This window comes from Pseudomonas sp. CFBP 13719 (genome assembly GCF_014842095.1).
GTDB lineage: Bacteria > Pseudomonadota > Gammaproteobacteria > Pseudomonadales > Pseudomonadaceae > Aquipseudomonas.
In genome coordinates, this window is record NZ_JACYVB010000008.1 from 56,947 (window position 1) to 114,617 (window position 57,671).

46 protein-coding genes, 3 tRNA genes and 1 riboswitch (2 of these 50 only partly in view) are annotated in these 57,671 nt (G+C 63.9%); of the genes, 12 read left to right on the plus strand and 37 right to left on the minus strand.

The annotated features are described in order from the left end of the window. On the minus strand, positions 1–2,477 hold the 5' portion of the coding sequence (gene alaS, locus IFT57_RS21545) for an alanine--tRNA ligase (RefSeq protein ID WP_192152617.1). 148 nt of this gene lie to the left of the window's left edge; 2,477 of the gene's 2,625 nt are visible here — the first part of the coding sequence; its start codon is at positions 2,475–2,477; its stop codon lies off the left edge, out of view. 145 nt (positions 2,478–2,622) lie between these two features. Continuing rightward, a complete protein-coding gene (ltaE, locus tag IFT57_RS21550; protein ID WP_192152618.1) occupies positions 2,623–3,627 on the minus strand; it encodes a low-specificity L-threonine aldolase in 1,005 nt (334 codons plus the stop codon). Between the two features lie 138 nt (positions 3,628–3,765). Beyond that, positions 3,766–3,923, plus strand: a riboswitch (FMN riboswitch). Positions 3,924–4,028: 105 nt separating this feature from the next. Between ltaE and IFT57_RS21555 the strand changes: the two genes are divergently transcribed. Together IFT57_RS21555 and IFT57_RS21560 are read left to right on the plus strand one after the other, a co-directional pair. After that, positions 4,029–4,532 carry a 6,7-dimethyl-8-ribityllumazine synthase gene (locus tag IFT57_RS21555; RefSeq protein ID WP_122795016.1) on the plus strand — a complete coding sequence of 168 codons (504 nt, stop codon included), beginning with the start codon at positions 4,029–4,031 and terminating at the stop codon, positions 4,530–4,532. A 165-nt stretch (positions 4,533–4,697) separates the two neighbouring features. Further along, a complete protein-coding gene (locus tag IFT57_RS21560; RefSeq protein WP_192152619.1) occupies positions 4,698–5,873 on the plus strand; it encodes a M91 family zinc metallopeptidase in 1,176 nt (391 codons plus the stop codon). Between the two features lie 3 nt (positions 5,874–5,876). Here IFT57_RS21560 and astE read toward each other — a convergent pair whose 3' ends face one another. The 13 genes from astE to acs all read right to left on the minus strand — a co-directional run bounded on the left by astE (position 5,877) and on the right by acs (position 20,498). Beyond that, on the minus strand, positions 5,877–6,875 hold the full coding sequence (astE, locus tag IFT57_RS21565; protein ID WP_192152620.1) for a succinylglutamate desuccinylase: 999 nt from the start codon (positions 6,873–6,875) through the stop codon (positions 5,877–5,879). Positions 6,876–6,902: 27 nt separating this feature from the next. Beyond that, positions 6,903–7,187, minus strand: a complete 285-nt coding sequence (locus IFT57_RS21570) for a topoisomerase II (RefSeq protein ID WP_192152621.1) — start codon at positions 7,185–7,187, stop codon at positions 6,903–6,905. Positions 7,188–7,244: 57 nt separating this feature from the next. Next, the gene (astB, locus tag IFT57_RS21575; RefSeq protein WP_192152622.1) at positions 7,245–8,588 is read right to left on the minus strand and encodes an N-succinylarginine dihydrolase; all 1,344 of its coding nucleotides are present in this window, start codon (positions 8,586–8,588) and stop codon (positions 7,245–7,247) included. 49 nt (positions 8,589–8,637) lie between these two features. Then, the gene (gene astD, locus IFT57_RS21580; protein ID WP_192152715.1) at positions 8,638–10,104 is read right to left on the minus strand and encodes a succinylglutamate-semialdehyde dehydrogenase; all 1,467 of its coding nucleotides are present in this window, start codon (positions 10,102–10,104) and stop codon (positions 8,638–8,640) included. Continuing rightward, positions 10,101–11,129 carry an arginine N-succinyltransferase gene (gene astA / locus IFT57_RS21585; RefSeq protein WP_192152623.1) on the minus strand — a complete coding sequence of 343 codons (1,029 nt, stop codon included), beginning with the start codon at positions 11,127–11,129 and terminating at the stop codon, positions 10,101–10,103. The genes astD and astA overlap by 4 nt, the downstream gene beginning before the upstream one ends. Positions 11,130–11,189: 60 nt before the next feature. Beyond that, positions 11,190–12,218 carry an arginine/ornithine succinyltransferase subunit alpha gene (aruF, locus tag IFT57_RS21590; RefSeq protein WP_122713938.1) on the minus strand — a complete coding sequence of 343 codons (1,029 nt, stop codon included), beginning with the start codon at positions 12,216–12,218 and terminating at the stop codon, positions 11,190–11,192. 78 nt (positions 12,219–12,296) lie between these two features. Beyond that, entirely contained in the window at positions 12,297–13,517 is a 1,221-nt protein-coding gene (locus tag IFT57_RS21595) for an aspartate aminotransferase family protein (protein WP_192152624.1), read from the minus strand. 425 nt (positions 13,518–13,942) lie between these two features. Beyond that, a complete protein-coding gene (gene argR, locus IFT57_RS21600; RefSeq protein WP_122713940.1) occupies positions 13,943–14,923 on the minus strand; it encodes a transcriptional regulator ArgR in 981 nt (326 codons plus the stop codon). Positions 14,924–15,037: 114 nt separating this feature from the next. Next, positions 15,038–15,802: an ABC transporter ATP-binding protein gene (locus IFT57_RS21605; protein WP_122476383.1), complete on the minus strand. Its 765-nt coding sequence runs from the start codon at positions 15,800–15,802 to the stop codon at positions 15,038–15,040. A 71-nt stretch (positions 15,803–15,873) separates the two neighbouring features. Beyond that, positions 15,874–16,572, minus strand: coding sequence for an ABC transporter permease (locus IFT57_RS21610; protein WP_192047675.1), 699 nt, complete (start codon positions 16,570–16,572; stop codon positions 15,874–15,876). Further along, complete coding sequence (locus tag IFT57_RS21615; protein WP_122476387.1) at positions 16,569–17,258, minus strand: ABC transporter permease; 690 nt, start codon at positions 17,256–17,258, stop codon at positions 16,569–16,571. The genes IFT57_RS21610 and IFT57_RS21615 overlap by 4 nt, the downstream gene beginning before the upstream one ends. Positions 17,259–17,344: 86 nt before the next feature. Beyond that, positions 17,345–18,121, minus strand: coding sequence for an ABC transporter substrate-binding protein (locus IFT57_RS21620; RefSeq protein WP_192152625.1), 777 nt, complete (start codon positions 18,119–18,121; stop codon positions 17,345–17,347). A gap of 415 nt (positions 18,122–18,536) precedes the next feature. Further along, complete coding sequence (gene acs, locus IFT57_RS21625) at positions 18,537–20,498, minus strand: acetate--CoA ligase (RefSeq protein ID WP_122795023.1); 1,962 nt, start codon at positions 20,496–20,498, stop codon at positions 18,537–18,539. A 339-nt stretch (positions 20,499–20,837) separates the two neighbouring features. On the opposite strand from acs, the gene IFT57_RS21630 reads away from it, so the two are divergent. Together IFT57_RS21630 and IFT57_RS21635 are read left to right on the plus strand one after the other, a co-directional pair. Continuing rightward, entirely contained in the window at positions 20,838–21,098 is a 261-nt protein-coding gene (locus IFT57_RS21630; RefSeq protein ID WP_122476393.1) for a DUF2790 domain-containing protein, read from the plus strand. 223 nt (positions 21,099–21,321) lie between these two features. Beyond that, positions 21,322–22,524, plus strand: a complete 1,203-nt coding sequence (locus IFT57_RS21635; protein ID WP_192152626.1) for an MFS transporter — start codon at positions 21,322–21,324, stop codon at positions 22,522–22,524. Positions 22,525–22,580: 56 nt separating this feature from the next. Here the strand turns inward: IFT57_RS21635 and arfB are convergent, their stop codons facing one another. From arfB to IFT57_RS21655, 4 genes are all read right to left on the minus strand, one after another. Beyond that, complete coding sequence (gene arfB, locus IFT57_RS21640; protein WP_192152627.1) at positions 22,581–22,994, minus strand: alternative ribosome rescue aminoacyl-tRNA hydrolase ArfB; 414 nt, start codon at positions 22,992–22,994, stop codon at positions 22,581–22,583. 12 nt (positions 22,995–23,006) lie between these two features. Next, positions 23,007–24,380, minus strand: a complete 1,374-nt coding sequence (locus tag IFT57_RS21645) for an amino acid permease (protein WP_122713948.1) — start codon at positions 24,378–24,380, stop codon at positions 23,007–23,009. A gap of 163 nt (positions 24,381–24,543) precedes the next feature. Next, the gene (rluB, locus tag IFT57_RS21650; RefSeq protein WP_122800928.1) at positions 24,544–25,773 is read right to left on the minus strand and encodes a 23S rRNA pseudouridine(2605) synthase RluB; all 1,230 of its coding nucleotides are present in this window, start codon (positions 25,771–25,773) and stop codon (positions 24,544–24,546) included. A 112-nt stretch (positions 25,774–25,885) separates the two neighbouring features. Next, entirely contained in the window at positions 25,886–26,080 is a 195-nt protein-coding gene (locus IFT57_RS21655) for a DUF1289 domain-containing protein (protein ID WP_192152628.1), read from the minus strand. 319 nt (positions 26,081–26,399) lie between these two features. Between IFT57_RS21655 and IFT57_RS21660 the strand changes: the two genes are divergently transcribed. Beyond that, complete coding sequence (locus IFT57_RS21660) at positions 26,400–26,861, plus strand: hypothetical protein (protein WP_192047672.1); 462 nt, start codon at positions 26,400–26,402, stop codon at positions 26,859–26,861. Between the two features lie 89 nt (positions 26,862–26,950). Here the strand turns inward: IFT57_RS21660 and IFT57_RS21665 are convergent. From IFT57_RS21665 to IFT57_RS21735, 15 genes are all read right to left on the minus strand, one after another. Beyond that, positions 26,951–27,027: transfer RNA gene (locus IFT57_RS21665), tRNA-Asp, on the minus strand. A 93-nt stretch (positions 27,028–27,120) separates the two neighbouring features. Then, positions 27,121–27,197: transfer RNA gene (locus IFT57_RS21670), tRNA-Asp, on the minus strand. Positions 27,198–27,265: 68 nt separating this feature from the next. Further along, a tRNA-Val gene (locus IFT57_RS21675) sits at positions 27,266–27,341 on the minus strand. Between the two features lie 196 nt (positions 27,342–27,537). Then, positions 27,538–28,749 carry an O-succinylhomoserine sulfhydrylase gene (locus tag IFT57_RS21680; RefSeq protein ID WP_192152629.1) on the minus strand — a complete coding sequence of 404 codons (1,212 nt, stop codon included), beginning with the start codon at positions 28,747–28,749 and terminating at the stop codon, positions 27,538–27,540. Positions 28,750–28,763: 14 nt separating this feature from the next. Continuing rightward, on the minus strand, positions 28,764–30,269 hold the full coding sequence (gene purF, locus IFT57_RS21685; RefSeq protein WP_122476407.1) for an amidophosphoribosyltransferase: 1,506 nt from the start codon (positions 30,267–30,269) through the stop codon (positions 28,764–28,766). 41 nt (positions 30,270–30,310) lie between these two features. After that, the gene (locus IFT57_RS21690) at positions 30,311–30,868 is read right to left on the minus strand and encodes a CvpA family protein (protein WP_122713951.1); all 558 of its coding nucleotides are present in this window, start codon (positions 30,866–30,868) and stop codon (positions 30,311–30,313) included. A 281-nt stretch (positions 30,869–31,149) separates the two neighbouring features. Continuing rightward, entirely contained in the window at positions 31,150–31,791 is a 642-nt protein-coding gene (locus tag IFT57_RS21695; RefSeq protein WP_192152630.1) for an SPOR domain-containing protein, read from the minus strand. Beyond that, on the minus strand, positions 31,775–33,082 hold the full coding sequence (gene folC / locus IFT57_RS21700; RefSeq protein WP_192152631.1) for a bifunctional tetrahydrofolate synthase/dihydrofolate synthase: 1,308 nt from the start codon (positions 33,080–33,082) through the stop codon (positions 31,775–31,777). The genes IFT57_RS21695 and folC overlap by 17 nt, the downstream gene beginning before the upstream one ends. Next, positions 33,079–33,999 (minus strand): acetyl-CoA carboxylase, carboxyltransferase subunit beta, encoded by a 921-nt coding sequence (gene accD, locus IFT57_RS21705; protein WP_122476414.1) that lies wholly within the window; start codon positions 33,997–33,999, stop codon positions 33,079–33,081. Before accD ends, folC begins: the two co-directional genes overlap by 4 nt. Positions 34,000–34,163: 164 nt before the next feature. Beyond that, positions 34,164–34,790 (minus strand): phosphoribosylanthranilate isomerase, encoded by a 627-nt coding sequence (locus IFT57_RS21710; RefSeq protein WP_192152632.1) that lies wholly within the window; start codon positions 34,788–34,790, stop codon positions 34,164–34,166. Positions 34,791–34,829: 39 nt separating this feature from the next. Continuing rightward, positions 34,830–35,702: a tRNA pseudouridine(38-40) synthase TruA gene (gene truA, locus IFT57_RS21715; protein ID WP_192047667.1), complete on the minus strand. Its 873-nt coding sequence runs from the start codon at positions 35,700–35,702 to the stop codon at positions 34,830–34,832. A gap of 156 nt (positions 35,703–35,858) precedes the next feature. Continuing rightward, a complete protein-coding gene (locus IFT57_RS21720) occupies positions 35,859–38,348 on the minus strand; it encodes a FimV family protein (protein WP_192152633.1) in 2,490 nt (829 codons plus the stop codon). A gap of 112 nt (positions 38,349–38,460) precedes the next feature. Next, positions 38,461–39,468, minus strand: a complete 1,008-nt coding sequence (locus tag IFT57_RS21725; protein ID WP_192152634.1) for an aspartate-semialdehyde dehydrogenase — start codon at positions 39,466–39,468, stop codon at positions 38,461–38,463. 511 nt (positions 39,469–39,979) lie between these two features. Then, positions 39,980–41,473, minus strand: coding sequence for a polyphosphate:AMP phosphotransferase (gene pap, locus IFT57_RS21730; RefSeq protein WP_192152635.1), 1,494 nt, complete (start codon positions 41,471–41,473; stop codon positions 39,980–39,982). Positions 41,474–41,494: 21 nt separating this feature from the next. Further along, on the minus strand, positions 41,495–45,787 hold the full coding sequence (locus tag IFT57_RS21735; protein ID WP_192152636.1) for an NEL-type E3 ubiquitin ligase domain-containing protein: 4,293 nt from the start codon (positions 45,785–45,787) through the stop codon (positions 41,495–41,497). A gap of 175 nt (positions 45,788–45,962) precedes the next feature. On the opposite strand from IFT57_RS21735, the gene mnmC reads away from it, so the two are divergent. The 6 genes from mnmC (at position 45,963) to pdeM (ending at position 55,448) form a co-directional block, all read left to right on the plus strand. Further along, positions 45,963–47,936, plus strand: a complete 1,974-nt coding sequence (gene mnmC / locus IFT57_RS21740) for a bifunctional tRNA (5-methylaminomethyl-2-thiouridine)(34)-methyltransferase MnmD/FAD-dependent 5-carboxymethylaminomethyl-2-thiouridine(34) oxidoreductase MnmC (protein WP_192152637.1) — start codon at positions 45,963–45,965, stop codon at positions 47,934–47,936. Between the two features lie 90 nt (positions 47,937–48,026). After that, positions 48,027–48,695: an ABC transporter ATP-binding protein gene (locus IFT57_RS21745; RefSeq protein ID WP_122713961.1), complete on the plus strand. Its 669-nt coding sequence runs from the start codon at positions 48,027–48,029 to the stop codon at positions 48,693–48,695. A gap of 1 nt (position 48,696) precedes the next feature. Further along, positions 48,697–51,168 (plus strand): FtsX-like permease family protein, encoded by a 2,472-nt coding sequence (locus IFT57_RS21750; protein ID WP_192152638.1) that lies wholly within the window; start codon positions 48,697–48,699, stop codon positions 51,166–51,168. Beyond that, the gene (locus tag IFT57_RS21755) at positions 51,158–52,237 is read left to right on the plus strand and encodes a lipocalin-like domain-containing protein (RefSeq protein ID WP_342030371.1); all 1,080 of its coding nucleotides are present in this window, start codon (positions 51,158–51,160) and stop codon (positions 52,235–52,237) included. The genes IFT57_RS21750 and IFT57_RS21755 overlap by 11 nt, the downstream gene beginning before the upstream one ends. 86 nt (positions 52,238–52,323) lie before the next feature. Further along, a complete protein-coding gene (locus IFT57_RS21760) occupies positions 52,324–54,795 on the plus strand; it encodes a ligase-associated DNA damage response DEXH box helicase (RefSeq protein ID WP_192152639.1) in 2,472 nt (823 codons plus the stop codon). Next, complete coding sequence (pdeM, locus tag IFT57_RS21765) at positions 54,792–55,448, plus strand: ligase-associated DNA damage response endonuclease PdeM (RefSeq protein ID WP_192152640.1); 657 nt, start codon at positions 54,792–54,794, stop codon at positions 55,446–55,448. The genes IFT57_RS21760 and pdeM overlap by 4 nt, the downstream gene beginning before the upstream one ends. Positions 55,449–55,452: 4 nt before the next feature. On the opposite strand, the gene IFT57_RS21770 is transcribed toward pdeM, so the two are convergent. Next, positions 55,453–55,656 (minus strand): hypothetical protein, encoded by a 204-nt coding sequence (locus tag IFT57_RS21770; RefSeq protein WP_122795046.1) that lies wholly within the window; start codon positions 55,654–55,656, stop codon positions 55,453–55,455. A 113-nt stretch (positions 55,657–55,769) separates the two neighbouring features. Then, the gene (gene dcd, locus IFT57_RS21775) at positions 55,770–56,336 is read right to left on the minus strand and encodes a dCTP deaminase (protein WP_122795047.1); all 567 of its coding nucleotides are present in this window, start codon (positions 56,334–56,336) and stop codon (positions 55,770–55,772) included. A 324-nt stretch (positions 56,337–56,660) separates the two neighbouring features. Between dcd and IFT57_RS21780 the strand changes: the two genes are divergently transcribed. After that, on the plus strand, positions 56,661–56,870 hold the full coding sequence (locus IFT57_RS21780; protein ID WP_049862192.1) for a cold-shock protein: 210 nt from the start codon (positions 56,661–56,663) through the stop codon (positions 56,868–56,870). A 129-nt stretch (positions 56,871–56,999) separates the two neighbouring features. On the opposite strand, the gene apbC is transcribed toward IFT57_RS21780, so the two are convergent. Then, positions 57,000–57,671, minus strand: the 3' portion of a protein-coding gene (apbC, locus tag IFT57_RS21785) for an iron-sulfur cluster carrier protein ApbC (protein WP_192152641.1). It continues 423 nt past the right edge of the window; 672 of the gene's 1,095 nt are visible here — the last part of the coding sequence; the start codon falls outside the window, past its right edge — the gene reads right to left on this strand; the stop codon is at positions 57,000–57,002.

Sequence of the window (57,671 nt, forward strand, 5' to 3'; positions counted from 1 at the left end):
TTGAGCCGGGCCGTCAGCTCCTTGGTCACACCGGACACCAGCACGACCTTGTCGTCGTGCACGCCGCCGAGCAGGATAACGGCCTGGCCCAGTTTGTTCTTCAACTGGTCGACCAGCGCCAGCAGTGCCTTGCCGTCCTGACCGTCGATGCGCGCGGTCAGCACCTTCACGCCCTTGACCTCGATCGCCGAGGCAGAAAGGTCGTCGCCGGCGGCGCTGGCGGCCTTGGCTTGCAACTGCTCCAGCTGCTTTTCCAGGGCGCGGTTGCGTTCGATCACGGCCGAAAGTTTGTCGATCAGGTTGTCGCGGCTGCCCTTGACCAGTTGCGCGGCTTCCTTGAGCTGCTCTTCGGCCTGGTTCAGGTAGTTCAGGGCGGTCGCGCCGGTCACCGCTTCGATGCGGCGCACGCCCGAGGCGACGCCACCTTCGCTGGTGATTTTCAGCAGGCCGATGTCACCGGTGCGCTTGGCGTGGATACCCCCGCACAGCTCCACCGAGAAGTCGCCACCCATGGTCAGCACGCGCACGGTGTCGCCGTACTTCTCGCCGAACAGGGCCATGGCGCCCTTCTTGCGCGCCTCGTCGATCGGCATCTCTTCGGTCTGCACCGGGGTGTTCTTGCGGATCTCGGCGTTGACGATGTCTTCCAGGGCCTTGATCTGCTCGGGCTTGATCGACTCGAAGTGGCTGAAGTCGAAGCGCAGGCGCTGGCTGTCGACCAGCGAGCCTTTCTGTTGCACGTGATCGCCCAGCACCTGGCGCAGCGCTGCGTGCAACAGGTGTGTGGCCGAGTGATTGAGGCCGGTGGCCTGCTGCAGGGTCTGGTCGACCACGGCACTGACTTCGGCACCGACCGCCAGGTCGCTGAGCACGGCCACGCCATGGTGCAGGAAGGCACCGCTGGTCTTGGTGGTGTCGCGCACATCGAAACGCGAACCGCCGGCCAGCAGGTAGCCACGGTCACCCACCTGGCCACCGGACTCGCCGTAGAACGGCGTCTGGTCGAGGATCACTACGCCCTCCTCGCCTTCCTTGAGCACGTCGACCGCGACACCGTCCTTGTACAGCGCAATGACCTTGCCATTGCCGTGGGTGGCGTCGTAACCCAGGAACACGGTCGGTGCGTCGACCTTGATCAGGCTGTTGTAGTCCATGCCGAACGAGCTGGCGGAACGGGCGCGTTCGCGCTGGGCGTTCATTTCGCGCTCGAAGCCGGCTTCGTCCAGGGTCAGCTCGCGTTCGCGGGCGATATCGCCGGTCAGGTCCATCGGGAAGCCGTAGGTGTCGTACAGCTTGAACACCACATCACCCGGAACCACGCTGCCCTTGAGCTCGGCCAGATCCTGCTCGAGGATCTTCAGGCCCTGCTCCAGGGTCTTGGCGAACTGCTCTTCCTCGGCCTTGAGCACGCGCTCGATGTGCGCCTGCTGGCCCTTGAGTTCGGGGAAGGCATCGCCCATTTCGGCGACCAGCGCGGCCACGATCTGGTAGAAGAAGCTGCCCTGGGCGCCCAGCTTGTTACCGTGACGGCAGGCGCGGCGAATGATGCGGCGCAGCACGTAGCCACGGCCTTCGTTGGACGGCAGCACGCCGTCGGCGATCAGGAAGCCGCAGGAGCGAATGTGGTCGGCCACGACCTTGAGCGAGGACTGGCCCTGGTTGGCGCAACCGATGGCACTGGCCGACGCTTCGAGCAGGCTCTGGAACAGGTCGATTTCATAGTTGGAATTGACATGCTGCAGCACCGCGCTGACCCGTTCCAGGCCCATGCCGGTGTCCACCGACGGCGCCGGCAAGGGATGCAACACCCCATCGGCGGTGCGGTTGAACTGCATGAACACGTTGTTCCAGATCTCGATGTAGCGATCGCCGTCTTCCTCGGGCGAACCGGGCGGGCCGCCCCAGATGTCGGCGCCGTGGTCGTAGAAGATCTCGGTGCAGGGGCCGCAGGGGCCGGTATCGCCCATGGTCCAGAAGTTATCGGACGCATAGGGGGCGCCCTTGTTGTCGCCGATACGGACCATGCGCTCGGCCGGTACGCCGATCTCCTTGGTCCAGATATCGTAGGCTTCGTCATCGCTGGCGTAGACCGTGACCCAGAGTTTTTCCTTGGGCAGGTTCAGCCACAGCTCGGACGTCAGGAAGGTCCAGGCGTAGGTGATCGCGTCGCGCTTGAAATAGTCGCCGAAGCTGAAGTTGCCCAGCATCTCGAAGAAGGTGTGGTGGCGGGCGGTATAGCCGACGTTTTCCAGGTCGTTGTGCTTGCCACCGGCACGCACGCACTTCTGGCTGCTCACGGCACGGGTGTAGGCCCGCTTTTCCTGGCCCAGGAAGCAGTCCTTGAACTGGTTCATCCCCGCGTTGGTGAACAGCAGGGTCGGGTCGTTGCCCGGGATCAGGGAGCTGGAGGCGACTCGGGTATGGCCTTGCTCCTCGAAGAAGCGAAGGAAGGCTTCACGGATTTCTGCGCTTTTCATAGGTTCTTCCACGACAGGCTGCGGCCAGAGGCCAGTGCGCACGCCCGGCAGGCGATGCGACGGCAAAGGGCCGCATTATATAGGCCCTGAGGCCGGGGTACAGTGTGTTTCTACGATTGGCCCACTCAATTGGACAGCAAGGTGTTCAGGTGCGAGCGAAATCGGCGAATACGCCAACGACCTGCTCGATCTGCGCCGCATCCACGTCCAGATGAGTGACCATGCGCAGGCGCGGCGCGGCACTCACAGTGACACCGCGGGTGGCTGCGAACTCCTTGAACGCGCCGGCGCGGTTATCCAGGTGCACATAGACCATGTTGGTCTGCACCGGCTCGACGGTGTAACCCTGGGCCTGCAGCCCCTCGGCCAGGCGAGCGGCATGGGCGTGATCCTGCTCCAGGCGCTGCACCTGGTGATCCAGCGCATAGAGCCCGGCCGCTGCCAGAATTCCGGCCTGGCGCATGCCGCCGCCGACCATCTTGCGCAATCGACGTGCCTTGGCGATGTAATCCTGGCTGCCGCACAGCACCGAACCGACCGGCGCGCCGAGCCCCTTGGACAGGCACACCGAGACCGAATCGAAATACTGGGTGATTTCACCGGCCGGGACACCCAGTTTGACCGCCGCGTTGTACAGCCGGGCGCCATCGAGGTGCAGTTGCAGCCCATGCTCGCGGGTCAAGTCGCGGGCCTGGGCAAGGTAACTCAACGGCAGCACCTTGCCTTGCATGGTGTTCTCCAACGCCAGCAGACGGGTGCGGGCGAAATGAAAATCGTCGGGCTTGATCGCTGCCCTGACCTGATCCAGGTCCAGTGTGCCGTCGGCCTGGAACTCCAGAGGCTGGGGCTGGATGGAACCCAGCACAGCAGCGCCGCCGCCTTCGTACTTGTAGGTATGGGCCTGCTGGCCGACGATGTATTCCTCGCCACGCTCGCAGTGCGCCATCAGGCCGAGCAGATTGCTCATGGTGCCACTGGGCACGAACAGCCCGGCGGCGAACCCCAGACGTTTCGCCAGTTCGGCTTCGAGGCGATTGACGGTCGGGTCTTCGCCATAGACATCATCGCCGGTCGGCGCCGCGTGCATGGCCGCCAGCATGGCGGGCGTGGGCTGAGTAACGGTGTCACTGCGCAGGTCGATGATGGACATGATGGCCTCGGGTTCGTGTCAGCTTCTATTACTGCGGATTGCAGGGCCATGAATCAAGTCTTGTCGAAACATTTGCTCACGCGCTGTTCAGCTCGCCCGCAAATATGTTACAAAAGTTGCGTCGCCCACTGGGGTGGCAAACGTTCTCAGGGCGGGGTGCAACTCCCCACCGGCGGTGATGGCGCGCAATGCGTCGAGCCCGCGAGCGCTTGCAAGCCGGCAACGGCCTGCAAGGTCAGCAGACCCGGTGTGATCCCGGGGCCGACGGTCATAGTCCGGATGAAGAGAGAACGGGATTGCGACACCTTCAAAAGGCCAACGCAGGGCCGTGCCATGCGCATGTACCCATAGATCCCCTTCGATCCACATGCCCTGTTTTTTTCTTGAACAGGAGTGAACCGATGCAACCCACTGCAATTGACAGCAAAAGCCACAGCCACGAACGAATCGCGTTCGTCCAGGCTTGCTGGCACAAGGATATTGTCGACCAGAGCCGCAAAGGCTTCGTCGAAGAAATGCGCGTGCTCGGCTATCAGGAAGCCGACATCGATTTCTACGAAGTCGGCGGTGCCTTCGAAATCCCGCTGCACGCCAAGCTGCTGGCCAAAAGCGGGCGCTATGCCGCTGTGGTCGGGGCTGCCCTGGTGGTGGACGGCGGTATCTACCGTCACGAGTTCGTCGCCCAGTCGGTGGTCAGCGCGTTGATGCAGGTTCAGCTGGAAACCGAAGTGCCGGTGTTCTCGGTGGTGCTGACCCCGCATCATTTCCACGACGGCGAGCAGCATCACACCTACTTCTTCAATCACTTCCTGCACAAAGGCGCGGAAGCTGCACGCACCGTGGCCGATACCGTGCAGAAAGTACGCGCCCTGCGTCGCCTGCAGCAGCAACAGAAAAGCGCCTGAAGTTCAGCCCTGTGCTGCGCTCTCGGCCAAGGGGCCCGACCGGGCCCCTTGGCCGGTTCGCCGGAAGTCCCGGCACAAGCCCTCGTAATCGATACATGTGTAACACTCCCCGCATTGCCCTCCCCCCTACCCTGCGGCTTCTCTATCGGATACAGGAAGCCTGCCATGCAACATCAGCCCCCTCGGGTGTTCACTCGCCGCACTGAGGAACATGCCCACGAACTCGGCAGTCATTCGCTGCCCTATGCCGATCGGCATGTTCGGATCGACTTCGACGCTGGAACGGCACCACGCCTGCTGATCACCACCACGGGCGCCGATGACCAACTGAGCCTCGATTCCAGCGACGATGCGCTGCTGCTGACGCTCAACCGCCTGCAGTACCGTATCCAACCCATCATCCAACCGCTGACCCTGGTCATCGACACCGATGCCGGCGACGACGTGGTGCGCGCGCAAAGACTGCACGGCAAGACAGAGCTGCGCACCGGGGCGGGCGATGACTTGGTAAAGGTCGGTGCGGGCAACTTCTACATAGACGCTGGCGCAGGCGATGACACCGTCCTGACCCGTGGCAATGGGATGCACACGATCTACGCAGGAGACGGCGACGACACCTGCTTCGGCGGTGAGCAGTTGACCTTCATGGCCGGCGGCGCAGGGGATGATCGCCTGGTGGCGGGCGCAGGCCTGAGCGTCATCAGTCCCGGCCCGGGCGGGGATTCGATATTCCCCGGCTCAGGCAGCAACGTGGTCTACAGCAGTGACGAGGATGACTCGATCCTGCGCGAGGAAGGCACGCTGCGTCTGCATCGTGGCAGCGATCACCGCGCCGGCAATCAAGCCCTGCGCATCGAAGGCAGCGATGGCTTCGTCAAGCGGGTAGAAGCCGACCTCGATCTGCTGCGCACCTCGCCTACGGCCCGTTTGCTGCTGGCGGCACTGGATGAAGCAGCCAACGTCCATGGCACACTGGTGACTGTGCGCTTTACCCATGAACCCAACGGCTATTTCGGCCACCCGCATTTACCAATGATCGATGGTCAGCGCGCGCCAGCAGGGCAATCCGGCGAACTGGTCTACAACCCCGCCTGGCAACCGCCGGGTAGTTTTCCCGTGGTGGTGCTGTACCACGAGCTGTGCCATGCCTATAACTTCGCCACAGGGTCGATGTTCGGCTTCGATCACGAGCGTCAGGTGGTCGGCCTGCCTACCGAACATCCCCCGTTCGACTTCGACGACGACCCGCAAACACCGCCATTGAACACCAATCCGGATCCGTTCAATGAAAACAGCCTACGCCGCGAGTTGGGTCTGCCGCCACGCCTGAACTACCCCTGAGCCTCACTCCTGCGTTGTCGGCACGATGAGGATGCCGGCGCGCAGGCCATTGGCAACCTTGGGGTTGGGGAAAATGATCCGTGCGCCCTGCTCTTCCACGATCCAGCGCTGTTCGCGGCCGTCCTCGGCCAACAGGTAACCCTGCGCCAGTTCAGTGAAGTTCTCGACGTCATCGTCCAAGTGCAGACGGAAGGCATCCGTGTGCTTGATGACCTCACGCGATACGGAAAACAGCTCCAGCTGCGCGAGCGGTTGATCCAGGTCCGCTTCGCGGCCTTCGATCAACTGGCGCAAGCTGGCTTCCAGACGCGTCAGGTCGACCTCGGCGTTCTGCCCGAATGGCCTGGCTTTGCCCAGTTCCAGGGTGAAGGCTTCGGCGTCGAGCTGCTCGTAGGTGAACGCGCTGAACGTGATGGAAGGCTTGTTCTGCAGCAACACGGCGCGCATGCCTGCCGCCTGCAGGCGCACCAGCTCTTGCCGGGAATGCTCGCGGCCCTGCTTCCAGGGATAGAGGGCGAATTGCTCGATCCGTGAGCCACGGATGGCGGTGTGCAGGTCGTAATGCAGGCGTGTGCGTTGCGGCACGCTGAAGAAGGTCGTGGCCAGGCGTTCCAGTTCGCCGGCACGCAACGCTTCGTTGCCGCTGACCGCAGCGTGCCGGCCGTTGAACAGCCGGTTGACGTCGCGCTCGATGTAGCGCGCACCCCGGCGCATGGCTTCGGGGTTGCCGAACAGGAACAGGATACGCGCTCGGGGAATCAGCTGGCCCCGGGCGATGGCCTGCAGCAGGCTGTCGAGCAGCTCGATGGGCGCGGTTTCATTGCCGTGCACACCGGCAGACAGCAGCAGGTCGAGGCCGCTGTCCGTTGCGGCCGGCGGACGCACCTCCAGGGCGCCTTCCCCCAGCCAGCGCAGGCATACGCCCTTGGTGGTCAGCTGGATCTTCTGCGTCGGCTCATGGCCGGCCAGGGTCAGTTCGAGCAGTTTGCCAAGAGCGAGCATGGGGCGGCGTCCCTGAAGGATGAGGTTTTAGTGGTTGCAGTCGGGACCGTGAACGTGGCCGTCTTCGGCACCGGCGTCGGCCGGCTCCATTTCCAACTGCAGGCTGACCAGGTTGGTCGCCAGCGGGCGCAGCAACAGGTTGGCGTATTCGGCATCGCCTTCCTCGACGTCCACACCGATCAGCAACTGGCCGCGGCCATCATGCTGGATCCAGACTTCCTTGCCCTGCCAGACCACGCAGAAGCGCGTGCAGGAGGTTTCCAGTTGGGTGCCGTCGGTGTCTTCGAGAATCAAGCGCAGGGCGTCGGACATACAGTTACCTCAATGAAGTTCAAAGTTGGAAATGCTGTTCAGAACAGAAAATGCTGGTTAGAGCTGAAAAGGATAGACCGAACCCAACTGCAGGATGCGGGTCAGCTCGTCCAATGCCTCGCGGCATTCGATCAGCAGTTGCGGGTCGGCCATGTCGGCCTCGACCAGACGGTCGCGGTAGTGGCGTTCGACCCAGTCGTTCAGGGTGTCGTGCAGCGCGGGCGTCAGGATCACACCTGGATTGACCGCCGCCAGCTCGTCGGGCTTGAGCGCCACGCGCAATCGCAGACAGGCCGGACCGCCGCCGTTGCGCATGCTTTGCTTGAGGTCGAACACCTTGACCTCGGCAATGCCCGTGCCCTGCCCGGTCAGCTGCTCCAGGTAGCTCCAGACCCGCGGGTTGGCGCGGCACTCTTCCGGGACCACCAGCAGCATGCTGCCATCGGCGCGGGTGAGCAACTGGCTATTGAACAGGTAGGTGCGCACGGCGTCGTCCACGGAAACGTCGGCGCGCGGCACGCTGATCGCCTGCAACCGACCACCGCGCGCGGCGAGCTTGGTTTGCAGTTCGGCCAGCACGCGGTCGCTGTCGAGGAAGGCGTCCTGATGATGGAACAACAGCTCGCCGTTGCCGACCGCGATCACATCGTTATGAAACACGCCCTGGTCGATGACCGCCGGATTCTGCTGGGCGAACACCACGCCCTGCTCGCTCAACCCATGCAGCCGAGCCACGGCCTGGGACGCTTCCAGGGTCTGGCGCGCCGGATATTTCTGCGGCGCGGGCACTCGTGCGTCGAAGGCGCTGCGACCGTAGACGAAGAACTCCACGCCAGCCTCGCCATAGTCCCGGCACAGCCGGGTATGGTTGGCAGCGCCCTCGTCGCCGAACTGGGCGACGGCAGGCAGTGCTTCATGGTGGGCGAAGTGCGCGGGGTCGGCAAACATCGCCTGCAGCACCCGGCTGGTGGTGGGGTGTTCGATGCTGCGGTGGAATTTGCAGTTGAGGTTCGCCGCGGTGAAATGCACGCGCCCATCGGCCGTGTCGGCGCTGGGACTGACAGTGGCGGCGTTGGCTACCCACATGCTCGAGGCCGAACAGCTGGCCACCAGCAGCGGCATGGCATCACGCGCGGCCTGGGCGATCACCTCGGCGTCGCTGCCGGCGAAGCCCAAGCGGCGCAACGCTGCCACGTCCGGGCGCTCCTGCGGTGCCAGAACGCCCTGGGTGAACCCCAGTTCCATCAGCGCTTTCATCTTGGCCAGGCCCTGACGCGCCGCTTCGCGCGGATTCGAGCCTTGCTGGCTGTTGCTCTGCGACGCCACGTTGCCGTAGGACAACCCACCGTAGTTGTGGGTAGGCCCCACCAGGCCATCGAAATTCACTTCACAGGGTTTCATCGGTTCGGCTCCGTGGATCTGTTCTTGTACGCAAGGGTGCAACGACCGCCTACAGCGTGATGCCCGGACTCAGGGTCGCGGGCAAACCGAGTGTGGGGGTTTCCAGCGAGGCCACCGGATAGGCGCAATAGTCGGCGGCGTAGTAGGCACTGGCGCGGTGGTTGCCGGACGCGCCGACGCCGCCGAACGGTGCGCTGCTGGCAGCGCCGGTCAGTTGCTTGTTCCAGTTGACGATGCCCGCTCGGCTGCGCAACCAGAATTCGCGGTAACGCGCTTCCGAGTCCGACAGCAGTCCGGCAGCCAGGCCGTACTGAGTGGCATTGGCCTCGGCGATGGCCGCTTCGAAATCGACGTAGCGCACCACTTGCAGCAACGGGCCGAACAGCTCCTCGTCGCGACGCCCGTGGGCGCCGGTGACGTCGAGAATGCCCGGCGTGAGCAAGGCAGCATCGGCCCTGGGCTGGGTCATGCTCAACAGGCTGACGGCACCGTTGTCCAGCAGCTGTTGCTGGGCCTGGAGCAGCGCCTGCGCCGCGGGCAGGGAGATCACCGAGCCCATGAAAGGCGCTGGGGTGCGGTCGTATTCGCCAACCTCGAGGGTGGCACACACCTGCACCAGACGTTCGAGCAGACGGTCCCCCCACTCGCCGACGGGTACCAGCAGGCGCCGCGCGCAGGTGCAGCGTTGACCGGCAGAAATGAATGCCGACTGAATGATGGTATAGACCGCCGCATCGAGGTCCTGCACCTGCTCGACCACCAGAGGGTTGTTGCCGCCCATCTCGAGCGCGAGGATCTTGCCCGGCTGGCCGCCGAATTGTTGGTGCAGCAGGTTGCCAGTGGCGCTGGATCCGGTGAAGAACAACCCGTCGAGCCCGGCATTGGCGGCCAGTGCCATGCCAGTGTCGCGGCCGCCCTGCAGCAGGTTGAGCACGCCTGCGGGTAACCCGGCTTCGGCCCAGCAGCGCACGGTCAACTCCGCAACCTTGGGGGTCAGCTCGCTGGGCTTGAACAGCACGCAATTGCCCGCCAGCAGTGCAGGCACGATATGGCCGTTGGGCAGGTGTCCGGGAAAGTTGTACGGACCGAACACCGCCACCACGCCGTGGGGCTTGTGCCGCAGGGCCGCCGTGGCATCGGCCAAGGGTGCGCTCTTCTCACCGGTGCGCTCGGCGTGACTCTGAATCGAGATAGCGACCTTGTTGACCATGCTGGTCACTTCGGTGGCCGCCTCCCACAATGGCTTGCCGGTTTCTTCGCCAATGCACTGCGCCAGTTCGTCGGCGCAGGCCTTGAGCCGATCGGCGAACGCGTGCAGCACGGTGATGCGCGCCGACAGCGGCTGGCTCGCCCAATCCACGAAGGCATGCCGCGCCGCCAGAACGGCTTTGTCCACCTGCTCGGCGCTGGCGCAGCATCCCTGCCAGACCACGGCCTGACCCACCGGATTGAGGGACGTCAGCTGTTCGCCTTCGCCCGGCAGCCACTGACCATCGATGTATAGCGTATTCATCAGAGTACCTCCCGTGCTGGCGGGGTCATGGGTACCGCGCGCACCTGGTCACCCGCGCTCAGTTGCAGACGTCGGGCAGTCAAGGGATCGACCACCAGTGTGCCGGAGGCGAAGCGCGCCGGCGCCGCAGTGATGCGGCACTCTTCGCGTTCGCGGTTGTAGATCAGAAACGGTGGGGCATCGTCGCCGGGGGTGCCGATGGCCAGGACCAGGCTCTTGCTGTCGTGGACCGCGCGAATCTTGCTGGTCTCGCATTCCACCGCCGGGCCGGCGTCGAAGATGTCGACGTAGCCCTGGTAGCTGAAGCCTTCGGCCTTGAGCATCGCCAGGGCAGGCTCGGTATCGGGGTGGACCTTGCCGATGACCTCGCGCGCAGCCGGGGACAGGAAGCAGCTGTAGAGCGGGAACTTGGGCATCAATTCAGCGATGAAGGCGCGGTTGCCGACACCGGTCAAGTAATCGGCCTGGCTGAATTCCATCTTGAAGAAATGCCGGCCGAGGCTTTCCCAGAACGGCGAGCGTCCGTCGGCATCGGAAATGCCGCGCATCTCGGCGATCACCTTGCGCCCGAACAGGTGCGGAAACTGAGCGATGAACAGCAGCCGCGCCTTGGCCAGCAAGCGCCCGTTCAAGCCCTTGCGGTGCCCTTCGCGCAGGAACAGCGAGCACAGCTCCGAATTGCCGGTCAGGTCGTTGGCCAGGAACAGCGTGGGAATCTCGCGATAGATGTTCAACTCCTGCGAGGCGCTCACGGTCAGGCCCACCCGGTAGTTGTACCAGGGTTCGCGCTGGCCCACGGCACCGGCAATGGCGGAAATGCCCACGACCGTGCCGTCATCGTCCTCGAGTACGAACAGGTAATCGGCATCGCCGCGCCCGGCTTCGCCGCGAAAGGTCTTCTCGGCCCAGCCGACCCGGTGCGCCAGCCGTTCTTCGTTGGCGGGCAAGGTGGTCAGGCCGGGGCCGGTGCTGCGGGCCAACTCGATCAGCGCCGGCAGGTCACTGCTGCGTACGGGACGAACGATCATGCTTTCTCCTCGAGCAGGTACCGCGTGGTACCTGCAGAACTCGGCCTGTTCAACCAGGTATCAAACTGCAACCAGACGCACGCTGGCGCCCTCGCCCACACCCAGCGCCTCGGCGGTGGCCAGGTCCAGCCCGACCGGCTTGCCGGGTACCCAGTCAAGCTCCAGCAGCACCGCGCGGTAGTCCTGCAGCAGGCCATTGGAAACCAGGTACGGGCGGCCAGGGCCGCCGCGCTCATCCGAGCCGGCGACAAGCTTGACCGGCACCACACGGCTGTGGGCGATCGAGCGAATGCCCGATACCCGTGCATGCAGGGTCGGCCCACCGTCGAAGATGTCGATGTAGTGATCGGTTTCGAAGCCTTCGCGCATCAAAATGTCGAACGTCACCTGCGCGCGCGGGTGTACCTGGCCCATGGCCTCTTGCGCCTGGTCGGGCAGCAATGGCACATAGATCGGGTAGTGCGGCATCAGTTCGGCGAGAAACGTCCGGCTCTTGATGCCGCACAGCCGTTCGGCCTCGGCATAGTTGAGATCGAAGAAGTTGCGGCCGATCGCGTCCCAGAAAGGTGAGTCGCCGTGTTCGTCGCTGTAGCCGACGATCTCGGTCACCACCGAATCGGCAAAGCGCTCCGGGTGGTTGGCCATGAACAGCAGGCGTGCGCGCGAGTTGAGCTCGGCCCAGATACTGCCGACCAGTTCGGGCACTACGTAGAAGCTGGTCAACAGGCTGTTGCCGGTCAGGTCATGGCACTGCGAAAGCACGTGAATCTTGTTGTGGATCTTCAGTTCGCGCGAGGCGTGCACGAAGGTCTCGTTGCGAAAGCTGTAGAAGGGTTCGGAGTAACCCGCAGACGCGACGATTGCCGAACAGCCGACCAGGCGTTGAGTGCTCAGGTCTTCAAGCACGAAGAAATAGCTCTCCTCACCGTTGAAGCTTACTTCGGCGGCAAAGGACGCCTCGGACTTGGCGATCTTGTCGCTCAACCGGCCCGCATCGTCGGGCAGGGACGTGACACCGATGGGGCTGTCGGCAGCCAGCCGCTGAACCTCGGCCAGGTCAGCCATTTGCGCAGGGCGCATTACCAGCATGGTGCCACTCCTTGTCGATTGCAGCGGGTCGATTGCAGAGGCGGCGCAGGCTTGGAGCCAACGCCGCGAACGGGCCGTTCAGGCCTGGGTCAGGTGCGCCACGGCGCGTTCGAAGCGGTCCAGGCCTTCGTCGATGTCGGCCTCGTCGATGACCAGGCTCGGGGCGAAACGCACCACGTCCGGGCCGGCCTGCAGAATCATCAGGTCGTGCCGTTCGGCTGCATTGAAGAAGTCCTTGGCACGGCCTTTCCAGGCGTCGCTCAAGGCACAACCGATCAGCAGGCCCAGGCCACGGACTTCACTGAACACGCCGTAGCGCTGGCCGATCTGCTCCAGGCGCGTCTTGAAGCGCTGGTGCCGCGCCTTGACGCCGGCTCGTACCTCGGGCGTGTTGACCACGTCGAGCACCGCCTCGGCCACGGCGCAGGCCAAGGGGTTGCCGCCATACGTGGTGCCATGTACGCCGACCGCGAAGTGTTTGGCCAGGGCATCGGTGGTCAGCATCGCACCGATCGGAAAGCCGCCACCCAGGCTCTTGGCGCTGGAGAGGATGTCCGGGGTCACGCCGTAGTTCATGTAGCTGAACAGCTCGCCGCTGCGGCCCATGCCGCTTTGCACTTCGTCGAACACCAGCAGGGCGTTGAACTGGTCGCACAGCGCGCGGGCGCCTTGCAGGTAGGCCGGATCGGCCGGCACCACGCCGCCTTCGCCCTGGACCGGCTCCAGCACCACGGCGCAGGTCTTGTCGGACACGGCCGCTTTCAGCGCTTCGAGGTCGTTGTAGGGGACGTGGCGAATGCCGGTGATCTTCGGACCGAAACCGTCGGAGTACTTCGGCTGGCCGCCCACGCTGACAGTGAACAGCGTGCGGCCGTGGAAGCTGTTGAGGGCCGAAACGATCTCGTATTTCTCGGGACCGTAGTTGTCGTGCGCCACACGCCGGGCCAGCTTGAATGCGGCCTCGTTGGCTTCGGCGCCGGAGTTGCAGAAGAACACCCGGTCGGCAAAGGTGGCGTCGACCAGCTTCCTGGCCAGGCGCAGGGTGGGCTCGTTGGTGAAGACGTTGGACACGTGCCACAGCTTGTTGGCCTGCTCGGTGAGCGCGCCTACCAATGCCGGGTGCGCGTGACCCAGCACATTGACGGCGATGCCACCGGAGAAATCGATGAGCTCGCGACCAGCCTGGTCCCACACCCGGGAACCTGCACCGCGCACGGGAATGAAAGCGGCCGGTGCATAGTTGGGCACCATTACCTGGTCGAAATCGGCACGTTGCACGGGGGCTTGCTCAACGGACATCGGAGTCTCCTGTCAAGGAACGCTCAGCGCAGAATGGCCGAGCGATAGGGAATTGTAAGGACTGGTGCACGCGCGGCATTGCCGCCATGCGACAACTTGTTACAGCGCCAAACCGCCATTCTACGGGGGTTGTCGCGAATGCGACATATAGGGATAGAAAGGCGCTCGCCATCCGGTTCAGTCAGATAGACCGCAGCGCGCCCTTCGCGGGCAGAGCCCGCTCCCACAAGGGTTCTGCGCACACTCCCGTAGGAGCGGTCCGTGGCCGCGAAAGCCACACCGCGCTTCACCAGGCACACCGCGCCGCCTGCTTCGCGGGCAGAGCCCGCTCCCACAAGGGTTCTGCGCGCACTCCCGTAGGAGCGGTCAGTGGCCGCGAAAGCCACACCGCGCTTCACCTGGCACGGCGCATCCCGGAGCGAGGGTCAACCTCGTTCGGCGGGCACCGAAGACAATTCGAACGGGCTGCTGCTGCGACGCTGGTTGCGATCCTCGCGGGGGGTGGCGCCGAAGAAATTGCGGTACGCGCTGGAAAAATGCGGGCCCGAGGAAAACCCGCACGACAGGCCGATCTGGATGATCGACTTGCTGGTCTGCATCAGCATCTGGCGCGCCTTGTTCAGGCGCAACTCGAGGTAGTACTGGCTGGGTACGCGGTTCAGGTACTGCTTGAAGATGCGCTCCAGCTGGCGCCGCGAAACACACACATGCTGGGCGATCTCGTCGGTAGTCAGCGGCTCTTCGATATTGGCTTCCATCAACAACACCGCCTGGGTCAGCTTCGGATGGCTGGACCCCAGGCGATTCTGCAACGGAATGCGCTGGCGCTCGCCGCCCTCGCGGATACGCTCCACCACCAGCTCTTCGGATACCGCCCCGGCCAGTTCGGCGCCGTGATCGCGGGCCAGCACCGCCAGCAGCAGGTCGAGCACCGACAAGCCCCCGCATGCCGTCATGCGGTCGCGGTCCCAATCGAACAGGTGGCTGGTGGCGATGACCTTGGGGAAGCGCTCGGCGAAATCGTCCTGCCAGCGCCAGTGCACGGCCGCGCGGTAGCCGTCGAGCAGCCCCAACTGCGCCAGCGGATACACCCCCGCCGACAGCCCGCCCACCAGGCATCCCGCCCGTACCGTCTGCTTGAGCGCCGTGGCCAGCGCCGGCGCCAATGCCGACGGAGGCTCGTCAGCCAGCAGAAAGAGCTTCTGGCACCCTTCCAGGCGACCGTTCCACGCCTCGCCCGGCAACTGCCACCCGCCCGGAACCGGCGGCTCGGCCTGCAGAAAAAGCAACTCGTAGGTCACGTCCGGGTGCACCTTCTGCGCCACTCGCAGGGCCTCTTCGGCCAGCGCCAAGGTCAGGGCTCGCGTGCTGGGCCAATAGAGGAAACCGATTCGTTGGGCTGTCATCTGATGCGGACCGAAACCTTAAGTATCAAAAACCGAATGGGAAATGGCACTGCGCCAAGCCAGGCATGCTCGACCGGTGCGTACGAAACACCCGGCAGATGTTTCAAGCAAGGATCACTTGAGGCTGCCGGATAAAAACTGCTGCAACCGCTCGGAACGCGGATTGGCCAGCACCTCGCGCGGATCGCCGGTCTCTTCGACCAGGCCCTTGTGCAGGAACACCAGCTGGTTCGACACCTCACGGGCGAAACCCATCTCGTGGGTCACGACGACCATGGTGCGCCCTTCCTGAGCCAGCGCCTGCATCACCTTGAGCACGTCACCGACCAGTTCCGGGTCGAGCGCCGAAGTCGGCTCGTCGAACAACATCACCTCAGGTTCCACCGCCAACGCGCGGGCAATGGCCACACGCTGCTGCTCGCCGCCGGACATGTGCCCCGGATAGGCATCCTTGCGATGGGAGACGCCGACCTTGGCCAGATAGTACTCGGCTTTTTCCAGCGCTTGCTTTTTCGATACGCCCAGAACGTGCACGGGCGCTTCGATGACGTTTTCCAGCGCTGTCATGTGCGACCACAGGTTGAAGTGCTGGAACACCATCGACAGGCGCGAACGCAAGCGCTGCAGCTGCTTGGGATCGGCCGCCTTGAGCGCCCCATCCTTGCCGGCAACCAGCTTGAGTTCTTCGTCGTTGAGCAGGATCTTGCCCGCGTGGGGCTGTTCGAGCAGGTTGATGCAACGCAGGAACGTGCTCTTGCCCGATCCGCTGGAGCCGATGATGCTGATCACATCGCCCGCCTTCGCCGCCAGCGAGACACCCTTGAGTACCTCGTGCGAGCCATAGCGCTTGTGCAGGTCCTGAACTTGAAGTTTGTACATGATCGGGGGTCTCGCAAATCGGTCAGTCACGGGCCAGCGGCCCGTGGCGAAAAGGTTTTTGCTGCACGCGTTCAGTGCCTGCGCGGTGCCAGGTAGGCCAGCCAGCGGCGCTCGGCCAGCTTGAACAGGCGCACCAGAATGAACGTCAGGCACAGGTAGCACACACCCGCCGTGATGTAGGCTTCGAATGGCAGGTAATACTGGGCGTTCACCGTACGTGCTGCGCCGGTGATGTCGATCAGGGTCACGATCGAAGCCAGGCTGGTGGTCTGCAGCATCATGATCACTTCGTTGCTGTACTGCGGCAGTGCTCGACGCAGTGCCGAGGGCAGCAGGATGCGCCGGTACATCCCGGCCCTGGACATGCCCATGGCCTTGGCCGCTTCGATCTCGCCCGGTGGCGTGGCACGCAGGCTGCCGGCGATGATCTCGGCAGTGTAGGCACTGGTATTGATGGCAAACGCCAGGCAGGCGCAGAACGTGGCGCTCGACAACCATGGCCAGAGCACACTGTTGCGCACGGCCTCGAACTGGGCCAGACCGTAATAGATCAGAAACAGCTGTACCAGCATCGGCGTGCCACGGATCACGTAGGTATAGAGCCACGCGATGCCGTTGACCAGCGGCTGCCGGGACACCCGCATCAAACCCAGCGGCAGCGCCGCCAGCAGGCCGAACAGCAGCGAGATGGCCAGCAGTTTCAAGGTTTCCAGCATGCCGCTCATGTACAGCGGCAAGCTGTCCCAGACCACGTTGTAATCGAAGATCATAGTTCGGCCGCCTTGATGCCCACCGAGTAGCGTTTTTCAATGGCGCGCAGCAACAGCAGCGACACACTGGTGATGACCAGGTACATCGCCGCCACCGCAAGGAAGAAGGTGAACGGCTCGCGAGTGGCGTCCGCCGCCTGCTTGGCCTTGAACATCATGTCCTGCAGGCCGACCACCGAAATCAAGGCCGTGGCCTTGGTCAGCACCAGCCAGTTGTTGGTGACGCCGGGAATCGCCAGGCGAATCATCTGCGGCACCAGCACCCGGAAGAACACCTGCAGGCTGCTCATGCCATAGGCCATGCCGGCTTCGGCCTGTCCTTTGGGAATGGCCATGAACGCCCCGCGAAAGGTTTCCGACAGGTAGGCACCGAAGATGAAACCCAGGGTGAAGATACCGGCCAGCAGCGGATTGAGGTCGATGTAGTCGTCGTAACCCACCAATGGCGCCACGCGGTTGAGGATGTCCTGGCCGCCGTAGAAGATCAGCAGGATCAACACCAGATCGGGTATGCCACGAATCACCGTGGCGTAGAGATCCCCCAGCCAGGCCAGCCAGCGTACCGGCGACAGGCGCAGTGCCACGCCGAACAGACCCAGCACGATGGCCAGCGCCATGGACGACAAGGCGAGCTGCAGCGTCAGCCAAGCGCCATCGAGAATGACGGCCCCGTAGCCTTTCAACATGTAGAGATCCTCGCCCGGAGAATGAAAAATGGTGCAGACCGCGGTTCCCCGCCGTTTGCACCATCAGTCAGGTGACGCCTGCCGGCTTATTTGCCGTAGATGTCGAAATCGAAGTACTTGTCCTGGATCTTCTTGTATTCGCCATTGGCGCGAATGCCTTCGATGGCTGCGTTGATACGCTCCACGTTGGCCTTGTCGCCCTTGCGCACGGCGATGCCGATACCGTCGCCGAAGTACTTCGGATCGTTGACCGACGGGCCGACGAATGCATAGCCCTTGCCGGCGTCGGTGTTGAGGAAACCGTCCTGCAACAGGGTGGCATCGGCCAGCGTGCCGTCCAGTCGACCGGCCGCCACGTCCAGATAGATCTCGTTCTGCGAGCCGTACGGCATCACTTCGACGCCCAGCGGCTTGAGCACTTCGGTGGCATAACGGTCATGGATGGTGCCACGCTGCACGCCGATCTTCTTGCCCTTGAGCTCGGCCATGGAGTCGCTCACCTGGGTGCCGGACTTCATGACCAGACGCGCCGGAGTGGCGTAGTACTTGTTGGTGAAATCGACGGATTTCTTGCGGTCGTCGGTAATCGACATCGACGACAGAATGGCGTCGATCTTGCGCACCTTGAGGGCGGGAATGAGGCCGTCGAATTCCTGCTCGACCCACGTGCACTTGACCTTCATCTCGGCGCACAGCGCGTTGCCGATGTCGTAGTCGAAACCGACGATGCTGCCATCCGGCGCCTTGGAAGCGAACGGTGGGTAAGCGGCTTCGATACCGATCTTCAGCGGCTTTTCATCGGCGAACGATGCCGCCGACAGCACGGACAGTGCCAATGCGCCAAACAGTGCAAGTTTCTTCATTGGGTGAGCTCCAGCGAAAATGGGCAGTATGGGCAAAGTGAGCGCAGGCCCAGAATGCGAAAAGTAAGGCTTAACGGGCGACGCCACAGGGTTCGGCGAGTGAGCGCATTTTAACGGCACTGTGCCAGTCGATATTTCTTCAATGCGACAAGTAGTTACAGAACCACCGAGACGCCAAGACCCAGGCATTGACAGCTCATGCCGATTGTGGATGAGCAAAAAGACGCGCAACCTGTCCATGAAGCAATTAGCGCGCCCATTATTGGCAAAGCCTTTGCGGACGGCAAGCTTGGGGTTGCGGGAGATGATGCGTGTGACGGGCGATGGGGCCTTGGGTGGCAACCGGCGCAACACTGGCGTTACCGCAGTAACGCCAGCGTTGCCTGGCCAGCCTTATGGGCCTCTTCGCGTCAACTCAGGCCGAAGCGCGGTGCATTTCCTTGTGGGTATCGATCAGCTGCTGCACCACCCCAGGATCGGCCAGTGTAGAGATGTCGCCCAGGGCGTCGTATTCAGACGTGGCGATCTTGCGCAGGATGCGCCGCATGATCTTGCCCGAGCGCGTCTTGGGCAGCCCCGGCGCCCACTGGATCACATCGGGCGAGGCGATGGGGCCGATCTCCTTGCGCACCCAGTTCTTGAGCTCCAGGCGCAGTTCCTCGCTGGTCTGCTCGCCGCCATTGAGCGTGACATAGACGTAGATGCCCTGCCCCTTGAGGTCGTGGGGAACACCCACCACGGCGGCTTCGGCCACCTTGGGATGGGCAACCATCGCGCTTTCGATCTCGGCCGTGCCCATGCGGTGCCCGGAAACGTTGAGCACGTCATCGACTCGGCCCGTGATCCAGTAGTAGCCGTCTTCGTCGCGACGCGCGCCGTCGCCGGTGAAGTACATCCCGCGAAAGGTCTTGAAATAGGTATCGACGAAACGGTCATGGTCGCCGTAGAGGGTGCGCGACTGGCCTGGCCACGAATCGAGGATCACCAGGTTGCCCTCGGCGGCGCCGTCGATCAGGTTGCCCAGGTTGTCCACCAGCGCCGGCACCACGCCGAAGAACGGCTTGGTCGCCGAACCAGGTTTGAGGCCGATCGCACCCGGCAGCGGACTGATCAGGATGCCGCCGGTTTCGGTCTGCCACCAGGTGTCGACGATCGGGCAGTTCTGCTTGCCGACCGTGTTGTAGTACCAGTTCCAGGCCTCGGGATTGATAGGCTCGCCGACCGAACCCAACAGGCGCAGGCTCGAACCATCGGCACCCTCGACGGCCTTGGTGCCCTCGGCCATCATCGCGCGGATGGCCGTGGGGGCCGTGTAGAGGATATTGACCTTGTGCTTGTCGATGATCTTCGACACCCGAGTGATGTCCGGGTAATTGGGCACGCCTTCGAACAGCAAGGTGGTGGCGCCATTGGCCAGCGGGCCATAGACGATGTAGCTGTGGCCGGTGATCCAACCCACGTCCGCCGTGCACCAGTAGACATCGCCCGGCTTGTAGTCGAACACTCGCTCATGGGTCAGTGCGGCGTACACCAGGTAACCGCCGGTGGTGTGCAGCACGCCCTTGGGCTTGCCGGTCGAACCGGAGGTATAGAGGATGAACAGCGCTTCCTCGGCGCCCATTTCCTTCGGCGCGCAGGTGCTCGAGGCCACCTCCAGCAGCGAGTGGTACCAGATGTCGCGATGACGGTTCCACTCGATCTCGCCACCGGTGCGCTTGCACACGATGACCTTCTGCACGCTGCTGGTTTCAGGGTTGGTCAGGGCGCGGTCGACATTGGCCTTGAGCGGGGTCTTGCGGCCACCACGCAGCCCTTCGTCAGCCGTGATTACTACCTTGGACTGACAGTCGATGATGCGCCCCGCCAGCGCCTCGGGCGAGAAGCCACCGAACACCACGGAATGCACCGCGCCGATGCGGGTACAGGCGAGCATCGCCACCACTGCCTCGGGAATCATCGGCATGTACAGGGTCACCACGTCGCCGCGGTGCACATCCTGGCCGCGCAGGGCGTTGGCGAACTTGCACACCTCGGCGTGCAGCTCGCGGTAGGTGATGTGACGGCTTTCGGAAGGGTCGTCGCCTTCCCAGATGATCGCGACTTGATCGCCACGCTCGGCCAGGTGACGGTCCAGGCAGTTGTAGGAAACGTTGAGGGTACCGTCGGCGAACCATTTGATGTCGACATGGTGGTCGTCGAACGAGGTCTGCTTGACCTTGGTGAAGGGCTTTATCCAATCGAGGCGCTGCGCCTGTTCGCGCCAGAAACCGTCCGGGTTGACCACGGACTGCTGGTACATGGCCTTGTAGGTCGCCTCATCGGTCAGCGTGGACGCCGCCACCTCTGGACGAACGGGATACAGGGAAGCCGCACTCATCTTTGATACCTCGGTTGAGTAGTTGTTGTTTTATACACCTGTTTTAAGGGTATCTGGCCTGTGCAGCCATTCGACGATGGTAGTACCGCTGCTTGTAACGATGCACGCCCAGGCCCGCGGGATTAGTGCAGATTCGAATAAAACTGTTTATCCGAACCGGCTCTGTTTACCTCGGGCACCCACGCCTAGAATCGATTTCGCCAGCAACGGCACTGCGATCGACGAAGACTGCATCCCCCCACGAAGGCCTGTCGATCGCAACTTTCCCACTCTCAAGTTTCACACGTGACCTCACAAGGGCCGCGTGCACCCTGACGACTGCAAAACAGGAAAACCGACATGAAAGCTTTTTTGATTCTGGCGCTGATCGGCGCGAGCGGCATGGCCCTGGCCGATGAAACCACCACGGCTGCCACCGAAAAAACCACGGTGGAACCTTATGAGTATTCGCAGCACCCCGATATTGCTCACGTGATCTCGACTTCGGCGATTCCCAACGTCTGCGCGGTGGTTCCGGCGCGCCTGACCTACGAAGACTCGCAGGGCAAGCGGCACATCATGGAATATCAGGTCATGGGCAATGGCTGCTCGAACAGCTGAACACCTACCGGCGTCGGGGCTGCGGCCCCGCTGCTGGCCCGCACCCGAGTGACCCCGCCAGCACCCGCATGAGCAAGCACCACCCATCCCGATCTCTCTTTTTGTGCCTCGTGCCTCTATCATGAGCGTCACGTAAGCCTGTCTTTATTTCTCGTGTGCGCCGGACACCCAGCCAGCCTGCCTGTATCTGCGCCCATCACCTGCTTCCGCGACGGATCTGCCCATGCCTCACGCCCAGCGCTCCATGACGGTCACGCTGCAAGTCGTCTCCATCGTCCTGTTCACCTTCATCGGCTACCTGAGCATCGGCATCCCGCTGGCGGTATTGCCGGGCTTCGTCCACAGCGACCTGGGCTACGGCGCGGTCATCGCCGGGCTGGTCATCAGCGTTCAGTACCTGGCCACCTTGCTCAGCCGCCCCCAGGCGAGCAAGATCATCGACAACCTGGGCAGCAAGAAGGCAGTCATCTACGGCCTGGTCGGCTGCGGCATCAGCGGGTTGTTCATGCTGCTGGCCGGCTGGTTGCAAAGCTGGCCGGCACTGAGCCTGGCCAGCCTGCTGGTGGGTCGAGTGTTGCTCGGATCGGCAGAAAGCCTGGTGGGCTCCGGTTCCATTGGCTGGGGAATCGGTCGCGTCGGGGCGGCGAACACCGCCAAGGTCATTTCCTGGAACGGCATTGCCAGCTACGGCGCGCTGGCCATCGGTGCGCCACTGGGCGTGCTGATGGTCAAGCACCTGGGCCTGTGGAGCATGGGCGCAAGCATCATCGTGCTTGCAGGCCTGGGCATCACCCTGGCCTGGAACAAGTTGCCCGCGCCAGTCGTGGCCGGCGAGCGCCTGCCGTTTCTGCACGTGCTGGGCCGCGTGCTGCCCCACGGTACCGGGCTGGCCCTGGGCGGTATCGGCTTCGGTACCATCGCCACCTTCATTACCCTCTACTACGCCAGCAATGCCTGGGACAACGCTGCGCTGTGCCTGAGCCTGTTCGGTGGCAGCTTTATCCTTGCCCGGCTCTTGTTCGGCAACCTGATCAACCGTCTGGGCGGCTTTCGCGTGGCGATCGTCTGTCTGAGCGTGGAGACCCTGGGCTTGCTGCTGCTGTGGTTGGCGCCCAGCCAGGAACTGGCCATGGCTGGCGCGGCGCTGACCGGTTTCGGTTTTTCCCTGGTATTCCCGGCGCTCGGCGTCGAAGCGGTCAACCTGGTGCCAGCGTCGAGCCGCGGTGCGGCCGTGGGGGCCTATTCGCTGTTCATCGACATGTCGCTGGGCATCACCGGGCCGGTGGCGGGCGCCATCGCCGCAGGCTACGGTTTCAGTGCGATCTTTCTGTTCGCCGCCGTGGCTGCGTGCGCCGGCCTGGGCTTGACCTTCTATCTATACAGGCAGGCAGCCAGCCTGGCACCGCCGGAAGACAAGCTGGTCTAGAACGGCGTGATCTGGAACGGCATGATCTACGGCTGGATGATCTACAGCGGGATGACTCAGAAGTCGATCTTGCCACGCCCGGCCTTGATCGCCCCGCGCTTGGTCTTGCCTTCCAGGCGGCGAGTCTTGGAACCCAACGTGGGCTTGGTCGGCCGTCGCTTCTTCTCCACCTTGGTGTCCAGCAGGATCAACTCGCGCAGGCGCTGCAGGGCGTCGGCGCGGTTCTGCTCCTGGGTGCGAAACTGCTGCGCCTTGATGACGATGACGCCATCGCCGGTGATCCGGCTGTCGCGCAGCGCCAGCAGACGCTCCTTGTAGAACGGCGGCAGCGACGAAGCGCCGATGTCGAAGCGCAGATGCATCGCGCTGGAAACCTTGTTGACGTTCTGCCCACCCGCGCCTTGCGCGCGGATGGCGCTGAGTTCGATTTCGGCGTCGGGCAGATGGACGGCGTTGGAGATTTCCAGCATGCAGCGCTCCGGTCAGGACGAGGGGTTCGACTTGAGGCGATAGCACAGGTACATCCCGCCGATCCACAGAGGAATGGCATACACCGACACACGAATGCCAGGAATCATCAGCATGATGATCAGGATGAACGCCACGAACGCCAGGCACAGGTAGTTACCGTACGGATACCACAACGCCTTGAACAACGGCACCTGGCCCTGGCGCTGCAGGTGCTGGCGGAACTTGAGGTGCGAGTAGCTGATCATCGCCCAGTTGATCACCAGGGTCGCCACTACCAGCGACATCAACAGTTCGAGCGCCTGCTGCGGTACGAAGTAGTTCAAGGCCACCGCCACCAGCGTAATCGCCGCCGACACCAGCAGCGCCCGAACCGGCACCCCACGGCCATCCACCTTGGCCAGTGCACGCGGCGCGTCACCCTGCTCGGCCATGCCCAGCAGCATGCGGCTGTTGCAATAGGTGCCGCTGTTGTACACCGACAACGCTGCCGTCAATACCACGAAGTTGAGCACGTGCGCGGCCGTGTCGCTGCCCAGCATCGAGAACACCTGGACGAACGGGCTGCCGCTGTAGGCATCGCCCGAGGCATTCAGGCTGGCCAGCAGGCCATCCCACGGGGTCAGCGACAACAGCACCACCAGCGCGCCGATGTAGAAGATCAGAATGCGGTAGATCACCTGGTTGATGGCTTTGGGAATCACCGTCTTCGGGCTGTCGGCCTCGGCGGCCGTGAAGCCGAGCATTTCCAGGCCACCGAAGGAGAACATGATGATCGCCAGGGCCATGACCAACCCGCCTACACCGTTGGGAAAGAAACCACCATGGGCCCAGAGGTTGCTGACACTGGCCTGAGGGCCGCCGTCACCGCTGACCAGCAGATAGCTGCCCAGGGCAATCATGCCGACGATCGCCGCGACCTTGATGATGGCGAACCAGAATTCGGTCTCGCCGAACACCTTGACGTTGGTCAGGTTGATGGCATTGATCATCAGGAAAAACACCGCAGCGGAGACCCACGTGGGTATTTCCGGCCACCAGTAATGCACGTACTTGCCGACGGCGGTCAACTCGGACATACCTACCAAGATGTACAGCACCCAGCAGTTCCAGCCGGACAGGAAACCGGGAAACCGGCCCCAGTAGCTGTGGGCGAAATGACTGAAAGAGCCGGCGACCGGTTCCTCGACGATCATCTCGCCCAGTTGGCGCATGATCAGGAAGGCAATGAAACCGCAGATGGCATAGCCCAGGATCATCGACGGCCCGGCGGACTTGAGTACGCCTGCGGAGCCCAGGAACAGCCCGGTACCGATGGCTCCGCCCAGAGCGATCAATTGGATATGGCGATTCTTCAGCCCACGCTTGAGCTGGTTTGGTTCAGTCATCAGGGAGCAGTCACTTCTTCGACGTTCGAGGTATCAAGAGTGCAATGGTCCGCCGCAGGCAAACCCTGTGGGAGCGGGTCTCTGCCCGCGAAGAGGCCCCCACCGACACCCCACAAAAAAACGCCAACCCTGCAAGGTTGGCGCACGTGGACATCAGTTGTCCTTACTCAGGCTTGGGCTTGCGACGGCCGAAGCCGGGACGCTGACCGGTGCCAGCGGCCGGGCCGCGACGGTTGCCCGACGGCGCGTCGTCCACCAGCTTGATGCCCGGACGCTTTGCCGCGGGCTTGGCACCCGGCTTGCCCGCAGGCCTGGCTGGACGCTTGTTCATGTCCGCCGGACGCTCGGCCACGGCACTGCCACGACCGCTGTCCTTGCGCGCAGCCGGAGCCGAATCACCGCGTGGCTGACGGGCTGGACGCTGCTCACTGGACGGCGCCGAATCGCCGCGCGGCTGGCGAGCCGGGCGCTGATCGGTGGACGGCGCGCCGTCGTGGGCCGGACGCAAGGTGCGCACGCGCTCGCCGCGGCCCATCGGGCGCGAGGATTTGCGCTGCATGCGCTCCAGCTTGTCCTTGGTCTTGGTGGTCATCGACGGCATGGCCACGGCGGTCAGGCCCACTTCGGCGCTCAGGGTATCGACTTCGCCCTGAGTCAGCTCGCGCCAACGACCCATCGGCAGGTCGGAATTGAGGAATACCGGGCCGAAGCGCACACGCTTCAGGCGGCTGACCACCAACCCCTGGGATTCCCACAGGCGACGCACTTCGCGGTTGCGGCCTTCCATCACCACGCAGTGGTACCAGTGGTTGAAGCCTTCGCCACCCGGTGCCTGCTGGATATCGGTGAAGCGGGCTGGCCCGTCTTCCAGGATCACGCCGTTCTTGAGGCGCAGCAGCATGTCGTCGTCGACTTCGCCGCGTACGCGCACCGCGTACTCACGGTCCATTTCGAACGAGGGGTGCATCAGGCGGTTGGCCAACTCGCCGTCGGTGGTGAACATCAGCAGCCCGGTGGTGTTGATGTCCAGGCGGCCGACGTTGATCCAACGGCCTTCGCGCGGGCGCGGCAGGCGGTCGAATACGGTCGGGCGGCCTTCGGGGTCGTCGCGGGTGCAGATTTCGCCGTCGGGCTTGTTGTAGATGATCACGCGGCGCACGGTTTCCGAGGCTTCTTCGCGCTTGATCACCTTGCCATCGACGGTAATGGCGTCGTGCAGGTCGACGCGCTGGCCGAGGGTCGCGACCTTGGCGTTGACCTTGATTCGGCCTTCGCTGATCCACGCCTCGACGTCGCGACGCGAACCCACGCCGATACGAGCCAATACTTTCTGCAGTTTTTCGCCGGCTGGGCCGATTTCCTGGCTGCCGTCTTGCTGATCGAGATCTTTCATCGTAAGCACCTCCCGGTGGGTCGAATTGAATACTGCTCGGCGCAGGCGCGCCGGAGGGCCGCGAATGATACGCGCAACACAGCGCCTGCGCATCAAAGGCTAGCCGATTTTTTCAGGCTTTCTTCTTTTTCCGCTTGGCGGTGCTTTTCATGTCTTTCAGGCGCTGCACCGCCTGTGCGTTCACGTCGCGACGCTCGTCCTTGTCCATCTTCTTCCAGGCCTTGCACTCAGGCTTGGTGCGGCCACAGGCAATACAGGTCTCGTCAGTGAACTTACAGACGCTGATACAGGGGTTCTTGCTGCTCATGGGACGGGGCACCGGTGCGCGACTGAAGGGATAACGCTCAGACAACGGCCAGCGCCGAATGCGCCATTTTCTTTGAACGCAGCAGGCTCGAGCCTATCCGGCGGCACTCGTTGAAACCCGTTGAAACCTAACAAGCGACACTGAGGAAACGCTGAACTAAATAATAATTCACACACGTTAAATATGAAAAATCATATTCATACTTCTGCCTGTCGAAGTTCTCAGCATGTGCTTAACTTTTTTTAACCGGGGGTCGCGCCCTGCGCTTGCAACACCGGTAATGATTAAAACAACTTATTCATTGAATACGAGGTGCAGCATGAACGCCAAAGACTTGAAGCCGTTTGATTTTTCGACCGTCAAACGAGATCAGAAGAACAGCGTAGGCAGCGTCGCGGACCTGACAGTGGAGTTCAGTCATATCCCTGCCAGATACGCCAGCGAGTTTCCAAACAGACAGGTCGTTTTCAAAGATGTACAGATTTTCGAGACTGCCCGGGGTGTGACTTTTTCAGCGAACTATGTTCCTGATCGTGGCAGTCACTGGGAGTTCATGATAAACACACCCAAGTCCCCAGGCTTCCACACCATTGGCGCTCAAGGATCGGCATACGCCGGGTTGCGTCACGGGGGACACGAGATGCACTTGTTCGATTACGACACCGTCGAACTGAAAGCCTACTCGCCAGACAGCATCTATCAGGCAAGGCTCGTCAATGCAGGTCAAGCCGGGGAGGACGGTTTCCAACTAAGCCTGGCTTCCAACGTGCAGGAGGACTGAGTCTCGAAAAAATCCAGACACAAAAAAAGCGACCCGAAGGTCGCTTTCTTTGTTTGCTTCGAGGAGTTCAAGGGCCTCGAGGCTTTGTATGGCGCAGCGGACGGGACTCGAACCCGCGACCCCCGGCGTGACAGGCCGGTATTCTAACCGACTGAACTACCGCTGCGTATCGCTCGGACTTGCGTCCGTTTGAAACCTGTTGACCAAGAACTTCGAGGTTCTCGATCGCTGACCCGGCGAACCGAATCAGTGTATAAAATGGCGCAGCGGACGGGACTCGAACCCGCGACCCCCGGCGTGACAGGCCGGTATTCTAACCGACTGAACTACCGCTGCGCAGTGTGTGCTCTCATGCTTCAGCACGTGTTGCTCTTTGTTGCGTTCTCAGCTGCATTCTAACGAAATGGTGGGTGATGACGGGATCGAACCGCCGACCCTCTGCTTGTAAGGCAGATGCTCTCCCGGCTGAGCTAATCACCCTTTGCTTCGCTGAGGCCGCGAAATTTACGCAGGTACCGAACCTAAGTCAATACCCTGTATGAAGTTTTTTTGAAAAAGGTACAGCCTGAGCGATTGGGAAGGTGTGGAAAGCATTCGCGGCCGCTGACCGCTCCTGCGGTGATCCCCGCAATGCCAAGGATCACCGCAGCAGCGGTCAGCGGCCGTGAAGAAGCGCTTACAACGCAGCGAGCCCACGCGCCAGATCGGCTTGCAGGTCGCCAACGTCTTCCAGCCCTACCGCCACCCGGATCAAGCTGTCGCGAATCCCTGCCGCTTCGCGCTCGGCCGGCGACAAGCGCCCGTGCGACGTGGTGGCCGGGTGGGTGATGGTGGTCTTGCTGTCGCCCAGGTTGGCCGTGATCGAGATCAGGCGGGTCGCATCGATGAAACGCCAGGCGCCCTCCTTGCCTCCCTTGACCTCGAAACTGACCACGGCACCGAAGCCCTTGGTCTGACGCTTGGCCAGCTCATGCTGGGGATGGCTCGGCAGGCCCGAGTAATGCACCTTCTCGATGCCCTCCTGCGCTTCCAGCCATTGCGCCAGCACCTGCGCGCTGGCGCAATGGGCACGCATGCGCAGGTTCAAGGTTTCCAGGCCCTTGAGAAAGATCCAGGCGTTGAACGGGCTCAAGGTAGAGCCAGCGGTGCGCAGGTAACCCAGCACCTCGTTCATTTCCTTGCTGCGACCGCACACGGCGCCGCCCATGCAACGGCCCTGGCCGTCGATGAACTTGGTCGCCGAGTGCACGACGATGTCGGCACCCAGCGCCAGCGGCTGCTGCAGCGCCGGCGTACTGAAGCAGTTATCGACCACCAGCATGGCGCCCTTGGCCTGAGCCACTGTGCTCAAGGCCGTGATGTCGACCAGCTCGGCCAGCGGGTTGGACGGCGACTCGACGAAGAGCAGCTTGGTATTGGCCTTGATGGCCCGCTCCCAGCCGCTGACGTCGGCCAACGGCACGTAGTCCACTTCGATGCCAAAGCGCTTGAAGTATTTCTCGAACAGGCTGATGGTCGAGCCGAACACGCTCTGTGAGACCAATACGTGGTCGCCCGCGCTGCACAGGCTCATGACCACGGCGGTGATCGCCGCCATGCCGGTGGCGAAGCCGACCGCCTGCTCTGCGCCCTCCAGAGCCGCCAGGCGCTCTTCGAAGGAGCGCACGGTGGGGTTGGTGTAGCGCGAGTAGACATTGCCCGGCACTTCGCCGGCAAAACGCGCCGCGGCATCGGCCGCAGTACGGAAAACATAGCTGGAAGTGAAGAACAGCGGGTCGCTGTGTTCACCTTCCGGCGTGCGGTGCTGGCCGGCGCGAACCGCCAGGGTGTCGAAAGACACCCCTTCGAGATCGCTATCCAGTCGCCCGGCATCCCATTCCTGTGTCATGCCGTTGCTCCCATTCAGTTGTTGTAGAGGTCTATGATCGCGCTGACCGCATGCGACTTGCTCTTGTTGGAGTCGTTGCGCGCCTGCTCGATCTTGTTCAGATAGAACGCGTCGATATCGCCGGTGACGTACTTGCCGTCGAACACCGCGCAATCGAAGTTCTCGATCTTGACCTTGCCACCACCGACCGCGTCGATCAGGTCGGGCAGGTCCTGGTAGATCAGCCAGTCGGCACCGATCAGATCGGCCACTTCCTGGGTGCTGCGATTGTGCGCAATCAACTCATGCGCACTCGGCATGTCGATGCCGTAGACGTTCGGGTAGCGCACGGCTGGAGCAGCCGAGCAGAAATAGACGTTCTTGGCGCCGGCTTCGCGGGCCATCTGGATGATCTGCTTGCAGGTGGTGCCGCGAACGATCGAATCGTCCACCAGCATCACGTTCTTGCCGCGGAACTCCAGCTCGATGGCATTGAGCTTCTGGCGTACCGATTTCTTGCGCGCGGCCTGGCCGGGCATGATGAAGGTACGGCCGATGTAGCGATTCTTGACGAAGCCTTCGCGAAATTTCACGCCCAGGTGGTTGGCCAGCTCCAGGGCCGCAGTGCGGCTGGTGTCCGGAATCGGGATGACCACGTCGATGTCGTGTTCGGGGCGTTCGCGCAGGATCTTGTCGGCCAGCTTCTCGCCCATGCGCAGGCGCGCCTTGTACACCGAGATACCGTCGATGATCGAGTCCGGACGCGCCAGATAGACGTGTTCGAAGATGCACGGTGCGTACTGCGGGTTGGGTGCGCACTGGCGGGTGTGCAGCTTGCCGTCTTCGGTGATGTACACCGCTTCGCCCGGCGCCAGGTCGCGGATCAGGGTGAAGCCGAGCACGTCAAGGGACACGCTTTCGGAGGCGATCATGTATTCCACGCCTTCGTCGGTGTGGCGCTGGCCGAACACGATCGGACGGATCGCGTGCGGGTCACGGAAACCGACGATGCCATAGCCGGTGATCATGGCCACTACCGCGTAGCCACCAGTGCAGCGCTTGTGCACGTCGGTAACGGCCGCGAACACGTCTTCCTCGGTGGGCTGCAGCTTGCCGCGCACGGCCAGTTCGTGGGCGAACACGTTGAGCAGCACTTCGGAGTCCGAGCTGGTGTTGACGTGGCGCAGGTCCGATTCGTAGATTTCCTTGGCCAGCTGCTCGACGTTGGTCAGGTTGCCGTTGTGCGCCAGGGTGATGCCATAGGGCGAGTTGACGTAGAACGGCTGGGCCTCGGCCGAGGTCGAGCTGCCCGCCGTGGGATAGCGCACATGGCCGATGCCCATGTGCCCGACCAGCCGCTGCATATGACGCTGCTGGAAAACGTCCCGTACCAGCCCGTTGTCCTTGCGCAGGAACAACTTGCCATCGCTACTGGTAACGATACCGGCAGCATCCTGGCCGCGGTGTTGGAGGACCGTTAGCGCGTCATACAGCGCTTGATTGACGTTCGACTTACCGACGATACCGACGATGCCACACATGCGACGCAACCCCTACTTAATGAATCTGAACTGAGCACCACTCACTGCGCCTTGTTGGCCGGCAAGAGGTGCTCCTTGAACGGAATGTCAGCCGGTGCGCTGATTCCGCTGGCGAGCCACTGGCTGGACATCCCCAGAATGAGGTTTTTCGACCAGTCAGCAACCAAAAGAAATTGCGGCAGCAGGCGTGATTCCTGCCACCAGGCATCCTGTTGAACCGGCCCCAGGCTCATCAGCCCGGCAGCCACCACCACCAGCAGGCCACCGCGCGCGGCGCCGAAGACCATGCCCAGGAAGCGGTCGGTGCCCGACAGCCCGGTAACGCGAATGAGCTCGCCGATCAGGTAGTTGACCATGGCGCCGACCAGCAAGGTGGCCACGAACAGCACGGCACACCCGGCAATGACGCGCGCGGATGGGGTCTGGATGTAGTTTTCGAAATAACCGGCGAGAGAACCGCCGAACAGCCAGGCCACGCCACCTGCGACTATCCATGTAACCAGCGACAGGGCTTCCTTGACGAAGCCGCGTGTCAAGCTGATCAGTGCGGAGATGGCGATGATCGCGATGATCGCCCAGTCAACCCAGGTAAATGCCACAGTGCGGCCTGCATACGGATAAGGCGGCGCATTTTAGCAGAGCGCGGGCGCGGGGGTAAGCGGCGATTGTCGCAGGGCGCGCTGCGCCCTTTTCGCGGCCACATTCAACCGCGATCCCCGTAGGAGCGGTCAGCGGCCGCGAAGGGAGCGACGGCGGTAGACCTGATCCACCGCGGCGCGCTTTTCGCAGCCGCTGACCGCTCCCACATTCAACCGCGATCCCTTGTGGGAGCGGTCAGCGGCCGCGAAGAGAGCGACACGGCCTCGCGTCTAACGAAGACTCAGCCGCGCTCGGGTTCGAAACGCACCACGAACCCCTGCAGCTTCTGCTGGCGGTTGATCACGTCACGCAGACGCTCGGCCTCGGCGCGCTCGACCAGCGGGCCGACAAACACCCGGTTCTTGCCATCGGCCGTACGCACGTAGGCGTTGTAGCCCTGCGCGCGCAGGCTCTTCTGCAAGGTGTCGGCACCGGCGCGGTTGGACAGACTGGCCAATTGCACGGACCAGCTGACCGGCAGCCCATTGGGGTCGATCTTGCTGGCGGTGTCCGTCTTGGCGACCGGTGGCACCTTGGCTGCAGCGATGGGCGCGGAAGGCTGCACCGATTCCACCGGCTTCTTCACAGGCGCGGCAGGCGTCGTAGGCACCGACTGGATCGGCTGGCTAGGCGGGGCAGCCTTTGTCGCGGCCTGCGCCGGAACCGGCTCTGTCTCGATGATCTGCGGCTCGGGCACGGCAACCGGCTCGACCTGCACCTGAGGCGCAGCCGGGGCCTGCGGCGCTGCCGGAGCTTGCACCTGAACCTGGCGCACGGTTTGATCCTCCCGTGAAAACAGCATCGGCAGGAAAATCACCGCCAGCGCGATCAGCACCAGGGCGCCGATCATGCGCTGCTTGAACACCTTATTGGGCAATGCCATCCACGTTCTCCCGTTCTACGTTGCCATACATCCATTTCAGGGCCTGGGCGACACAGTGGAACGAGCCGAACACCAGAATCTCGTCACCCTCGCCTGCGGCTTCGCACTGCGCTTCGAGCGCATCGGCGAGGCTGCCATGAGACGTCGTGTCAGCGCCAAGGTTCAGGAGCGCGGCATCGAGCTCGGCGGCCGGACGACTGCGCGGTGTTTTCAGCGGTGCGACCGCCCAGTGCGCGATGACGGCTGTCAGCGGCTCGACGACCCCGGCCAGATCCTTGTCGGCGAGCAGGCCGAACACTGCCAGACGCCGGCCCGCCAAAGGCTGACGCGCCAGACGCTCGGCCAGAAAGCGAGCGGCGTGCGGGTTGTGACCCACGTCCAGCAGGATGTCGACCGACTTGCCGGCGTAACTCACACGGTGGCGGTCCAGGCGGCCGGCCACCCGGGTGTGCGCCAGCGCCCAACCCATACGTGCAGCGTCGCGCGGCAGATCGAGCGCCACGTAGGCCTGCAGGGCGAGCGCGGCGTTTTCCAGCGGCAAGCTGGGCATTGGCAGCGACAGCAACTCGACCGGGTAGCCTTCGACATCCACCCCACGCCACGACCAATGATCGCCCTGCACGGTGAAATCGTAGTCGCGGCCGCGCAGATAGAACGGGCAACCCAGCGTGGCAACCTGCTCGAGCAATGGCTGCGGAGGATCGATATCGCCGCACAGTGCCGGCACGCCAGCGCGCAGGATGCCGGCCTTCTCGAACGCCACCGACTCGCGGGTATCCCCCAGGTACTCGGCATGGTCCAGACCGATGCTGGTGACCACGGCCACGTCTGCATCCACCAGGTTGACCGCGTCGAGCCGACCGCCCAGGCCCACTTCCAGCACCACGGCATCCAGCCCGGCGCGCTGGAACAACCAGAGCGCGGCCAGGGTGCCCATCTCGAAATAGGTCAGTGTGGTGGCGCCGCGTGCGGCTTCAACGGCAGTGAACGCCTCGCACAGCTGGGCATCGGTAGCCTGCTGGCCGTCGATCAGCACCCGTTCGTTGTAGCGCAGCAGATGCGGCGAGGCGTAGACCCCCACTTTCAGATCGCGATCCTGCATCAGCGCCGCAATGAACGCGCAGGTCGAACCCTTGCCGTTGGTGCCGGTCACCGTGACCACACGCTCGGCTGGCTTGCTCAGGCCCAGGCGCTGCGCGACTTCGCGGCAACGCTCCAGGCCCATGTCGATGGCCGAAGGGTGCAGCTGCTCCAGATAGGCGAGCCACTGGCTCAGGCTGCGCTCGGTCATACGTTGGCGGGCGCCGGCGGAACCACGATCGGCTCGATCGGGGCAGCGACGTAGGTAGGCGTCGGCAAGCCCATGAACTGGGCCAGCAGGCTGCCCAGGCGCGGACGCAGTTCCTGGCGCGAAATGATCATGTCGATCGCGCCGTGCTCGATGAGGAATTCGCTTCGCTGGAAGCCTTCCGGAAGTTTTTCGCGCACGGTCTGCTCGATTACCCGTGGGCCGGCAAAACCGATCAGCGCCTTGGGCTCGGCAACGATCACGTCACCCAGCATCGCCAGGCTGGCGGAGACACCACCGTAGACCGGGTCGGTCAGCACCGAGATGAACGGAATGCCTTCTTCGCGCAACCGCGCCAGGACTGCAGAGGTCTTGGCCATCTGCATCAGCGAAATCAGCGCTTCCTGCATGCGTGCGCCACCGGAAGCGGCAAAGCAGATCATCGGGCAACGGTTTTCCAGGGCGTAGTTGGCAGCGCGCACGAAGCGCTCGCCGACGATGGCACCCATGGAACCACCCATGAACGAGAATTCGAAGGCGCTGGCCACCACGGGCATGCCCAGCAAGGTGCCGCTCATGGAGATCAGCGCGTCCTTTTCACCTGTCTGTTTCTGCGCTGCGGTGAGGCGATCCTTGTACTTCTTGCCGTCGCGGAATTTCAGGCGATCGACCGGTTCCAGATCGGCGCCCAGTTCGGCGCGGCCGTCTTCGTCAAGGAAAATGTTCAGGCGCGCACGTGCGCCGATGCGCATGTGGTGGTTGCACTTGGGACAGACGTCGAGGGTCTTCTCCAGCTCCGGACGGTACAGCACTGCTTCGCAGGACGGGCACTTGTGCCACAGGCCTTCGGGCACCGAGCTTTTCTTCACTTCCGATCGCATGATCGAAGGGATCAGCTTGTCTACCAACCAGTTGCTCATGCTTTATTTCTCCAGTACCGGGGACGACTGGCCTGGCCAGGTCCCGCGCATGCTCTTGAGCGTGTTCAGATATGAAACGAATACGTGGGCGAGCGTGGCGCAGGCTTCACACCTGGGTGCCGCGCGTTTCGCGAAACGTATGGACGGTGCCGAGCTGCGTGCCGTCACATGCCGCCCCCACGCACCGCCTTGAGGAAAGCGTCGATCTTGCCGTGGTCCTTGATGCCTTTGCTCGACTCGACCCCGCCGCTGACATCCACCGCCCAGGGTTTGACCTGAGCGATGGCCTGGGCGACGTTGCCGGCGTGAAGCCCGCCTGCCAGCACGATCGGCTTGTCCAGGTGCTCGGGCACCAGCGACCAGTCGAACGCTTCGCCGGTGCCGCCGGGCACACCGGCGACGTAGGTATCGAGCAGGATACCGCTGGCGTTGCGATAGGCCCGGCAGGCCGCCTGCAAGTCATCGCCGGCGCGCACGCGCAATGCCTTGATGTAGGGCCGGTGGTAACCCTCGCAGTCGTCCGGGGTTTCGTCGCCATGGAATTGCAGCAGGTCCAGCGGCACGGCATCGAGGATCTCACCCAGTTCGCAACGGCTGGCATTGACGAACAGGCCAGTGGTGGTCACGAACGGCGGCAGCGCGGCGATGATCGCGCGTGCCTGTTGCACGCTCACCGCCCGAGGGCTTTTGGCATAGAACACCAACCCGATCGCATCGGCACCCGCGTGCGCAGCGGCCAAAGCATCCTCTATGCGGGTAATACCGCAGATTTTGCTGCGAACGGCTGACATGTCGGCGAGTACCTCGACTTGGCTGGGGAACGGCGGATGTTAGCAAATGCTGTCGGCGACGTCAGCCAGTGTGTCGAACCCGGTCAGGAAGTGCGGGCCGATATAGCGCTCGGGCAGTGGGAACTCATCGCGGTACTCGACTTGTACCAGGTAGAGCCCGAAGGGATGGGCCGTGACCCCGCCGGTACGGCGCACCCGGCTTTGCAACACTTCGGCGGCCCATTCGACCGGACGCTCGCCAGTGCCGATGGTCATCAGCACACCGGCGATGTTGCGCACCATGTGGTGCAGGAAGGCATTGGCGCGCACGTCGATGACGATCATCTTGCCGTGCTGAGTGACCCGCAGGTGATGCAGTTGCTTGATCGGTGACTTGGCCTGGCACTGGCCGGCGCGGAAAGCGCTGAAGTCGTGGGTACCGACCAGGGCCTGGGCGGCGGCCGCCATGCGGGTGACATCCAGCGGACGGTGATTCCAGGTGATTTCCTCGCCCAGATGGGCGGGTCGAATCTGGTCGTTGTAGATGACGTAGCGGTAGCGGCGGGCGATGGCCTTGAAACGAGCATGAAAATTGGGCGGCATGATTTTCGCCCAGGTAACGCTGACATCGTGAGGCAGGTTGATGTTGGCGCCCATGACCCAGGCTTTCATGCTGCGTTCGGCCTGGGTATCGAAATGCACCACCTGGCCGCAGGCGTGGACACCCGCGTCGGTGCGGCCGGCGCACATCAGCGAGATGGGCGATGCGGCGACCTTGCCCAGAGCGTCTTCGAGGGTTTCCTGTACGGTGCGCACGCCGGAGGCCTGGCGTTGCCAGCCCCGGTAGCGCGAACCTTTGTATTCAACGCCCAGGGCAATGCGATAGAAGCCGTCGGCCGCCGATTCGGCGACCGCGTTGTCGATGTTTTGCACGAAGTTGCAGCCTGTTGGTTAAGCGATGGCGGCGATTATACCGGATCATCGAATGGCGGCGCTGCCTTCGCGGGCAGAGCCCGCTCCCACAATGGGGCCCTCGATGCATAGATGTGGGAGCAGGTTCGGGCGTCAGACGGCGACGGCCGCACCGCGTTACCGGCTGATGCGCCCTAGCATCTCGCGCGCCTCATCCTGCTGCCCGGTGCTGCCTTCTTTCAGCACCTCGCCCAGAATGTCGCGGGCGCCGTCGTTGTCGCCCATCTCGATGTAGGCACGGGCCAGGTCAAGCTTGGTGCCAGCCTCGTCTCCCCCGTCGAGGTAGTCGAAATCGTCTTCGCCTTCGATCGGCGGGAGATCCTCAGGCTTGGGTGGCACGGCGAACGGTTCGGCCATGGGTGTGCGGGCAAAACCGTCGGACAGTTTTTCCAGTTCGGCATTGATCTCGTTCAGGCGCGATTCGGGTGCCTGTGGCTGCTCGGTATCATCAGCCAGCGACAGATCGAAATCTTCCGGCAAGGTCGCGTCGTCTTCCTTGGTCGGGTTGCCCGCCGCAGCTTTCTGCTCGGCCAGCAAGGTGTCGAAGTCGATGTCACTGCCCGCCGTCGGCGCAGGGTCCAGGGTGTCGTCCAGATTGAGGTCGAAATCGGTGTCGAAGGTGCCGTCCAGCGAATCGGCGGACCCCGGCTCGTCGTGCAGCAGCTGCTTGACGTAATCGGCGTCCATCTGCGCTGCCGTGGCAGCTGCACCGGCGGCCGCCGCGGCAACCCCCAGCATGGCAGGGAAACGTGTTTTCAACCGCTCGACGTCCGCATGGTTCTGGCCGGTGGCGATCAACTGCCGTTCCTGACCGACGAAGCCATCCCGGTCACCCTGCAGGCCATACACTTCCATCAATTTCAAGCGCAGGTCGCTGCGCTTGGTCTCGCGCTCGGTCGCCGCCTCCAACAGTTCGGCGGCGTGGTTGAGGCGGCCGCGCGCAATGCTCTGCTCCACTTCCGCGAACAGCCCTTCGTCGGTGTCGATGCTGGGGCGCAGCGGTGGCGTAGGCAGCACGGTCTGCGCGGGCGCCTCGGCGAAGGTAGCAGGTGCGGCACTGGCCCTGGCGCCTGCTACCGAGGCGGCCACCATGGCCGGGGTCAGGTGCACGGTTGCTGCCGGGCGCTCCAGTTCTTCGAAGCTGTTGGGCGGCAAATCGAGATCCGGGCCGTGATCGGGCTCTTCGGCCAGCGCACGGGCCATGCGCATGTGCTTCTCCGCCTCCTGCTGCGCCTTGCGACGACGGGCCAGCAACAGCAGGAGCAAGAACAGCGCTGCGAGAGCACTGGCACCGACCACCATCAGCAGGGTGGAGTTGTCGCTGGGCTGCTCGGCAACCGCATCATCGGCCGGGTCGCCGGTCGCATCCAGCGGCTCACCCTGAGGCAAGGCCGGGGTACTGGCAGCCGCGTCGGGATTGACCTGCTCGGTGGCACCGGGTACCGCCGGTGCCGGAACCAGCGCGGCGTTGACCGGGGCATCGGGATCGCCCTCGGCAGGCTCGCCGCTGGCATCCGCAGGGGCCAGCGCTTGCGCCGGGGCCAATGCCTCGGCCGGCACCGGAACATCGGCGCCCGCCGCCTGCATCTTGGCCAGTTGGTCGTTCTTGAGCTGAATCAGTTTCTGCAACTTGTCGAGCTGACTCTGCAGGTCGGCGTTGCGGCTGCGCAATTCTTCGTTGTCACGACGCGTGGAATCCAGGGCTTCCTGGGTCACGGCGAGCTTCTGGTCGAGCGCCCTGGCATCGCCGGCCGGACCATCGGCCTCGCTGGCGCCTGACACCAGGCTGAGGTTGTCTTGCGGCGGCGCTGCGGCCGGCGCCGGAGCACCGTTGCCACGGCGCGTGGCATCGACCTGTTGCGCCCGCGGACCGAGGCGACGGCCTTCGCGCCAGGCAGCATTCTGCCGCGCGACTTCGGCCACGGCTGGGCCCGGTGCGGTGGCCGCGGTCTGCTGGGCGTCAGGCATGCGCAGCACCTGCCCGGTCTTGAGCCGGTTGATGTTGCCGTCGAGGAACGCATCGGGGTTGAGCGCCTGGATGGCCAGCATGGCTTGCTGGACCGAGCTGCCCTGGCGATTGCGCGCAGCGATCTCCCACAGGGTGTCACGCGAACCCGTGGTGTAGGACGCCTGGTTGGCGCTGGCTGCGGGGGCGCTCAGCGCCGGCTGCGGTGCATTCTGCGCCGCCTGGGCTGCCTGCGGGGCAAACTGCGCGGGATCGAGCAGCATGCTGTAGTCGCGCAGCAGCCGGCCGCTGGGGAAATTGACCTGCACGAGGAACTTCACCAAGGGCGCCGACAAGGGTTGCGTCGAGGTCACGCGGATGACGCTGCGGCCACTGGCGTTGATCACCGGGGTGAAGCGCAGGCTGTCGAGGAACGCCTGGCGCTCGACGCCCGCCTTGCTGAATTCCTCGGCCGGGGCCAGCACCGGCTGCACCTCGGCGGCAGTGAGGCCGCGCACATCGAGCAGTTCTATCTCGGCGAGCAGGGGCTGGTTCACCGCGGACCTGAGGGTCAACTCACCCAGCTCCAGGGCGTTGGCGATACCGGAGGACAGCGCCGAAGCGGCAGCCATTGCTAACACCAGTTTGCGAACTTGAACCATGGCCTAATCCTTGTCTGAACATTCCTCGGCAAGCGAGAAGAAGCTTGCGCTGTCACATGCGAACAGCTGGGCAAAACGGGCGAACTGTCTGCAAATTGTCGGCAAGTATCTTTTAGCCATGACCTTTAATCAACAACTCGGCCACTTGTACTGCATTCAAAGCGGCGCCCTTGCGCACGTTGTCCACCGTGGCCCACAGGCTCAGCGCCTGGGGATCGTCGATACCGCTGCGTACACGGCCTACATACACCACGTCCTGGCCTACCGCATCGCCTACGGCTGTAGGGTAGTCGTCTTCCACCGTTTCGATCCCGGGCGCCGCAGCCAGGGCCTGGTTGATGGACGCAAGGTCCAGCGTCGTGCCGGTCTGCAGCGCGATGCTGTAGCTGTCGCCAAAGAACACCGGCGCCTGCAGGCAGGTCACCGAAATCTTCAGCGTCGGCATGCCAAGCAACTCGCGCAGTTCGTCGACCAGCCGGCGCTCCAGCGGCACATGGCCCTGCGCGTCCGGCGTACCGACCTGCCCCAGCAGGTTGAAGGCAATCTGGCGGTCGAAGAACTGCGGTTCCAATGGGCGCACATTGAGCAGCTCGGCCGTCTGCCGGGCGAGTTCGCTGACAGCCTCGCGGCCCAGCGCCGAGACGGCCAGACAGGCGGTCACGTGCACCTGCTGCAGATCCAGCACAGCACGCAAGGGGGCCAGGATCACGGCCAGCGCAGTCGCGGCGGCGCTGGGGCTGGCGACTTGCACGGGCAGCGGCAGATCGCTCAGCACGGCGGCATTGGCTTCCGGCACCACGTTGGGGGCCTGAGACGCCGGCAGGCCGGCCGACAGATCGATGACCGTGCAACCGGCCGCCGTGGCACGCGCTGCCAGGCTGCGCGTCACTGCAGAGCCAGCGGCGAAGAACACCAGCTTGACCAGGCTGAAATCGAACTGATCGACTTCGCGTACACGCACGTTCTTGCCGCGAAAGGCCACCGAGGCACCGGCCGATTCGCTGCTCGCCAGCAGGTGCAGTGCACCTACCGGGAAATCACGCTCTTCGAGCACCTGCACGAGGGTTTCGCCAACCGTTCCGGTGGCGCCGATCACGGCGATGTCGAAAGTCTGGGGCATGGGCAGGGTCCTCGGGAAATGAACAGGGCGCGCACTTTATCGGTTATCGGCCGCGCTGTCCTGGCAGCAGACAGGCGCCGCAGTTCACCTGCCCCACCGCGGCGCGCCTTTCGCGGCCACCGGCCGCTCCTACGAACAACCTCGTAACCTGCGTAGGAGCGGTCATCGGCCGCGAAACAGGCGCTGCAGTGCACCTGCTCCACCGCTGCGCGCTCTTCGCGGCCACGGACCGCTCCTACGAACAACCTCGTAACCTGCGTAGGAGCGGTCATCGGCCGCGAAAGGAGCGCCGCGGTTTGTCTGAACCACCGCGGTGCGCCTTTCGCGGCCACGGACCGCTCCTACCAACAACCTCGTAACCTGCGTAGGAGCGGTCATCGGCCGCGAAAGGAGCGCCGCGGTTTGTCTGAACCACCGCGGTGCGCCCTTCGCGGCCACGGACCGCTCCTACGAGCAACCTCGTAACCTGCGTAGGAGCGGTCATCGGCCGCGAAGGGAGCGCCGCGATGGCTCAGTCTTTCTTGTCCTTCTTGAAGGCAGCTTCCAGCGCATCGTTGATCGTGCGCAGTACCTTGACTCGCGCCCAGCGCTTGTCATTGGCCTCGACCAGGGTCCAGGGCGCCACCTCACTGCTTGTGCGATCGACCATATCGCCCACCGCGTCGCGATAGGCGCCCCATTTTTCCCGGTTGCGCCAGTCGTCTTCGGTGATCTTGAAACGCTTGAACGGGATCTGTTCGCGTTCCTTGAACCGTTCCAGCTGGGTCTGTTCATCGATCGCCAGCCAGAACTTGACCAGTACCACGCCGGCCTCGGTGAGTTGTTCTTCGAAGTCGTTGATTTCGCCGTAGGCGCGCATCCAGTCGGCCGGACTGCAAAAGCCTTCGATCCGCTCGACCAGCACACGGCCGTACCAGGAGCGGTCGAACACGGTGAACTTGCCGCGCGCCGGCAATTGCCGCCAGAAACGCCACAGATAGGGCTGGGCGAGTTCGTCCTGGGTGGGCGCGGCAATCGGCACGATGTGGTATTGACGCGGGTCGAGCGCGGCGGCGACACGCTTGATCGCTCCACCCTTGCCCGCCGCATCGTTGCCTTCGAACACCGCCACCAGGGCGTGACGGCGCATGCGCTTGTCGCGCATCAGGCCTGCCAGACGGGCCTGCTCGGAAATCAGTTGGTGTTCGTAATCGTCCTTCTGCAGATGCCGGCTCAGATCCAGGCTGCCGATCAGGCTGCGTTTGTCGATGCTTTCGCCACTGCTCGCCACGACCTTGCGCACTGGCTCGGTGGGCGCCTTCAGGGCAGCCTGCAAGCCTTCGAGCAGAATCTGCCCGACCGCCAGGCTGCGGTAGTTGGCATCCACGCCTTCGATCACGTGCCACGGCGCGTAATCGCGACTGGTGCGCCGCACCACGCGTTCGCCGAAGCGCACGAAACGGTCATAGGTCCTGGACTGCTGCCAGTCCAGCGGGCTGATCCGCCAGCTGTGCAACGGATCGTCACGCAACGACTTGAGGCGCGCCTTCATCTGATGCTTGGACAAGTGGAACCAGAACTTGAAGATCAGCGCACCTTCGTCGCAGAGCATTCGCTCCAGCCGCTGCGCGCCGTTGATGGCCTGCTCCAGACGGCCATCCTTGATGTCGCCATGCACCCGATCCTGGATCATCTGGCTGTACCAGTTGCCGAAGAACACGCCCATGCGGCCCTTGGCCGGCAACTGGCGCCAGTAGCGCCAGGCCGGTGGTCGCGCCAGTTCCTCGTCGGTCTTTTCATCGAAGGTGCGCACCTCGATCAGGCGCGGGTCCATCCACTCGTTGAGCAACTTGACCGTCTCGCCCTTGCCCGCCCCTTCCACGCCGTTGATCAACACGATCACCGGGAAACGCGCCTGCTCCTTGAGCTCGTACTGGGCTTCCAGCAGCGCTTCGCGCAGGGCAGGCAGACGCGCCTCGTAAGTATCTTTGTCGATGGCGTGACCAATCTCGGCAGATTCGAACATGGGGCAGGCATTCCTCTTCGGTTAGCGTGTTCGAGCCCGGGCAGGCTCGGTGGGGCTGTACGTATCGCTATTGAAGCCGACCCGCTCGAGCTCGGTTAGTTCGCCCAGTACGGTGCTCTCCGCGTCCTGACGGCGGCGCGCGATGTCGTTGGCCTGGCGCAGATAGTCACCGCTGCTGCCCGGCTCCTGACGCTCATCGAGCACACTCAGTTCCTCGGCGAACGGGGCCAGACGCCGCTCCAGTGTGCTGGCATGCTGTTCGCGCAGGTAGTCGGTCCAGAAGGGCTGACGCACCATGAACGCAATGAACTGCGACTCGGTCTCGGCTTGCAGCACCTCGGCCTGCGCGGCGTCGTAGATATCCACACCGATGCCTGCCGTGGCCGCATACGCCATGCTCTGCGGCTGGCCAGGCAAGGCCAGGCGACGGGCCAGGTAGGTCCGCAAGGCCATGCGTACTTCTGCCTCGTCGACGCCCACCCCACGCCCGCGGCGCTCGGTGATGATACGCCGGGCGATGGCCTCCAGCCGATCCAGGCGGAACAATCCGCGGGCCAACTCGTACAGGCGCTGGCCACGCTGGCTCCAGGTAGCACCCTGCAGGGCATGATGCTGCAGCACCTGGACCTCCATATCGCTGAACATGAGCCGCTCTCCGTCCACGCAGGTGTCCAGCCCCTGGGCCATGGCATACAGGCGTTGACGCAATTGGCGATGCGCCGACGCCCCGGCAACGACGTTCCACACACGTTGGGTCAGCTCGGCCGCATTGCCGACGAAATCGGGCGTACGGCGCAGGTTGTCGATCAGGTCGATGAAGGCCACAGAGTCTTCTTCGTCGATCAGACCTTGCCAAAGCTGTGCGCGATGGCGACGCTCGACTTCAGTGGCACCCTGCAGCCATACATCGACCGAGGGCCGCCCTACCCGCGTCGGACGAATGTCATTGGTGCGGTGGGAGAAAAACTGAAAGCGCCGCCGTGGTCGAGCGCTCGCAAGCCGCCTGCGGCTGGCGTCATCCAGCCGGTTTCTGTCCATGAACACATCGATAGGCTGGCCTTGGCTCATTTCATCGAACACCGATTCGGGAATGTAACGCAGCCGGGTGTTGTAGAGGTTCAAGGTACGCAGCGACGGCAGACGCGAGGCCCACAGCGGCCAATGAGGCAATGCCAGGCCTGCCAGATTGAGCTGCTGCAGCCGGTCGAAACCGCTGGAAGTCGCGATTGGCCCAAGGTTATTGCCGCTCACGCTCAGCACACCGAGGTTGGGCAACCGCCCCAATCGATCGATCAGTGCCTGGTCAAGGGTGAGGTCGCACAGGGTCAGGTCCAGCTCGGTCAGTTGGGTCAATCGGTCGACGGCCTCAGGCAACTGGCCCAGCCTACACTCGCGCAGGGTCAGGCTGCGCAGGTGTGGAAAAATGGCGAGCAGGCGGTTCAGCGCTGTGGCATCCACCGTGCTGCCGGTCAGGTTCAGGTGGGTGACGAAGCTCAGGTCGGCGTTCAGCGCTGGAAAATCGAGCAACGGCGAATAGGTCAGATTGAGGTAATAATTGTAGCCTTGGGCCGTACGCTCGGCGGGCAGCTGGCGGCGCCAGGCGATGTCCAGGCGCGCAGTGACGTCGGCGCGGTAGTAAACCAGGTCGCCGCTGCTGGCGTTGTACCGCGCGGGCAGGTTGGCCGGGGCCGGTCGATGCGACCAGGCTTCCAGTTGAGCGTGCATCTGCTCACGCTCGTAGGTGAGGTTGTCCAACCCCTGCATGATGCCGGCGCGGCTCATGCCAGTCTGCTCATAGAGCCCCAACAACTCGCGGGCGCTTCGTTCGCTGGTACCTGGGTAGATACGGCGAATGCGCGCCACCAACACCCGACGCGACAAGGCAACCTGACCGCGACCGCTCATGGGGTAACCTACCCGCCCGTAGCCGTCGCGCATCGGCGCCCTGAAGCTGTCCGGCGCATGCGCCTGTCCCAGCCAGCGAGCGCAGGCGTCGCGGTGAGCGAAAGCATAGTCACGCACCGTATCGGCCGGCGCGTCATCGCCCAGCACCTGCTTGATGGCCTCCTCCACTTCGACACTGTCCAGCGACTGGGCGCTGTCGAAACACAGCCCTTCGAAAGCGCGATTCAAGCGCTGAGCCTGCTGGTAGCCACGGGCACGCTCGCTCAGCTTCAGAGTAATGCGCCGATTGGTCAGCATTTGCGCTTGCTCGCCGGGCGCAACACCCAGCAGTACCTCCTCGGCGGCGGCGATGCTCAGGGCCGGAAAATCCCGGCAAACGAGCTGGACTGCCGGCCCGCTGCCAAAATGCGTGGCGCTGTAGAGCTGGTCGAAACGCACCTGCGCGGCGTCGCCCACAAGACCGGCGCGTTGTACCTGACGATGCAGGGCAAAGCGTTGCAACGCATCGGTCAACAACGCAGTGGGCTGGTCGGCCTGGGCGTAGACTTCGTCCAGCGCAGTCGGCGGCAAGCCGGTGCTGGCCAGCGCCTGATGAATATCCTGCGGGTCCATGCCCGACAGCCGCCAACCCAGACGATCGCGCAGTGGCGCGGCGGCAGCCTGGGGTTGCTGCTCGGCGGCCAGTCGCCAGCCACTGCCGGATTCTTCGATCAACGGCTGATAGGCATCTGCTTCAAGCGGATGAACGATGCGCCACTGCTGATGGCGATCATCGAAGCGAAGGTCGTGCACGCGTTCGTCGATGACCACACTGTGACGTGCGTCATCATGATAGAGACGGTCGGTGTCGGGCAGCAGATCGGCAGGCAAGGGCTTGGCGGCGTAATCGTTCAGGTTCGGGTGCCATAGCTGGTGGCGGCCATCGGCGAGGGTCACCGGCAGCAGTTCTGCCAGTTGGGTGTCGGCGGCCACTGCAGGCACTCTGGGCGCGATCCAGCCACTGCCGGCGTGCACCGCACCGGCGAACGCCGCCATGGTCGCCAGGTTCTCGGCCACGCTCATGGCGTGACCGAAGGCGGCATGGTCGTCACCCTGGCGCCAGTCGTCGACACCACTGAACACTTCCTGCAGCAGCTGGGCGGCGGCACACGTCAGCATGGCTGCGCCAAGCGCCGGGATCACGAACCCGGCGATATTGAGCAAGGCCGTGCCAGCGTCCAGATATCGCCGGCGCTCACGCTCCAGCGCAATCGCGTCTTCGTCGACGGTCGGCACCGCCAGCACTCGGGCATCCTGATAGATCCTGAGCAAGCGATCGTTGTGCTGCAGCTCGAACAGATCCCCGACCACCTGGAGTTTTTCCAGGTGCAAGCGCTGCAGCCAACCACCGGCCGGATTGTCGAGCCGCTGCTGCAGGCGCTGGGTGAACGACGCGGCAAACTTTTCGCCCACCAGCGAGCAGAAATACCGCTGGAAATCGGCCTGCTGGAGTTTTTCTCCCAAGCGTTCGGCGAAGGCCTGGAACGACGGGTATTGCTTGATCGGGTGATCGGGCTCGCCCGGCATCAGTACCAGGCAACGACCGTCGACGGTCGATTCGATCAGTTGCACGCCACACAACGCCACGGCAGCGAAATCGGCGCTGCCCAGCAGACGCAACCAGTGATAGCGCACTGTCTTGCCCGCCCAGGTCGGGGTGGACGCTTCGGCAATCTGCAGCAGCATGCGGTAGCCATCTTGCTCGATATCGCCGCGCATACGGGCAATGTGGGCCAGCACCGCGAAGTGCGCTCGGTCATTGCGTTTGAACAGCGCCGCCACCTGTTCGGCCTTGTGCTCGGGCTTGAATACGCTGTCCAGATGATTCTGGTAGCGCCGGCCCAGATCCAGGCTGCGGCACATCGAGGCGAATCGCTTCGGATCGAGGGTGATCGCCGGCTTGTCACTGCGGGCACGAAAATCGATGTCCTTGTCGGCAGTGACGTATTCGACACCGCCCACGGGCAGCACCATAGAGCCCGGCGGAAATGGCAGGTTCGCCTCGAAGTTCTGCATTGCGGCCACCAACAGGTTCTGTTCGATGGCCAGGCGATGGCTGAAACCCATACCCACGTTGTGCATCGCGCGCACCAGCGAATAACGGCGCGGATCGATGTCGAGTTGAAACTGCTCGCGCAGTGCTTCGCGCACCACGTCAGCGCAGTACTCGGTGACGTCGCGCAACTCGGCCAGCACTGGAGCAAGGGCCAGCTTGGCGGCGTGACTCTCGTTCTGGCTGGCGCTCAGTGCCTGGCGCATCGCCGGGCTGGCCTGGGTCAGCCAGGCGGGCAGCTGCTGCGCGACGATGCGCGCATGGCGGCTGTCCCGGGCGTTGTCGGCCTGGCTCATGGGAGGGTAGATCGTGTGCATGGTCGGCTCCTTGCCGAAAGGGGAACATGCACAGTAGCCAGTGCGGCGCGTGTCGGGACGCGTATTAATCACCACCTGGCAAAGGCAATGAGCTGCGCTGCGGTGAGGGCGTCCTGGCGCGCGCGAAGCATGGCCTGCGCGCTACAATGCGGCCTTGCCCATTGCCGACGTCGTCATGAAAACCCCGAGCCTCCTCGCCCAGCTTGACTGGACCGACACCGGTCACCCTCGTTCGCGCGCCTTTGGCGACGTGTATTTCGCCGCCGACGGCCTGGCCGAAACCCGCCACGTGTTCATCGAGCAGAACCGCTTGGCAGAACGCTTCGCCGCCCTCGCCGACGACGGTCGCCTGGTGATCGGGGAAACCGGCTTCGGCACCGGGCTGAGCTTTCTCTGCGCCTGGCAGTGCTTCACCGCTTCGGCCGCACCGGGGGCACGCCTGCACTTCGTCAGCGTGGAAAAGTACCCGCTGAGCGCTGCGGACCTGACCCGTGCCCTGGCACTGTGGCCAGAGCTGTTTGCCTATAGCGAAGCGCTGCTGAAGCAGTATGTGGCCGTGCATGAGGGCTTCCAGCGCCTGGTGTTCGACGGCGGCCGGGTCACTCTGACGCTGCTGATAGGTGATGCGCTGGAGCAGCTCCCGACCCTCGACGGCCAGGTCGATGCGTGGTTTCTGGATGGCTTCGCCCCGGCCTGCAATCCTGATATGTGGACACCCGAGCTGTTCACCGAACTGGCGCGGCTGGCAGCGCCGGGGGCTACATTGGCGACCTTCACCAGTACCGGCTGGGTGCGGCGCGGCTTGGCGGCCGTCGGATTCAAGATGAAACGAGTGCCGGGCATCGGCAACAAATGGCATGTGTCACGAGGGGTGTTCGTGGGCGACGCCTCAGTGGCAACACCCGTCGCCAAGCCCTGGTTCGCCCGCCCCGAGCCGCTCACAGGCGAACGTCACGCGCTGGTCATCGGCGCAGGTCTGGCGGGGTGCGCCACGGCGGCCAGCCTGGCAGCACGCGGTTGGCGCGTGTCCCTGCTCGAGCGTCATGCCGAAGTGGCCCAGGAAGCCTCGGGCAATCCCCAGGGCGTGCTGTACCTGAAACTGTCGGCCCACGGCACGGCCCTTTCGCAATTGATCCTGGCCGGCTTCGGCCATACTCGTCGCCTGCTCGAACAACTGCAGCGCGGCCATGACTGGGACGCCTGCGGTGTTCTGCAACTGGCCTTCGACGACAAGGAAGCACAGCGCCAACAGCAACTGGCCGCTGCATTCCCGCCCGAACTGCTGCACTGCCTGGATCGTCCTCGGGCCGAAACGCGGGCGGGCGTCGAATTGACCGGCGGCGGACTGTTCTACCCCGAAGGTGGCTGGGTCCACCCACCGGCGCTGTGCGAACATCTGGCGCGCCACCCACGCATCACCCTGCTGCGCCATCATCACGTGGCAGCACTGCGCTACCTCGACGGCCAATGGCACGCCTTCGACGACCAAACCCCCTTGGCCAGCGCTCCGGTCGCCGTGCTGGCCTGCGCCGCGCAAGTCAACGCCTTCGCCCAGACCTGCGCCCTGCCACTCAAGCGCATCCGCGGGCAAATCACTCGCCTGTCGGAAACACCGCACAGTGCGGCGCTGTCGACGGTGGTCTGCGCCGAGGGCTACATCGCCCCCGCCCGTTCGGGCGAACACACGCTGGGCGCCAGCTTCGATTTCCACAGCGATGACCTGACACCCAGCCAGGCCGACAACCTCGACAACCTCGCCCTGCTCGAGGCGATTTCCCCTGACCTTGCCGTGCGTCTGGGCGCCGCGCTGCTGCCCGCCGAACGGTTGCAGGGCCGGGCCGGATTCCGCTGCACCAGTCCGGACTATCTGCCGATCATCGGGCCGGTTGCCGACGCTCAAGCATTCGCCGAACGCTTTGCGATCCTGGCCAAGGATGCCCGCCAGGTGCCTGAACAGCCTTGCCCCTGGCTGCCGGGGCTGTACGTCAACAGCGGTCATGGCTCGCGCGGGCTGATCACCGCCCCGCTGTCGGGTGAACTGATTGCCGCCTGGCTGGACAACGAACCGCTGCCGCTACCTCAGGAAGTGGCCTGGGCCTGCCATCCGAATCGCTTCGCGCTGCGGCGTCTGATACGCAACAAAGCTTGAACCTGCCCATGGGCGCGGACTCACAGTCACAGCCCCTCATCGCTGCCAAGGCTTGAGAGCCGCGGCATCACCGTCACGAAGAGCCTGCCCATGCTGGATATCCAAGGTCTGCACAAGACCTACGCCACACCGCAAGGCCCGCTGCCGGTGCTGCAGGGCATCGACCTGCAACTGGAGCGTGGCGCCAGTCTGGCCCTGATGGGTGAATCGGGCAGCGGCAAAAGTACCCTGCTGCACCTGGTGGCCGGCCTGGATGTGGCCGACAGCGGTCGGATCGAAGCTGCCGGGCAAGTACTCACGCACATGAGCGAACGGGAACTGGCACGCTGGCGGCGCTGCGACATCGGCCTGATCTTCCAGCAGTTCAACCTGATCAGCAGCCTCAGCGTGGGCGATAATCTGGCCTTCCAGGCCCGTCTGGCCGGCCGCCTGGACCCCGTCTGGCAGCGCGAACTGGCCGAACGCCTGGGCTTGTCGGCACTCCTTCAGCGGTACCCGGAGCAACTGTCCGGCGGGCAACAACAGCGCGTGGCCCTGGGCCGTGCATTGGCCTCGCGTCCGCCGCTGTTGCTGGCCGACGAACCTACCGGCAACCTCGACGAAGCCACCAGCGAGCAAGCGCTGGACTTGATGCTGGAGCTGTTGCAGACCACCGGCAGCACGTTGCTGATGGTCACCCACAGCCCGCTGGTGGCGGCCCGCCTGGAGCGACGCGTGGTGCTGCAGGCCGGTCGCATCGTCACCGGGACGGATCGCTGACGTGGCAGTGCTGTACTGGACCCTGCGCAGCCTGCTCAGCCATTGGCGCCGGCATCCGGTACAGGGCGTGGCGCTGATCACCGGCCTGTGGCTGGCCACCGCGTTGTTCACCGGCGTACTCGCCCTGAACAGCCAGGCACGACAGAGCTATGCCCTGGCCAGCCAGATGGTCGGTGGCCAGGCCCAGGCGAGCATCGTCGCCCGTGACGGCGCCGACCTTGAGCAATCGACCTTCATCGCACTGCGCCTGCAGGGCTGGCCAGTCTCGCCGGTGCTCGAGGGCCGGATCGCCCTCCCCTCGCACCCGCAGCTGCGCCTGCAAGTGATGGGTATCGAGCCGTTGACCCTGCCAGCCGGCAGCCCCGTGGCCGGCGAGGTGCCCAGCAGCGATGACTTGAGCGCGTTCATCGGCGCGCCCGGGCGCACCTGGGTAGCGCCGCAGACCTTGCGTGAGCTTGGCGTGGAGGAAGGTGCGCGGTTGCTCGCCGGCACTGGCGCGACGCTGCCGCCATTGCAGGTCCGGGCACAGATGGCACCGGGCGTCCTGCTGATGGATATCGGCGCGGCCCAATTGGTGCTGCAGACGCCTGAGCGACTGACCCGTCTGCTGCTGCCACGAACGTTCGAAGGGGCCTTGCCCGACGCATACACCGATCGCCTGCAGATCAACCGCAGCGCTGCCGACGGCGACCTCGCGCGCCTGACCGACAGCTTTCACCTGAACCTGACCGCGCTGGGGCTGCTGGCGTTCGTGGTCGGCCTGTTCATCGTCCACGCCGCCATCGGCCTGGCACTGGAGCAGCGTCGTGCCCTGCTGCGCACCTTGCGTGCCTGCGGGGTGAGCGCCGCCCTGCTGGTGCTGGCCCTGGCCGTGGAGCTGGGCCTGCTGGCGCTGCTCGGCGGGCTGGCCGGCATCGTCAGCGGCTACTGGCTGGCGAGTCTGCTGCTGCCCGACGTTGCGGCCAGCTTGCGCGGCCTGTATGGCGCGGAAGTCGCCGGACAGCTGAACCTGAGCCCGGCCTGGTGGCTGGGCGGTCTGGCATTGAGCCTGGGCGGCGTGTTGCTGGCCGGCGCCGACAGTTTATGGCGTGCCGCACGCCTGCCGCTGCTGGCGTTGTCCGGCGGCGAAGCCTGGCATCAGGCCCATCGCCAATGGCTACGTCGGCAAGGCATGGTGGCAGCCTGCGCAGCTGTGCTGGCCGTGCTGTTGGCGGTATGGGGCAACGGCCTGGCCACCGGCTTTGCGCTGATGGGCAGCCTGCTGCTGGCAGCAGCGTTGGCCTTGCCGGTGCTGCTCAGCAGTGTCCTCGCCCTGCTCGCCCGGCGCCGCTGGGGCGTGCTGGGCCAGTGGTTCCTGGCCGACTGCCGCCAGCAATTGCCCGGGCTGAGCCTGGCCCTCATGGCGTTGCTGCTGGCACTGGCTGCCAACATCGGCGCTGCAAGCATGACCGAAGGGTTCCGACAGACCTTCAGTGGCTGGCTGGAACAGCGCTTGAGCGCCGAGTTGTACCTGCGGCCACAGCACGCCGAACAAGCCCAGGCGCTGCAACAATGGCTGCAACGGCAGAATGAGATCGAACAGGTGCTGCCCGGCTGGGAAATGCAGATTCGTCAACAAGGCTGGCCAACCGAACTGGCCGCCGTGATCGACGCGCCGCTGTACCGCGAGCATTGGCCGTTGCTCGAACAGGCCGCCGGCAACCCATGGGACACCCTGTTTTCCACTGACAGCCTGATGCTCAGCGAGCAACTGGCGCGTCGCCTGGGCGTAGGCATCGGGGCGCGCCTTGCATTGCCCGCCGCCCAGGGGCGCTGGACCCCGACCGTGGTGGGCATCTATGCCGACTACGGCAACCCCAAGGGCCATATTCTGGTCAGCGCCGCGCAGTTCCAGCAACACTGGCCCGGCACCCCACCCGCCCGCTTTGCCCTGCGCATGGCCGAGGCCGACACCGCTGCCCTGAAAAGCCGAGTGCAGCAAGCGTTTGGCCTGGACGACAGCCATGTGGTGGAACAACGGCAACTCAAGCGCTGGGCCTCGCAGGTTTTCGAACGCACGTTCAGCGCCACGGCCGCCCTCAATGCACTGACTCTGGGGGTGGCCGGCGTGGCCCTGTTCATCGGCCTGCTGACCCAGAGCCAGAGTCGCCTGGGTCAGCTGGCGCCGCTGTGGGCAATGGGCGTGCAACGTCGCCAACTGATCCTGCTGAGTGTGGCGCAGACCTTGATCCTGGCTCTGCTGACCCTGATGCTGGCGGTCCCTTTGGGGATTCTGCTGGCGTGGTGCCTGGTGGCGGTGATCAACGTGCAGGCCTTCGGCTGGCGCCTGCCCTTGCAGGTGTTTCCGTTGCAGATCCTGCAGTTGTGCGGCCTGGCGCTGATCGCGGCGATGCTGGCGTCGGCCTGGCCCATGCTGCGCCTGCAACGCAGCCAACCCACCGACCTGCTGCGAGTGATGGCCAGTGAGCGCTAAGCTGATCCGGATACTGCTGCTGGCCTTGCTGCTGGCAGCCAGCGGCTGCGAGCCGACCCCGCCCCCTGCCGGTTTTGCCGGGCTCGGCGGCCAGGCCGGTGACTTCGCCCAGGTCACCCCCGGCAAGCTCTTCGAGTTTCCCGCCGACCATGGCGCCCACCCCGACTTCCGCATCGAGTGGTGGTACCTGACCGCCAACCTCGAAGACGATCAAGGGCAACGCTTCGGCGTGCAGTGGACCCTGTTCCGCAGCGCGCTGGCACCGGGCAGCACAGAACCGGGCTGGGGTAATCGCAACCTGTGGATCGGCCACGCCGGACTCACCTCTGCGACAGACCACCACAGCGCCCAGACCCTGGCCCGCGGCGGCATCGGCCAGGCCGGTGTGACCGTTGTGCCGTTCAATGCCTGGATCGATAACTGGCACCTGCGCAGCCAACCGGGCGCCGAACACCCCCTCGCAGCAATGGACGTGCAGGCCCGCGGCGAACATTTTGCCTACCAGTTGGCACTGACCAGCGAGCGCCCTCTGGTGCTGCAGGGGGAGCAAGGCTATAGCCGCAAGTCCGACGCGGGACAAGCCTCGTATTATTACAGCCAGCCGTTCTTCACCGCTGCCGGCCAGCTGCAGATCGACGGCAAGCGCTATCAAGTCAAGGGCCGCGCGTGGCTTGACCGGGAATGGAGCAGCCAGCCGCTGGCAGCCGACCAGTCCGGTTGGGACTGGTTTTCGCTGCACCTGGACGACGGCCAGCAGTTGATGGTGTTTCGCTTGCGTGGCGCGGGCGGGCAAGACTTTCTCAGCGGCAACTGGATCGACGCCCAAGGGCGCAGTACACCGCTGGCCCCAGGCAGCATCACCTTGCGCCCGTTGCAGGACACCACCGTGGCCGGTCGGCAGGTACCCACCCGCTGGGCCATCGACATCCCCAGCCATGGCCTGCATGTGCAAACAACCGCGTTGAACCCCAAAGCATGGATGGCGGTGGGCACGCCCTACTGGGAAGGCCCGGTGACCCTGACCGGCAGCCACGGCGGCGAAGGCTATCTGGAAATGACCGGATACTGATACACGCATGCGTCTTTGTACAAATATCAAACCAACTTGCGTGGTCGCGGTCCTTTTAGAAATACCTCAGGACGCTCCGTCACGGCATGCCGACCCCCAGCGCTTTTGCCAAACACTGGTTCGCCAGCCGTCAATGGAAGCCCTTCCCTTTCCAGAAGGATGTCTGGGCCGCGGTCAAACGGGGTGAGTCAGGCATGCTTCACGCCAGCACCGGTGCCGGCAAGACCTACGCCGTCTGGTTCGCCGCCCTGCAACGTTTTGCCAAGGCCGGGCCCGTCATCCCCAAGGGCAAGCGCAAACCGGTCATGGCGCCGCTCACGGTCTTGTGGATCACGCCCATGCGCGCGCTGGCCGCCGATACCCTGCGCGCCCTGCAAGTACCGGTGGATGAGTTGCAGATCGGCTGGAGCCTGGGCTTGCGCACCGGCGACACCAGCAGCAGTGATCGCGCCAAGCAAACCCGGCGTCTGCCCTCGGCGCTGGTCACCACGCCGGAAAGCCTGACGCTGCTGCTGGCCCGCGACAAGGCTTGCGAAGAGTTGAGCAGCGTCGCCATGGTCGTCGTCGATGAGTGGCACGAACTCATCGGCAACAAACGCGGCGTGCAGTTGCAGCTGGCATTGGCGCGGCTGCGGCAGTGGAATCCGCAGCTGATCGTTTGGGGCATCTCCGCCACTCTCGGCAACCAGGCGCATGCACAGCAAGTACTTCTGCCCGACCAGCCCAGCGTCAGCGTGCAGGGAGCGCAGGCCAAGACGATCGAGGTCGACACGCTATTGCCCGCCGCCATCGAACGGTTTCCGTGGGGTGGCCACATGGGCCTGCGCATGCTCGACCAGGTGGTCGCGGAAATCGAAAGCAGTAACAGCTGCCTGATATTCACCAATACCCGTGCGCAGTCGGAAATCTGGTTCCAGGCCATCCTCGATGCGCGCCCGGACTGGGCGGGTATCATCGCCCTGCATCACAGCTCGCTGTCGCGGGAAGTGCGCGAGTGGGTCGAACGCGCCCTCAAGCAAGGCCAGCTCAAGGCGGTAGTGTGTACTTCGAGCCTGGACCTGGGAGTCGACTTCCTGCCGGTGGAACGGGTGCTGCAAATCGGCTCGGCGAAGGGCATCGCGCGCTTGATGCAGCGTGCCGGCCGCTCCGGCCATGCACCGGGCCGGGCATCGCGGGTCACCTTGGTGCCGACCCACAGCATGGAACTGGTCGAAGCGGCAGCGGCCCACGATGCCGTCGCGCAGCGACGCATCGAGCCGCGCGAATCACCCGACAAGCCGTTGGACGTGCTGGTCCAGCATCTGGTGAGCATGGCGCTGGGCGGCGGCTTCCAGCCCGACTCATTGCTGGCCGAAGTGCGCACCACCTGGGCTTACCGCAACCTGACCGAAGATGAATGGCAGTGGGCCCTGGCGTTCGTGCGCTACGGTGGCCACTCCCTGACCGCCTACCCCGATTACCGTCGAGTCGAGCCTGACGAGCATGGCCTGTGGCGCGTCCCCGACGCACGCCTGGCGCGTCGTCATCGCATGGGCATCGGCACCATCGTCAGCGATGCCAGCCTGCAGTTGAAATACTGGAGCAAGGGCGGTGGCGGCCGTTCGCTGGGCAGTGTCGAAGAGGGTTTCATCGCCCGTCTCAAGCCGGGCGACGGCTTTCTGTTCGCCGGGCGTCAGCTGGAACTGGTGCGGGTCGAGGACATGACCGCCTACGTCAAGCGCAGCACCGCCAAGAAAGCCGCCGTGCCGCGCTGGAATGGCGGGCGCATGCCACTGTCCGGCGAGCTGGCCGACGCCCTGGTGGCGAAGCTGGGCGCCGCCGCCCGCGGTGAGTACGACAGCCCCGAGATGCGCGCCGTACGCCCGCTTCTGGAAGTACAGCAACAGTGGTCGGCGCTGCCCAGCGAAACCACCTTACTGGCGGAAACGCTGAAGTCGCGCGAAGGCTGGCACCTGTTCATCTACCCCTTCGGCGGTCGTCAGGTGCACTTGGGACTGGGTAGCCTGCTGGCCTGGCGCCTTGCTCAGCGCCAGCCCCTGACCTTTTCCATCGCGGTCAACGACTATGGTCTCGAATTGCTCAGCGCCACCGAAGTGGACTGGGCGACCCAACTGGACCCTGCACTGCTCAGCGCGCATAACCTGTTGAGCGATGTACTGGCCAGCCTTAACGCTGGCGAACTGGCCCTGCGGCGCTTTCGCGAGATCGCGCGGATCTCCGGGCTGGTATTCGGCGGCTACCCCGGCTCGCAAAAAAGCACCCGTCAGGTTCAGGCCTCCAGCGGTCTGTTCTTTCAGGTCTTCAAACAATACGACGCCGGCAACCTGCTGCTGACCCAGGCGCAGGAAGAAGTCTTGAAACAGGAACTCGAAGTGCAACGCCTGGAGCATGTACTGCAACAGATCGCCAGCCGCCGTCTGGATATGCACGCCGTCAAACGTCCGACGCCGCTGGGCTTCCCGCTGCTGGTCGAGCGTTTCCGTGAAAGCCTGAGTTCGGAGAAGCTTGCCGACCGTATACGCCGCATGGTCGGCGACCTGGAGAAAGCCGCAGGATGAGTGAGTATTGCAACGTAGAATTGGCAGGCGCCGAGCTTTGGCTGCTGGCGGAGAAAGCGGTCTACTGGCCCGAGCACAAGGCGCTGTTGATTGCCGATGCGCACTTCGGCAAGGCGGCAGCCTACCGCAAGCTGGGCCAGCCGGTACCCCGCGGCACCACGGCAAGCAACCTTCAGGTGATTGATCGGATCCTGGAGAAGTATCCCACCGAACACCTGATATTCCTTGGCGACTTTCTCCACGCACCCGGATCGCATTCGGCTGGAACGCTGGATGCCTTGACCGACTGGCGTGCGGGCGTCGCAGATTTGCGCATCACACTTATCCGTGGCAACCACGACAAGCGAGCGGGCGACCCGCCTGCGGAACTGCGTTTCGAAGTGGTCACCGAGCCCCTGGAAATGGGCCCGTTTTCGCTCCAGCACGAACCTGATCCGCATCAACGCCTGCATGTGCTTGCCGGGCACATTCATCCGGTCTATCGGCTGCATGGGCGCGGGCGTCAGAGCTTGCGCCTGCCTTGTTACCTATTGCGAGGCGAGGTCAGCCTGCTCCCGGCGTTCGGCGCCTTCACGGGGGGATACAATATGGACAGCGACGCCGACCAGCGTGTGTACGTGGTCGGCGACGGCGGCGTCTGGCGGGTCGCGTAAGCGATCAGACCACAGGCGAGGGCGGTGGCTCGTCCGGGATGGTCGGACTGCCCGGCTCTGTGGGCTGTGGGGTATCGGGATCGGGTTGGCCAGGCACGCCGCCGGCCATGTGGCCGTAGGAATCGGCCAGAAGCGACCAGGCGAGTAGGCCAATCTGGTTGGGCTGCAGCTGAGCCAGTTGAGCACTGATAGTCGGGTCGATTTTCATAGACACTCCTGAGCAATGGCCCGGAATACGGTGGGTAAACCGGGCAAGTCACTCATATGGAGTGGTAAAATGATAACTAGTTCGCCTTGATCGCCTTCACCTGTCTGCCGGGATCAGGTGCGTGGCAGGGTCACGCCGCGCTGGCCCTGATATTTTCCGCCACGGTCCTTGTAGGACACCTCACATTCTTCGTCGGACTCCAGGAACAGCATCTGCGCCACCCCTTCATTCGCGTAGATCTTGGCCGGCAGCGTGGTGGTGTTGGAGAATTCCAGAGTCACATGCCCTTCCCATTCGGGCTCAAGCGGCGTGACGTTGACGATGATGCCGCAGCGCGCGTAGGTGCTTTTGCCCAGGCAAATGGTCAACACGTTGCGTGGAATGCGGAAGTACTCGACCGTGCGCGCCAGGGCAAAGGAGTTGGGTGGAATGATGCAGACGTCGCTCTTGATGTCGACGAAGCTTTTCTCGTCGAAGTTCTTCGGGTCGACGGTGGCCGAATTGATGTTGGTGAACACCTTGAATTCATCGGCGCAGCGCACGTCGTAGCCGTAGCTGGACACCCCGTAGGAAATCACCCGATCCGCGCCCTCGCCGCGCACCTGGCGTTCGACGTAGGGTTCGATCATGCCGTGCTCTTGCGCCATGCGGCGAATCCACTTGTCCGATTTGATGCTCATGGCGGGTGTCCTGAATAGCGAGGTGAATAAAGTTCGAAGGGCATCTTACCGGGCCTCGCGCCGCGGTTCAAAGACTGCCTCGCCCATGGCTCGGCGAACCTGCCGCCTGGCGGCGCATCGCCGCCGAGCACTATTTGCAAGAAACCCTGCAAAGACCATTGGCACGTTCCTGAAAAAGGGTTAAGGTGGCGCCACTGTGTTGCTTGTGTCACTGAGAATCTCTACCCGATGTCCAACATCTTCATGAATTTTCCTGCTCTTTGCACTCAGTCTCGGCCAGGGCTTTTCCCGAACCGCAGTTAACTTTGTTCAAGGAGATACACCATGTCCAATCGCCAAACCGGTACCGTTAAGTGGTTCAACGATGAAAAAGGCTTCGGCTTCATCACTCCACAATCCGGTGACGACCTGTTCGTACACTTCAAAGCCATCCAGGCTGACGGCTTCAAAAGCCTGAAAGAAGGCCAGCAGGTCTCTTTCATCGCTACCCGCGGTCAGAAAGGCATGCAAGCTGAAGAAGTTCAAGTCGTATAACTTGAGCTGAACAGCTTCTGAAGAACCCCGCCCTCACCGGCGGGGTTTTTTTATGCCTGCCGTTTGACCTTTTCAGGTGCAGGTAATGGGCGGGCGCCATGCGCACCGCCTCTCGCTTTCCCAGACCGCTCAGTCGTCGCTGATGGTAATGCTGGGCATCGCCTGCGCACTGGCTTCCTGCAACACGATCCGCGCACCGACATGCCGCGCCAGCTCCTGGTAGACCATGGCAATCTGGCTCTCTGGCTCGGCCGCCGCCGTTGGCTTGCCACCATCGGCCTGTTCGCGGATCAGCATCGACAACGGCAGCGACGCCAGCAGCTCCACGCCATACTGCAATGCCAGCTTCTCGCCGCCGCCTTCACCGAAAAGATGCTCGGCGTGACCGCAGTTGGAGCAGATGTGCACGGCCATGTTCTCGACCACACCGAGCACGGGAATGTGCACCTTGCGGAACATCTCGACACCCTTGCGGGCGTCCAGCAACGCAAGGTCCTGAGGCGTGGTCACGATCACCGCACCCGCCACCGGTACCTTCTGGGCCAGGGTCAGCTGGATGTCGCCAGTGCCAGGCGGCATGTCGATGACCAGGTAATCGAGGTCGTCCCAGGCAGTCTGGGTGACCAGCTGCAAAAGTGCGCCGGAGACCATCGGACCACGCCACACCATCGGAGTGTTGTCATCGGTGAGGAAGGCCATCGACATCACTTGCACACCATGCGCCTGGATAGGCACGAACCATTTCTGATCCTTGACCTTGGGTCGGGTGCCTTCGGCGATGCCGAACATCACGCCTTGGCT

What these genes read in the sequence shown, in the direction of transcription:
- ltaE (WP_192152618.1), bottom strand. Translation starts at nt 3,627, where the DNA reads ATGTCCATCATCGACCTGCGCAGTGACACCGTTACTCAGCCCACGCCC.
- IFT57_RS21555 (WP_122795016.1), top strand. Translation starts at nt 4,029, where the DNA reads ATGCAACCCACTGCAATTGACAGCAAAAGCCACAGCCACGAACGAATC.
- IFT57_RS21560 (WP_192152619.1), top strand. Translation starts at nt 4,698, where the DNA reads ATGCAACATCAGCCCCCTCGGGTGTTCACTCGCCGCACTGAGGAACAT.
- astE (WP_192152620.1), bottom strand. Translation starts at nt 6,875, where the DNA reads ATGCTCGCTCTTGGCAAACTGCTCGAACTGACCCTGGCCGGCCATGAG.
- IFT57_RS21570 (WP_192152621.1), bottom strand. Translation starts at nt 7,187, where the DNA reads ATGTCCGACGCCCTGCGCTTGATTCTCGAAGACACCGACGGCACCCAA.
- astB (WP_192152622.1), bottom strand. Translation starts at nt 8,588, where the DNA reads ATGAAACCCTGTGAAGTGAATTTCGATGGCCTGGTGGGGCCTACCCAC.
- astA (WP_192152623.1), bottom strand. Translation starts at nt 11,129, where the DNA reads ATGATCGTTCGTCCCGTACGCAGCAGTGACCTGCCGGCGCTGATCGAG.
- aruF (WP_122713938.1), bottom strand. Translation starts at nt 12,218, where the DNA reads ATGCTGGTAATGCGCCCTGCGCAAATGGCTGACCTGGCCGAGGTTCAG.
- IFT57_RS21595 (WP_192152624.1), bottom strand. Translation starts at nt 13,517, where the DNA reads ATGTCCGTTGAGCAAGCCCCCGTGCAACGTGCCGATTTCGACCAGGTA.
- argR (WP_122713940.1), bottom strand. Translation starts at nt 14,923, where the DNA reads ATGACAGCCCAACGAATCGGTTTCCTCTATTGGCCCAGCACGCGAGCC.
- IFT57_RS21605 (WP_122476383.1), bottom strand. Translation starts at nt 15,802, where the DNA reads ATGTACAAACTTCAAGTTCAGGACCTGCACAAGCGCTATGGCTCGCAC.
- IFT57_RS21610 (WP_192047675.1), bottom strand. Translation starts at nt 16,572, where the DNA reads ATGATCTTCGATTACAACGTGGTCTGGGACAGCTTGCCGCTGTACATG.
- IFT57_RS21615 (WP_122476387.1), bottom strand. Translation starts at nt 17,258, where the DNA reads ATGTTGAAAGGCTACGGGGCCGTCATTCTCGATGGCGCTTGGCTGACG.
- IFT57_RS21620 (WP_192152625.1), bottom strand. Translation starts at nt 18,121, where the DNA reads ATGAAGAAACTTGCACTGTTTGGCGCATTGGCACTGTCCGTGCTGTCG.
- acs (WP_122795023.1), bottom strand. Translation starts at nt 20,498, where the DNA reads ATGAGTGCGGCTTCCCTGTATCCCGTTCGTCCAGAGGTGGCGGCGTCC.
- IFT57_RS21630 (WP_122476393.1), top strand. Translation starts at nt 20,838, where the DNA reads ATGAAAGCTTTTTTGATTCTGGCGCTGATCGGCGCGAGCGGCATGGCC.
- IFT57_RS21635 (WP_192152626.1), top strand. Translation starts at nt 21,322, where the DNA reads ATGCCTCACGCCCAGCGCTCCATGACGGTCACGCTGCAAGTCGTCTCC.
- arfB (WP_192152627.1), bottom strand. Translation starts at nt 22,994, where the DNA reads ATGCTGGAAATCTCCAACGCCGTCCATCTGCCCGACGCCGAAATCGAA.
- IFT57_RS21645 (WP_122713948.1), bottom strand. Translation starts at nt 24,380, where the DNA reads ATGACTGAACCAAACCAGCTCAAGCGTGGGCTGAAGAATCGCCATATC.
- rluB (WP_122800928.1), bottom strand. Translation starts at nt 25,773, where the DNA reads ATGAAAGATCTCGATCAGCAAGACGGCAGCCAGGAAATCGGCCCAGCC.
- IFT57_RS21655 (WP_192152628.1), bottom strand. Translation starts at nt 26,080, where the DNA reads ATGAGCAGCAAGAACCCCTGTATCAGCGTCTGTAAGTTCACTGACGAG.
- IFT57_RS21660 (WP_192047672.1), top strand. Translation starts at nt 26,400, where the DNA reads ATGAACGCCAAAGACTTGAAGCCGTTTGATTTTTCGACCGTCAAACGA.
- IFT57_RS21680 (WP_192152629.1), bottom strand. Translation starts at nt 28,749, where the DNA reads ATGACACAGGAATGGGATGCCGGGCGACTGGATAGCGATCTCGAAGGG.
- purF (WP_122476407.1), bottom strand. Translation starts at nt 30,269, where the DNA reads ATGTGTGGCATCGTCGGTATCGTCGGTAAGTCGAACGTCAATCAAGCG.
- IFT57_RS21695 (WP_192152630.1), bottom strand. Translation starts at nt 31,791, where the DNA reads ATGGCATTGCCCAATAAGGTGTTCAAGCAGCGCATGATCGGCGCCCTG.
- folC (WP_192152631.1), bottom strand. Translation starts at nt 33,082, where the DNA reads ATGACCGAGCGCAGCCTGAGCCAGTGGCTCGCCTATCTGGAGCAGCTG.
- accD (WP_122476414.1), bottom strand. Translation starts at nt 33,999, where the DNA reads ATGAGCAACTGGTTGGTAGACAAGCTGATCCCTTCGATCATGCGATCG.
- IFT57_RS21710 (WP_192152632.1), bottom strand. Translation starts at nt 34,790, where the DNA reads ATGTCAGCCGTTCGCAGCAAAATCTGCGGTATTACCCGCATAGAGGAT.
- IFT57_RS21720 (WP_192152633.1), bottom strand. Translation starts at nt 38,348, where the DNA reads ATGGTTCAAGTTCGCAAACTGGTGTTAGCAATGGCTGCCGCTTCGGCG.
- IFT57_RS21725 (WP_192152634.1), bottom strand. Translation starts at nt 39,468, where the DNA reads ATGCCCCAGACTTTCGACATCGCCGTGATCGGCGCCACCGGAACGGTT.
- pap (WP_192152635.1), bottom strand. Translation starts at nt 41,473, where the DNA reads ATGTTCGAATCTGCCGAGATTGGTCACGCCATCGACAAAGATACTTAC.
- IFT57_RS21735 (WP_192152636.1), bottom strand. Translation starts at nt 45,787, where the DNA reads ATGCACACGATCTACCCTCCCATGAGCCAGGCCGACAACGCCCGGGAC.
- mnmC (WP_192152637.1), top strand. Translation starts at nt 45,963, where the DNA reads ATGAAAACCCCGAGCCTCCTCGCCCAGCTTGACTGGACCGACACCGGT.
- IFT57_RS21745 (WP_122713961.1), top strand. Translation starts at nt 48,027, where the DNA reads ATGCTGGATATCCAAGGTCTGCACAAGACCTACGCCACACCGCAAGGC.
- IFT57_RS21760 (WP_192152639.1), top strand. Translation starts at nt 52,324, where the DNA reads ATGCCGACCCCCAGCGCTTTTGCCAAACACTGGTTCGCCAGCCGTCAA.
- pdeM (WP_192152640.1), top strand. Translation starts at nt 54,792, where the DNA reads ATGAGTGAGTATTGCAACGTAGAATTGGCAGGCGCCGAGCTTTGGCTG.
- IFT57_RS21770 (WP_122795046.1), bottom strand. Translation starts at nt 55,656, where the DNA reads ATGAAAATCGACCCGACTATCAGTGCTCAACTGGCTCAGCTGCAGCCC.
- dcd (WP_122795047.1), bottom strand. Translation starts at nt 56,336, where the DNA reads ATGAGCATCAAATCGGACAAGTGGATTCGCCGCATGGCGCAAGAGCAC.
- IFT57_RS21780 (WP_049862192.1), top strand. Translation starts at nt 56,661, where the DNA reads ATGTCCAATCGCCAAACCGGTACCGTTAAGTGGTTCAACGATGAAAAA.